Source organism: Chelativorans sp. M5D2P16 (assembly GCF_034427935.1).
Classification (GTDB): Bacteria; Pseudomonadota; Alphaproteobacteria; order Rhizobiales; family Rhizobiaceae; genus Chelativorans.
Window position 1 is genome coordinate 1 of record NZ_JAXQNM010000010.1, and the last position, 56073, is coordinate 56073.

Consider the following 56073-nt stretch of genomic DNA (forward strand, 5'->3'; position numbering starts at 1 on the left):
TAGGCTCAGGACTCATTGATCAAAGCCAGAAGATGATCGTTGCGGCGATGCAGATTGCCGAAAAGAAGGTGTGGGCGCATCGGTCGTAGCGCGTGGCGATGCGCCGCCAGTCCTTGCGCTTGCCGAACATGTTCTCAATTCTGTGGCGCTGGCGGTAGAGCGCCTTGTCGTAGTCGAGCGGCTGCTTGCGGCTCTTGGTCGGCGGAATGCAGGGCTCGATGCCCCTGTCGGCGAGGGTTTGGCGAAACCAGTTGCTGTCGTAGCCCTTGTCGCCAATGAGGCTGGCAGCGGGCGGCAAGACGTCGACCATGAGCCTGGCGCCCTTGTGATCACTCATCTGGCCTTCGCTCAGAAGCAGGATAAGCGGACGGCCTTGTGCATCACAAATGGCATGCAGCTTGGAGTTCAGCCCGCCTTTTGTGCGCCCGATACGACGGGGAACATCCCCTTTTTAAGCAGGCTCGCCGCCGTGCGGTGGGCCTTCAGATGGGTGGCGTCGATCATGATGCGCTCAGGTTGTGGCCCTTGGCCGGCCAGCGCTGCGAAGATCCTGTCGAACACGCCGAGCCGGCTCCAGCGGATGAAGCGGTTGTAGAGCGTCTTGTGTGGGCCATACGCCTTGGGCGCATCCTTCCACTGCAGGCCGTTCTTGATCACGTAGACAATGCCGCTCACCACACGCCGGTCGACCACCCGCGGAACGCCATGCGACAACGGGAAGTACGGCGATATCCGCGCCATCTGCCGTTCGCTCAGCAAAAACAAATCACTCATCAGGGCCTCCTTATCAGAGACCGTGAATCACATCTCACATCAAATTAATAGGTCCTGAGCCTAGGTCTGGTTGCCGGGGCCAGCTTCAACCTTTGTCCGAACTCCTCCGGGGGATCCCGCCTCTGGCGGGATTGGCGAAGTCAAGGATGCCCATCAGCTCGCCGCGTAGTTCGGCATGTACCTCGCCGCGCCGTTACCAGGCGAAAGACCGACCTCGCCGATCAATGAACGTAATTCCTCGGCCGCCTGCCGGCCGCCGTCGGGGTCGTTGAGCGCCTCGGCGAATGCGGCAACCCTGGCCGCGTAGACACTGGCGATGTTGGGATGCACGTCCGGTATGTCGGCCGGCGCTTCCGCCAAGCGCGCGGGCGTCTAACCCGCTTCAGTTGCCCAGAAACTGCGAGAAGCGCTCCGCAAGTCGATCCCGTTCCGGATAGTCCCGGGGACGGATCGGCAACTTGATGACCTGTCCGGCCATGGCCTTTAGCCCGTGCTCGAACATTGGGCCGTCATTCATCGACAACAGCGCATCGCTGACATGGATTCGGTAGTCAGCATCGATGCCGATCAGATTGGCATCGAATGCCGCATGATGGATTTTGGACAATGGCAGACCGTTTGGCACGACCGACCGGCCGAATTCCTCGTCCTTGTCCGCGATAATGTGTGCGGCGTCCAGTAAACGCGGCTCTGGCAAACCGGTGACGGCGCAACGGTTGCCATAGGCGGCCAGAATTGACTCGCGGAATCGCGCCTGGTGCAGGCGCTGTCGCACCAAGCGCAATCCATAACGGCGCTCCGGGGCATCGGGCAGTGCCCAATTTTCGCTTGCCGCTGCAGGTGATCCAAAGGCAAGCCGCACCCTCAGTTCAGCGGCTGACCAGTCTGCAACGTACGTGGGCCAGATCAGCGTGTAGCGCTGCGGCGCAACCCCGAGGAAATAGAGAATAGGAACCTGTGCGTCTCGCGCCGCCTTGAGCCAGCGATTGTCTGCGGCGCCTGGATCATTGCCCATGAAGGCATAGTCGACGAGTTCCTCGCCCTGCTCGATCTGCTCATGCACGACGCGCTGATCATCATACCAAACGCGCGCACCGGTCCGTGGATAGACGGTTCGCACGCTTAAGAGGTGCTGCATGCGCGAGGGCTTGAAGATACCGCGCTGCGGATTGATCAAAGGAATCCGCTCGCTGTCAATGAAGAAGCCCGCTCGCAAGCCTTCAGACGTCACCACGCCGCCAGCCGCAAAGCGTTTGATGTGCGGCACGGCGGCCAATCGAATGCGTGCGTCCTCAGGACTTTCGGTCATACCAGCCGCCTCGACCATGCCAACCATGGAAGTGTCAGCGGCATAGTCATCCTAGATATCTGTTCTGCCGGTGCCATTCGAGAGCCGCGTTGGATGGCATAGCTTCCTGGTAGTGCGGTAGCCGCATCGGCGTCCCATGCAGATCATAATAGTGACGGCCATTATCGAAATCTGCCTTGAGCCGACGACTGACTTCGAAGCGCCTATCAGGCGCGATCGTCACATAGCCAAGGTCGAACAGGCGATGGATGTCCGTTCTCAGCAGCACGCCGTTGGACGGTGAGTGTCCGCCGCCGGCATCGTAAGCTTGAATATGCGCAGCATCGAGAATGGGCAGGGTTTTTTCGCCTGAGATTGCACAGCGCCGCCCATAGCTGTCCGTCACGCTGAGGCGGAATGCGCCTTGGCCAAGCCGTGGCTTGATAAGGGTAGGCCGCCCGTATCGTTCGCCAGACTCCGAAGCAATGGTGCCGGCCCCACTGGTCAGCCTGTCGGCGACGGCTTCCCAGAGATAGCGTCCGTCTCTTTCTTCGACACCGAAGCCCTTGCCGGTCACAATGTTGGGCGACCAGCTCTCTGGAACCGGAAGCCAGAAGTCTCTTGGCCAAAAGAAGGGCTGCGAGAGAATGCGACACCCGATGACTGGATCCTGCCGCTCATCCAAGATGGCGGGATCACGGCGGTAGTGTGCAATGCGCGCCCGCATTTCGGCTGGGCCGGCAACGCCATTTTTCAATCCAAATGCATCCCAAGCCAGCGAAAGCGGCACCAGAGAGGCATGGCCAAACACGCCGCCACCAACGATGAAATCGTTGGGTGCATGGAGTTTGAAAAGAAACAGCTCGCCAGGCTGCAGGGCCTTGAACGTCGTTGTTCCACTGGGTTGCCAGAAGTTCACCTCGTCGTGCGGCGCGGACGCGCCAAGCATGTCGAACCAAGCTTTGTCCGTGACTGCGACAAACAGACGAACCACAGTTCCCCCCTTTAGTCCGCTACGGCCTCCAATAAGGAGCGGCAATCGAAAGCTTATGCGGTGTGCTGCCCTGCATCCTTACTCGCCTTCCTCCACCGCTGCATCGCTCGCGAACTCTAGCGTCGATAGAAAGGCGAAGGTTCGCGATCTCCTCGTCACTGAGGTGAATCCGAATATCGACTCCGTCGCCCATCGCCGCAGTTGCTCATAGAAATTGGCACGCTGCGCATCATTCGCGAGAGAGCCGACGTATTCGTACAGGGGGTCTGTGTGCGCTCGAATCGCAGCTTTGCATGAGGTCATGCTGCCTCTGCTTCCTCCGCCGGTTCTTCGGCGGCATCTGCAGCGGGTTTTTCGATCAACTCGATCGCAAGCGGAATTCCGAATTGCGCAAGACGTTCAGCAGCGGTCTGCAGGCTAACCTTGCTGAAAAACGGGAGGCCCAGAGAGCCATCAGCATAAGGCTTGCGCATGATCCCGTAAATAACACCGTAGTCCTCACGCACGAGCTTGTCCGTGCTCTTCGGAAGATGCGCCTCGAATCCGCCGCCAAGCGAGCGGACCTTACTCCGGAGCTTCTTCCGGAACTCCGCATCGCTGACAAACGCTTCGGCGCTGACAACACCCTGCGACCAAAGATGGCTGATGGGACCGGACGAATGGCCGTCCTTCAGGTGAATGAACTTCTTGTTGTTGGAAAAGAAGTCGCAGGGCTCAATGTTGGCGTACCGGACGCCGTCGGGATTGATTTTTTCCTGGTCGAGCTTGAGTAGGTCAGGCCGGTTTGCAACCAGGTTCTCGATCAGTTCTTCTTCGTTCCTGCAGGTTGTCGCACCAATAAGGGTCACCTGCTCAATCTCATTGAAGAAATTGTCGATCCGGTCCTTGAACTTTTTCTCGACCAGATACCAGCTACCCGCGAACATGACATAGTGCCTGGCGTTCTGGTCCGCACCGACAGAAGTTTCGAACACGAAGCAGTCGTATACACGCCACTTTTCGGAAAACTCTTCCTCGCCGTCTCCCTTTGCTTTGATGCGGTGCTTTTCCTTGATCTCCGCAATGTCGCCTTCGAAATCACAACGCTGCAACTCTGACACATAATCGTCGATCGACAGGCTGTAAAACGTCGTGCCGTGACTGCCGAAGCCGTTGTAGTGGAGCTGACTGCCCTCGGTGTAGTTAACGATCTCGGGCGGTGCCATATGCAGGTCGGACTGGTTGCCGTCCCGCAATGCCTGCAACGCATCGAAAAGCTTGCCGTCGAGTTCCTCGACGACGTCCTTCTCAACAACCCTCTTCATGTTGTCGACCCACGCAAATTCCTTGCGGTAGTCGTCTTTCTGGTACGCATCCACGATTGCAGTGCACTTGGCCTGAAGGGTTCCGGCATCCACATCGCAGGTGATTGAAAGGCTATCCTTACCGGCAACGAAGCGTGCGAATGCCGTATTGGTCGGCGTACCGCCTGCAACCCGCGCAAGGTCGCGCAGCATATCGACCCCGAATTCCTGAAGATCGCTGTCCTTGCTGGCCTGGACCCGCTTCTGGAAGGTAACGGCGTCCGGCGTCGCCAGGTCGAGTGTCCGCAACCGGCTACGAGGCACCGTGTTCAAAGTCACTTTGAGACCGAACTGCCGCTCAAACACGTCATCATTGAGCGCTATATGGATGTGCCCGAAACAGATTGCAGCCATGCGGTCGCCGACGGGCACAAAAATCACAGCTCCTGCCCCGCCGGTGAAGATTCCTTCGGGAACTTCGCCAAAGCCTTCGGCGATGAAGGTGCGCCAGCCCGGCGGGTTTGAATAGATTTGTCCCACGAACACCCGTGCGCCTTCGATACCTTCCCATGGCTTTTCCTGAAGGGCACGTGCTGCACCTGGCGCAAAGGTTTCGGTAAAGGCGTTTTCGATGGTCCGGCCAATGCGCACCAAGCGGACATTCAGAGTTCGCATTGCCATTTTATCCCCCTGGGACTCATTCCCCCGTTAGAAGTTTCTGCATAAGGCGGTGCATTGGCACTCTAGCGCGGTGTCCTCAGACTTGAGCCGCTCCATCAGACACCGTTCTCGGCAAGCACCGCGCGGAGAGCTCGTTTCTCGGCCAGCGATGGGAACCGGCAACGGGATCAAACGGCGGATATTTCGGATTCGTAGCGCTATACATGCTCCCCCGAACACAAGATAACCTTGTAATGGAGTTACTTCTAGAGAAATATTTTTATGAGACACATATGCGTGATAACTAGCTGACCTGAATCAGGAGTGGGCGCATAAAGCAAGCAGTGGCGACCTTCCTTCGATGGCAGCATGCTGGGTATGAGGTGCTGGGCCGTTTAGTAAACGGCAGGCCCTTCCCGGGCTCGATGTTTGTGCCCTGGAATTAACGGGAGGACGGGACCCCTTGTGGACAATGGCCTCAATTCGCTAACCATCGGTTCCGTACATGCTAGAGATGCTACCGGGGCTCCTCAAAAATTCATAGGAAATCAAAGTGAGCGCCAGAAGTGATCAGCTAGCGGTCCTTCAGTACCTGCATTGACGCTTGGCTAGCGGAGACTGGCCCGCTGCCGGTTGGGCGCGGCAAACTGACAGCGCCCTTGAAACTCAGTTCCCCCTGAATACGCTTTGCTGGTAAGCGCCTGACTGCGGTATCAGCGAGCCAATGAGGTGGCAGAGTGGCGCGGTATGAATGCTGGAACGACATTCTTATCCTACCGGATGACCTGATTGCGTTCGCCTAGTCCGCCCCCATGCGTGATCTGGCGGCTAAGGTCGCACTGTCGGATGTCGGATTACGGAAGCTGCTGACACGCTGCGGTGTCGCAGCACCGCCGCAAGGCTATTGGAATAAGGTGCGTGCCGGAAAGCCGGTGCCGGTTCGCCCAAAGGCACCACCACGCCGACCGGGAGAGATTGGCCGGCTGCGGGTTGATACACGCTTTGCCAAGGTTCTAATCCCGGCACCGCCGCTATCCTCCGAAGGTCCCTTCGCCTCAGAACTGGTCCCGGAGAGCCTCGATGCGCTTTACGCGCAGGAGCTGAATGCGATCGGCCGTGCCTCTGTTCCGAAGACGCTCGACGCATCGCACAAGGGGCTGGTGCAGCTGCTCAAACAAGAGCAGCGGCGACGAGAGAAGGCTGCACAGAGCGATTGGCATTGGGACCAGCCCAAGTTCGACACACCGGTCGGGAAGCGGCGGCTTAGAATCCTGAACGGCCTGCTTCCAGCGTTGAGCAAGCGCGGTCATGATGGTGACGCCTACTGTCCGTCGTCAGGGATTTTTGGACAAAGAGCGATCAGATTTAAAGGAGGCTCTGGCCCATCAGGGTTGGCATATTAGGCGGCTGCCTTGCGATGGAGCAAGCGCCGCTGTTTGATGGTTTCGCGTTTGATCCTTTCTCTCTCCAGCATGATGGTGTGGCCGCGCCCGAAGTAGACGTCAGCCGGCGTGAGGTTGCCGAGGCTCTCGTGGTAGCGCCGATGGTTGTAGTGGTCGACGAAGGTGCCAATCTGTGCTTTGAGATCGCCCGGCAGGAAGTAGTTTTCGAGCAGGATGCGGTTCTTGAGCGTCTGATGCCAGCGCTCAATCTTGCCCTGGGTCTGGGGATGAGCCGGTGACCCGCGGGTGTGCTCCATGTTGTGATCCTGAAGCCAATCAGCCAGTTCGCCGGCGACGTAACACGGTCCATTATCGGACAGCAGCCGTGGCCGTTGCACCATCCTGGCTGTATCGCAGCCGGAGGCGGCCAACGCCATCGACAGCGTGTCGGTGACATCCTGCGCCTTCATGGTCGTGCACAGCTTCCAGGCGATGATGTAGCGCGAGAAGTCATCGAGGATGGTCGACAGGTAGAACCATCCCCAGCCGATGATCTTCAAATAGGTGAAGTCGGTTTGCCAGAGCTGGTTGGGTGCCGTCGTCTTGTCCTTGAACTCGTCGGCGGCCTTGATGACCACGAAGGCCGGGCTGGTGATCAGGTCGTGGGCCTTGAGCAGGCGGTAGACGGAGGATTCGGAGACGAAGTAGCCGCGCTCATCGGTGAAGGTCACCGCCAACTCGCGTGGCGACAGTTCCGGCCTGTTCAGGGCCAGTTCAATGATCTGATCGCGCATATCGTCGGCAATGCGGTTCCAGACCCGCTTTGGCTGGGGCTTACGATCTTCGAGCGCATCGACACCGCCGGTCAGGAACCGATCATACCAGTTGTTGAAAGTCGAACGGGGAATGCCGAGCTTCTCCAGTGTGCGCTTGACCGGCAGATGGGACTGTTCGACGAGCCGGATGATCTCCAGCTTCTCGGAGGCGGGGTATCTCATGTGTCGTTGCCCCCATCCGCGACCATGCTTTTTTTCAGAAGCCGCAACTCCAATGCCTGCTCCGCCACAACCTCTTTCAGGTCGTGAGCCTCGCGGCGCAAGTGCTTCACCTCATCGCTGGTGGCGGCGCGGGCCGTGTCCCCGGCCAGCCGCTTCTTGCCGGCTTCGAGAAACTCCTTCGACCAGGTGTAATAAAGGCTCTCAGCGATGCCCTCGCGTCGGCACAGCGCGGCAATGGTCTCTTCGCCGCGCAGGCCATCCAGCACAATGCGGATCTTCTCCTCGGCCGAATACTGCTTGCGGGTGGCCCGGCGGATGTCCTTGATGATTTTCTCCGATGGCGCTTTCCGTGCTCCGGAGTTCTGTCTCATCTTCGCTCCTTTGAAAGGCTACGATGAGCCAGAAATCCTCCCTTCTCAGTTAACGCCCATTTGTCCAACTAGTGCTGAAGCCGGACACTAGGGCGGTGGGCAGACGTGCAGCTTCGGAGCCCGCAACGGCGATTGCAGACGTTCAACCTGTTGGGATTGAGATCGCGAACGCGCCGCCCTGAGCGGCCGCCGAAGAACGGCACCGTAGCTGTGGTAACCGCGATATCGGTGCAGGTTCCAATAGGCGTTAGCATTCATCAAAATAAAGCTGTCTATAGTAGCCTCAACAAATGGCATCCGTACCTTTGCCGTGGTGAGGGGCAGGATCGTTCCTGAAGCGGATGTTGTCCGGTGCCATCGCACCACCCGATACAATGAAAGCGATGGCTTCGTTCTTCGTCCAGTGGAGCCATACGAGGCGTGATGTCGGGACGATCTCGACAAAGCCTGATGTCGGATTGGGCGTGGTCGCGACATAGACGGCGGCAAGTTCCTCGCGATCCTGCGTGGCCGGGAAGATGCGCGTGACGATACCGACCGCACGCATCTCCGGTGTCGGGAACTCGATCAGAACGACCCGCTGTCCACCCGGCGTGCCGTCGCCGCGAAGCGCATCAACGAGCGTCTGCGTGGCTCCATAGACGGTGCGCGCGAGCGGGATCGCATCGACCACTCTGTTCACGAGTTGCAGAAAGCGCCTTCCGATGACGGCGTTCGCGGCGCGGCCCAGAAAGGCGAGAAGCGCCAATGTGATCAGCACCGCGAGTGTCGACTGAAACCAGCCGGCGAGCAAAAGGTCCGCCAGTCCGCCCGAGGTCGGCCGCAGTGCCCGGGAGAGGGCGCCCACGATCGGCCGTCCGGTCTGGATCAGCAGATCCACCACGAACCAGACGACCCAGACGGTCACCCACAACGGCACGATCGTCAGGATGCCGGTAACGACGTGTCGGGTTATGGACTGCATGAGGTGCCTCTCGAAATCCGGCTCCCGCCGATTGTGTTTTGAAGGAAGTGGCTGCTCCCGTTGCGAATACCCTCAGAGCGGAAAGAACAGGTAGATGGCTGCGCAGGTGGCCGCGCCAACGATGATGTTCATCGGGATGCCGATCTTCAGGAAATCGGAGAAGCGATAATTGCCGGCGCCGTAGACGAGCGTGTTGGTCTGGTATCCGATCGGCGTGGCGAAGCTGGCGCTTGCCCCTAACATGACGGCGACGACGAATGGCCGGGGATCCATGCCCAACTGGTTTGCGAGCCCGATGGCCAGAGGCGTGATCAGTACTGCGACGGCGTTGTTGGTTACCACTTCGGTCAAGATCGACGTGAGCGCGTAAAGGGCGACAAGCGTCACAAAGGGAGGTAAGCCGGCAATCCATGGCGTGAGGCCATCCACGATGAGTTCGACGGCACCGGTGTTGGCAAGGCCTTGGCCAACAATCAGCATGGCGATGATCAGGATCAGGATCGAACCTTCAATCGAGCTCCAGGCCTCGTCGGCATCGATGCAACGCAGGAGGAGCATGGCCGCGACCGCGAGGATAGCCAATATTCCGATGTCCATAAGACCGAATGCGGCGATGACCACGACCGCCACAAGCGCCAGGACGGCAATGGGCGCCTTGCCGCGGCGGTAGGAACGACCGCTCGACCGGGTGACGGACACCAGGTCGGCATCTTCTGTCAACGCATCGAGATTGGCCGCCGGTCCTTCGAGCAGCAGCTTGTCCGCCGGCCGTAACTTTACATTTTCAAGGTCCGGGCCGGGCAGGTGGCGATGGCGATGGGCGCCAAGCACACGAATGCCATACCGGCGGCCCAGCGCCAGATCCACAAGGCGCCAGCCTGAGCTTGCGCGGTGGGGCGCGACAATGGCCTCCACCACCACGGCGTCCTGGGAGCGTTCCGTGCCGCGACGGAGCCCAACCCGGAGATCCGGTTTCTCGTTGAGGGTCAGGAGCTCGGACGTCCTTCCGTAGACAATCAGGGAATCGCCTTTCTTGAGCTTCCGTTTGCTGATCTCTGTGCGGATCATCTCGCCGCCGCTGCGCAGCGCCTGGATTCTGAGGCCAGGCCGATTGAAATCAGGGATCGCATTGATCTCCCTGCCCACATATTTTCCGTCTCCCCGGATCGTGACCTCGGACAGAAACTGTCCCTCGGCGCTTGATGCATCGTCGTCTGTGCCGCGATCGGGTAAGAGATAGCGCCCGAGCAGCAGCATGGTCATCGTCCCAGCGGCCGCCGCCACGAGACCGACCGGCGTGATCTCGAAGACCGTGAACGGCTGAAGGCCTGCCGACCGGGCAACACCGTCGACCAGAATGTTGGTCGAGGTGCCGATCAGCGTGCATGTGCCGCCCAGGATCGCCGCATAGGAAAGCGGAATGAGAAGCCGGGTCGCGGCGACGTCGAGCGATTTTGCCAGCCGCATCACGATCGGGATCAGGATGAGAACGACCGGCGTGTTGTTCATGAAGGCGGATGCGGTCACCGTCGCGGTGAGGAAGATCGCAATCGAAAAGACCGGTTGAACGAGAGCACGAGCAACGACGATGCCGGCGAGGCTTTCGAGCACGCCCGTCCTCACCAGCGCGCCGGAAAGGATGAACAGCGCCCCGATCGTGATCGGCGCGGAGTTCGAGAACGCGCCCATCGCATCCGCCGGCGTAACGAAACCGGACAGCAGAAACAGAGCCGCGCCGCCAACGGCGGTCACCTCCGGTGGGTAGCGCTCCAGAACGAAGCCGACGAGCAGAAGCAAAATGATCGCGAGGGCGATATAGGCTTCATATTCGGCAAACAGACTTGCCATGTGTCACCTATAATGCGGTTGCCGCGATCAACCAGATCGTGGCTCCTAGCCGAGCGTAATATGCGTTCAGGGGTGAGGAACTTCCGCCGCACCGCCACACAGCGATGAAAAGGAAGAGGTTCATCGGGAGCGAGGTGAAGAAGAGCAGAAGTGCTACGACGAGCGGCGCCTTCGAAGCCAGGAGCGCCACCGCGCCAAGCGCGGCTATCAGATTGATGAGGCTTCCGGCGAGCAGCATGTCGCGCCAGAAGACCGTCGACAGCGCTTCACCGCGCCATCGCGCCAGAACGAAGCCCTTCGCCGCCGCCGCGGATGGAACGCGGCTGGAAGGCACCTCGTCCTGTCTCATCGAGCGCGGATACTCAGATCCCTCAGGCATTGCCCCGGCCTTTCTTCAATCTTGTATTTCCGTGCTCGCTGGACACCGGGTTGATCTTGCCGGGTGCGTGCGTGCTGCCGCCATTCTGATCATTCGGCCGAATGGCCGCCTGGGTGGAGCTGGGAGAATCCTCGAACGCTGCCTCGACCGACTTGCGCGTCTCTTCGATCTCCAGTTCCCGTTCGGCCTCTCGGAGAGCCTGCTCGAACTGCCTGCGGTATTCGCCGCTCACGCGGTTGAAGGTCCGCATCATCGCTCCTGCCGACCGCATCGCCTTGGGCAGTTCCTTGGGCCCAAATACGATCAGGACCACCAGGACGATGACGAAGAGTTCAGTCCCGCCGATGCCGAACATCCAGGAAGACTCCCTTGAGGATCCGCGCCGCGCCCATCTTCAGTTCACACCTCCGTCGGCCGCGTCCTTGCCCCCGCAGCGGCTGCCGAGTCCTCCGGGCTGAGGGCTCCCGGCCTGAGCTTGAACAGGATCAGCAGCGGACCTGCGACAAAGACGGAGGAATAAGTCCCGACGAGGATGCCGAAGATCATGGCTACGGTGAACGACCGGATGACCTCGCCACCCCAGATCGAAAGCGCCACCAGTGCGAACAGGGTGGTCACGCCGGTCAGCACCGTGCGCGCCAGCGTCTGGTTCATCGATAGGTCGAGGAGGTCGGGGATCGGCATCTTCTTGAAGCGCCGAAGATTGTCCCGTACCCGGTCGTAGACGACTACCGTGTCGTTGATGGAGTAGCCGACGATGGTGAGGATGGCAGCAATCGAGGTCAGGTTGAACTCGATGCCGGCGACGACATAGAACCCGATCATCATGATGACGTCGTGGAAGGTCGAGATGATGGCGCCGAGCGCGAACTGCCACTCGAACCGGATCCAGATGTAGACGAGCATCGCCAGGAGCGAGGCAATGACGCCCACAGTGCCATTGAACGCAAGCTCCGAGGACACGGTCGGGCCGACGACCTCGACACGGCGGAACTCGTAGTCGTCCCCAAGCGCGTTCTTCACCTGCTCGATGGCGCCCTGCTCGGCAGCCTCGCCGCCCTGCTGGGCGCCGATGCGGATGAGCACGTCGCGCGGCAAGCCGAACTCCTGCACCTGCACGTCGCCGAGGTCGAGCACCGTCAGCCGATTGCGGATATCGCTGATATCGGCCTCCGGTCCCTTTGCCTGCACCTCGACGCTCGACCCGCCGCGGAAGTCGATGCCGTAGTTCATGTCCACCGTGGAGAACAGCGCAGCCGAGGCGATCGACAGCAGCAGGGAGAGTGCGAAGGCATATTTTCGGAATGCCATGAATGGTAGGCGCGTGTCGTCGGGCACCAGACGCACCACGCCATTCGGCATCGCTTTCGGTCGCTGCCGGCGCAGCCACGCGGCCACCAGCCAGCGTGTCAGCGTGAAGGCCGTGAACACGGTGGTGACGATGCCGATGGCAAGCGTGACAGCGAAACCCTTGATCGGCCCTGAACCGAGGAAAAACAGGATGACTGCGGCGATGAGCGTCGTGACGTTGGCGTCCACCACCGTCGCCAGCGCCTGCCGGAAGCCGGCGTCCATCGAAAGGACGATCGATCGTCCTTTCCGGCATTCTTCGCGGACGCGTTCGAAGATGATGACGTTCGAATCGACGGCCATGCCCATCGTCAGCACGATGCCAGCGATCCCGGGCAGTGTCAGCGTCGCCCCGAGGATGGAAAGCACGGCAATGATGAGCAGTACGTTTGCGATCAGCGCGATGTTCGCCAGCAGTCCGAGCCGGCCATAGGCAAACAGCATGAAGCCGAGGACGAGAAAGGCGGCGATCACCGCTGCGAACTGTCCTGCCTTGATCGAGTCCGCACCGAGGCTCGGGCCCACAGTGCGCTCCTCTATGATGGTGAGGTCGGCGGGCAGCGCGCCGGCTCGCAAGAGGACCGCGAGGTCGTTCGCACTCTGGACGGTGAAATTGCCCAGGATCTGGCCCGTACCGCCGAGGATCGGCTCCTGGATCTGCGGCGCGGAGATCACCTCGTTGTCGAGGACAATCGCGAACAGGCGCCCGACGTTGCTTTGTGTCGCCTGGCCGAAGCGGGTCGCGCCGCGATTGTCGAAGCGGAAGGAGACCACCGGCTCGTTGGTGCGCTGGTCGAAGGTCGCCTGCGCGTCGACCATGTTTTCGCCGGATACGATGATCCGGTTCTCGATCAGGTATGGAACCGGTGGATCGTCGGTCGAATACATCACCGTCGAGCCCGCAGGCGGGCGACCATCGATCGCCTCCTCGACGGGAATCGACTGATCGACCATCTGGAAGGTGAGCTTGGCGGTTCGGCCAAGGATGTCCTTGAGCCGCTGCGGATCCTGCAGGCCCGGCACCTGCACCAGAATGCGATCCGTACCCTGGCGCTGGATGATCGGCTCGGTCGTGCCGAGTTCGTTGACGCGCCGGCTCACCACCTCGATCGATTGCGTCAGCGCCGAGGCTATCCGGTAATCGAGACCCGCATCCGTCAGCGTGAAGCGCAGCAGTCCCGGCTCCGGCTCGGAGAGCTCCATCTCAGTCACCGAACCGCTGGTGAAAAGCCCGGTCGAGATCGGCCGTGCCAGGCTCTCGAGCGCTTTCTTTGCCGCCTCTATCTGCCCCTGGTCGCGGATACGCATCTGGACGTAGCGCCCGGTGCCGGTAAGACCGGTATAGCCGATCCGCGCATCACGCAGCGCGGCGCGAATCTCGTCCCGCGCCGATTCCAGGCGTTCGTCGGCCAGGTCCTGGCGGTCGAACTGCAGCAGGATATGCGAGCCGCCCTGCAGGTCGAGGCCGAGCGTCAGCTTCTGCCTGGGCAGCCAGTCTGGGAGGGAGGCAAGGGTTGAAGCAGGAAACAGGTTGGGGGCCGCGAAGAGCACGCCGGCCAAGACCGTCAACCAGATGAGGATGGTCTTCCACCGCGAAAAGTGCAGCATGTTCTCGTCCGTTCGGCCGATCGCTGCGGTCGGATTCCGCCCTGGATCGGCATTCTTATTCGCGGTCGGCTCGACACACCGGTGCCGAGCGACGCGCAACTTCGGAAGGAAAGGAATCAGGCGCCGCGATTACACGCGGCGAGGATCAGGGCCGATGGATCGGCGGGGCACGCGCGTGGAATGTGTGAGCCGGCGGCTGGTGCAGCCGAATGTCGGCCCATGCACAAAAAACCGCCCCCAAACCGCCTGCGAACCGTAGGCTCGAGTCAGAGACGATGACGACGGGCTTGCCGTCTCCTCCACCAGAATGAGCGAATGGGTCTGGCTTAAAACGGAATGCCTCTACACCAAGATGGCGCGAGACATCGCGGACGAGAATTGTCGGCTGTGCGGCAGGCTCAGCCGCCGCGATCGTATCCTCTCCTTCGGCGAAAGCCGGTCCGCTCTGGACGGCTCCCGCCGCCTGCACGGTCCAAATCAGGAAGAGGAACGAAGCAAGCAGCCGAAGGCCAGATCCGACGCTCAGTAGAACGTCGGGCCTTGCGCGATCCTGCCCTCGGCTTCCTTGTTTCATCTCACCAGACACGACCTTATCATGCACCGAAAATCGAGGCGCTGTCTTGCCTATTTGTCGTTCGCAAATCGCGGCTCACTCACTCTTAGCCGAGGTAACTGCACTTGCAGCGCAGATTGAGGCGCATCTTTGGCGTAGCCGAATGGTCAGCCATACAGGATCTCTTTGCGCGAGCGAGTCATTCTGGGCGCCATGTTTGCGAACGCTCTGGGGAACCTTTTCCTGCAGCATCTCGGGGCGGAGAGCAATCCGGCGGCTTGGGGGCCGAATCCGGTCTGTCCGGTCTGGGCATTGAGGACTAGTTAGCTGCCGTTCTGGTGCCGACCCCATTCCGGAAATTTGACGCGAGCCGGCAACCTCCCGAAACCCGACCACTTTACCGAGTTGTGTCCTCCACATAATCCATCATCGCTTTCTGGAGTCGAGAAAAGCCGACGCTTGTACCGCTCTCTCGGATGTCTCCATTATTCGCGTCTGCAAAAACAGCCTGTTCGGTAAAGGTCATTATGGTTTTGCCGTTTCGGCCCTCGAACTCGACGGTGACGAGCGAGGACGAAATGGGAATCCCGTCTGTCCTCATGGTATAGGCATAAACAATACGTTGGCGGGGGTGAACTTCAAGGAAGTGAGCCAACATACCCTGTTCAGTGCCGTCTGGCATTCGCCAGACCAAGCTTTCGTGCCCATCGACGCGGAAGTCGAAGAGATCCTGGATGATCGTCCAATCGGGATGGCAGCTGCTCCAGCGGCGCTTAAGCCGGTGGTCCGACCAGAAGCGAAAAGCGTGGGCGGGGCTGCCCGGGAGCTCACGCTCGATGACGAAGCTGCGGTGGTCGACATTGATACCCATCAGTGATCCTTCTCCTCGGGCACTTCGGCCATAACAGCCGCCAACCTATCGAAGGCAACATTCATTTCGCGCTGGCGCTGCTCTATCCAGTTGTTCATGGCACTGAAGGCATCGGGTCGCATGCGATAGGTGCGCACGCGGCCAATTTTATCGCTGATGACAATGCCCCCTTGCTCGAGCACCTGAAGGTGCTTGAGCACCGCTGGCAGTTGAACGTCGGCCGGGGCTGCCAACTCCTTCACCGAAGCTGGGACTTTGGAGAGCCGTTCGATGAAGCCGCGCCGGTAAGGGTCTGCCATGGCCTGGAAATAACGGTCGATGTTTTCTGAATCTGTCATTCTGCAGGCTCCAGAAAGCGTTTCGGCATGGCGTCGCGATAGGGGAATAATTTAAAGTAGGGCTGCGCCTCGACGAGTACACGCTGCACCGATGGCCGCGCCAGCAGGCGCTCGAAATAATCTCGCGATTGCGGCCTGCCTTCGCCAAGCGGATGAACGATCGACCCAAAGAATAGCGCTGGCAGCGCGGAACAATCCGCCATAGTAAAAGTCCCCCCTGTGATCCATCTGCGTCCATCAAGCTGCCCCTCGATCATGTCGTAGGCGGTCTCCAACGTCGCATGCGCTTCCGCAACGCCGTGGGGATCGGTAGCGCCTTCGGGGCGAATACGGTCGCTCACGATCTTTTGCATCGGCACACTGACATAAAGATCAAAAAAAGCGATCCCACAGGCGAACATCGAGCTGCTGTTCTGCCTCGTTCGGTATCAATTGGACCGGACCGGCATGATGCTGCTGCAGATACTCGGTTATGATGCTGGTTTCGGCGACCACCCTGTTTCCAATGCTGTCATGCAATACAGGGATCTTACCCACCGGCCAGCGCTCGATATGAGCAGCGGCGGACCCGGGGTTCGAGAAATCGACGAGGCTGGGCTCGAAGGGCGTGCCGTTCTCGTAGAGGCCGTAAGGACCTTGTGGCAGAAGGAAGCGAGTGGGTGGAGGTAGAGTGTAAGAGCCAGTGCCATCTCCATTTAGTTTCCAATGACGGAAACGATAAGCCACATCACATGCGAGTTCAATAAAAGTTTCCATAGCAGGAAACTGATGCGATTGAGATTGCGAGGCGTACACTTTTCTCTTGAGAGAAGTATTTTGGCGTGATAGTTGGCTTCCAGGAAAACCATTGGAACGCATGGAGACTGCGATGCGCGTTGTCATTTTGAATTTTCTATCACTCGACGGGGTCTATCAGGGCCCGGGGTCCCCGGATGAGGATCGGTCAGATGGCTTTGAGCGCGGCGGTTGGTTTGTGCCCTTCGTCGATGCGGCGCTTGAGAGCAGAGTGGAGGAATGGGCGGCCTCCGCGACCGGATTTCTATTCGGAAGACGAACCTATGAGGAGTTTTCGGCTGTTTGGCCCACGATAACCGATCCAGCCGATCGCAACGCCGCTCGGCTCAACTCTCTTCCAAAGTATGTGGCGGCCACCTCTCCTGTCGATACCACTTGGGGCCCAGCAACGGTCTTGGACCACGACGTTGGAGCCGCAGTCGCCGCTCTGAAACAGGATGGAAGCGGTGAACTTCAGGTGCACGGCAGCGGCCGACTGGGCCGGTCCCTCTTAGCCGCGAATCTCGTCGATGAACTGCGTATCGCGATCGCTCCTGTGATTGTGGGTCAAGGCCGAAAGCTCTTCGGTGACACGGAAGCGCCGTCAGGTTTCAAACTGCTTTCCGAGGATCGGACACCATCGGGCCTCATTATGTGCCGCCTCGAGAGCACCGGCGGTGGGGCGGCTGGCACCTATGTTCGGGGGCAGACCAATCTATCGGTTGCCGGCGCTGCAAGCGACTGAGGATCAAAAGAATGTCGTCAGCCGCCCAACAACATCCCGATGGTCTCAGCACGATCTTTCTGGCGCTCGCCGATCCGACCCGCCGTGCAGTCATTGCACGTCTTGGGCAAGGGCCGGCCAGCGTCAGCGAGCTCGCAAGTCCCTTCGATATGGGACTGCCTTCCTTCATGAAACACATCCGGTTCCTTGAAAATAGCGGGATGATCCGCACCACAAAGGTGGGACGAACCCGCTCTTGCGTGATCGACGGTCCCGGTCTTTCCAATGCCGAGCGATGGTTGGCCGAACAGCGGGCGATCTGGGAAGCACGAGCCGATCGCCTGGAGGCCTTTGTAATGCAGGAACATTCCGAGGAAGCCAACAATGCAGACCGTGACCACTGAACTCGATCTCGAAGTCTCGCGAATTATCAAAGCGCCGCGAGAACGCGTGTGGAACGCCTGGGTGGACCCGGAACGTCTGGCCCAATGGTGGATACCGCACCCCATGACCTGCCGCGTCGTCAGTCTGGAGGTTCAACCAGGAGGAGCGTTCGTCACCGAAATGAGTGAGAATGACGGGCCGTTCGTGCCGCACCTGTCAGCTTGCTTTCTCGATGTAATTTCCAGAGAGCGCATCGTCTACACGAACGCGCTGACCGGTGGCTGGCGGCCAGCGGCACATGGCTTTGTGACAGCAATCATCACCCTTTCCGACCACCCAGATGGCACGCAGTACCGCGCACAGGCCCTGCACAAAAGTCGTGCGGACCGTGAGAAACATGAAGAACTCGGGTTTCACGATGGCTGGGGCACGGTCGTTGCGCAACTGGCGGAACTCGTCGAAACGACTACCTGACGGTATTGGGCCAATCCTTTTGTTCTCATCGGCGCAAATAACCAGTCGTAGCATTGAACTTAAAGATCGGCTCACGTATCGCAACGGCGTTCGCTAGTCCCTCTACAGCGATCCTTATGGCAACGAGATCGGATTGGGGGCGTTCCGGCTCCCTCGGAATAGGAGTTTTGAGATAGCGTTGGCAGACTGGGGGCCCGGGATTTGCAGTCACCCGAACGTCTGGGTTCGCTGTGTCAAAGCCACCCGACCCCCCGCCATATGAATTGCGGCAGTCTGAGCGGACCGACAACTTTCAGATCGAAAACTCCGTTGAACGGTGAGAACGGGAGCGCGTTGCAGTCAAAGCGGGCCGGCCACCTGGATGGCCGCTTCCCAACTTCAGCGCCCAGAAGCGGACCTCGCCTTCCCACCAACGATGGACGAAGCAGTAATGTATGCCCCTAACCGAAGCGGTCACCCGCGATGCATCGGGTGACCGCTTCCATGTCAGATTTCAGTTCGCTCGGCCAAGAGCAGCGCATCCTCCACATCGACTCCGAGATATCGGACAGTGTTCTCGATCTTGGAATGGCCAAGCAGGATTTGAATGGCCCGCAGGTTTCCTGCCGCCTTGTAGATCATGCGGTATCTTCGTGGGGTCTTTGGGTATTTCGAACGTCAGCCAAATGTTCTGGATGCCGAAAGGAATAGCCGGTGCGTTCAGTCCAAACCGGGAATTTCTACGTCCTCCTGCAGCGTGTCGCGCAGATAGAGCTGGTTTACGGCAACGTACAGGACAACCGTGAGCGGCGTGGCTAGAAGGACGCCGAGGGGACCGAAGAGCACGCCCAGTGCGAGGAGTGCGAAGAGCGTCAGAACCGGCGGCAGGTCGACGGTGCGTCTCTGGACCAGCGGCATGATGACATTACTCTCGATCTGCTGGACGGCAAAGTAGAGCCCGATGACCCAGAAGACCGTGTTACCTCCCTCCGAAAGAGCAAGCAGGATCGCGGGCACAGCGCTCAGGATCGGCCCGACAATGGGCACGAACTCGGACAGGCCCGCCAGAAAGCCGAGCGCCAGCGCCGACGGCATGCCAATCAGGTAGAGGCCCAGCGTGGTCAAGGCGCCAACGATCGCCATCGAGACGAGTTGCCCGAGCAGCCAGAGCCGGAGCGCTCGTCCGGTATTGTCGAATGTATCCGACGCGTTGTCCCGGAGCCCCGGGGGAATAAGTCTGAGAATGCCCTGGCGGTACCGCCGAGGGCGTGCCGCGAGATAGATCCCCGCCACGAGGACAAGCACGAGGTTGGTCACAGCGCTGACGAGCACTGACGTGTAGCCGGCGACCTCCGAGGCCATGCTGCCACCGCCGGCAAACTGGCTCACGCGTTCCGCCAGACGCTCATAGAGGTCATCGACGCCGAACCTTTCGCCAAGGCGGGTGATCATCTCCGGAAGACGCTGAACCAGGCTGGAAGCTTCGGTCGCGATCTGCGTCCCAAGCAGAAAGAAGAAGGCGGCCATCAGGGCCGCTATAACCACGATCGACAGGACGAGCGACCATGGTGCCGTGACCGGTGTATGGTCCTCAAGCACCTTTGCGCCGCTGCGAAGTATCACGGCCGCCACAACGGCTCCGAAGAAAAGCAGAAGCACGTTTGAGAGCTGCCATACAATGAGCGCGCCGACGATGACGCCGCCCACGACAAGGCTCGTTCTTGCCGAAGCGGCTACCGTCGGCATGGATCGTTTCGCCGTCGTCTCAGCCATGACTTTGACTTTACTCCCATACCGGCGCCTGCAGGAATCGCCTCTACTCGCCGGCTTCTTCGTGCCCTTCCTCGATTGCTTCTTCCGCGGCCTCCAACTCGGAAGGCGCGGCCTCCGGCTGTTCACCAACGCTTGAGGCCGTGGAAACGTAGCAAAGCGAAACGAAAAAGGGGAAATGGTCCGATCCGACGTCCGGCAGGACCGCAATCGCGAGAAGGCGAAAGGCGTCCTCGAAGAAGACGTGGTCGAGCGGCCAGCGCAGCAGCGGCCAGTTCGCATTGAAGGTTGCATAGGGACCGCGGCCGATCCGGGGATCCAGCAGGCCGCTGGTCTCCTGAAGCAGGCGGTTTGTCTGCGACCAGGCGACATCGTTCAGGTCGCCGGCAACAATGGAGGACGCGGCTTCTTTTCTGACTTCCCGCCCAACGATCAGTAGCTCGGCATCCCGCTCTGCCGTGTCCTGGATAGGCGGGGGTTTGGGGTGCAGGCCGTAGAAATCGACGACCTCACCGGAAGGGAGACTGACGCCAGTCTTGATCGACGGGACGTCCTTCTCGACGAGGAAGCGGACCTCCGGCTCGACGAGTTCGAAGCGGGAGAACAGGTGGAAGCCGTACCCGTTATCCCGAGGGTGGGCCACGACATGCGGATAGATACCCTCCAGCGGTTCGAGCTGGCGGGCCCACCACCGGTCGGTCTCGACCAGCAGGAGAAGGTCTGGCGCAATACGCCTGACCAGGGCCAGAACGCGATCCGCATTCTTGTTTCCCGCCTTGACGTTGAGCGCCAGCAGTCGAAGGCGCGAATCCTCCTCGCAGCGTAATACCGCCTCGGCTTCTGTTGGATGGAACGGCGTGTAGGGCGCGACGCTGTAAGCTTGCCATCCCAGCGCCAGCGCGACGGGGCCAATAAAGGCTGCGGAGCGGCGGTCCCGAAGGGACATGACGAAAGGCGCCGCAAACAGCACCAGCAGCAGAACGGCAGCCACTTGAAGCCGAGGAAAGTCCCAGATCCTGATCCACCACTGGTTGCTGGGGACAAAGGGTGTTGCTGTCAGGACGACAGCGACACTGCCAACGGCAACTACTGCCAAACGCACCTTTCCAACCATCCGCGTCGGCTCTCCGCACATTCGGAACATCCGCCGCCTATCCTCGTTCAGTTTCGATCAAGCAAGAGGACAAGGCGATGAATTGGGATCAGATCAAAGGGCAGTGGACGCAATACAAAGGTAAGGCGAAACAGCAGTGGGGCAACCTAACGGACGACGACCTGGACCGGGCGGAGGGCAGTCGCGATCAGCTCGCCGGGCGGATTCAGGAGCGCTACGGCGTCGCAAAGGAAGAAGCCGAGCGTCAGGTCGACGAGTGGTCCCGCAACATCGGCTAATGAACTCGGTCTCCGCGTAGCCGCGGGGCCATGTGAACCGCGATCCTGTGCCGTCTTCATCGCAGCGTGGTCATGCCAGATGCGGAAGCCACCGGGGGGGGGCAAAACCACCCACGTCGGTGCCCTAGCCTCGATGAACGAATGGCAGCTTTCGGGATCAGGGGCAATCAACCGGAATGTCGACAATGGTGAAGGGTTTCGGGTGCCGGCAGGCGTACGAAAGCCTCTCATGCAGGAACCCGCGGGCCACAGTCGATGTCTATGGGGATTTCGATTTTCGGCTGATGTCGGCGATGGCGTGACCGTGTCCGGGAAGCGCCGCGATCGACGCGAGCGGAGCGCTCTGTGAAGTTTGCGCACGGCTTTGTGGGCTCGGCGTGCAGCCGGACCCAGCCCTTTCGGTGTTGATGATCACCATGTGCGCGTGCAGATCCGTTACCGGAGACTGAGCGCCAGCGGCTTGAAGCTTGAGCATGCCATGCCGGGTCATGGACGGTTCTCCGGGTTCGCCGTGGTTGTGTCCGGCGGTGCGCGCGGCTGCCTCCATCGTTCGAACACCTCGATGACGATCATGCGTCCGCCGCAGCACGGGCATGACGGGCGGAAGTCGTCCGGTTCGTCCTGGGCATCGTCATCGGGAGGTGGGGCAACGCAAAGCAGTTCGCGGGCCCGTGCGATGCTGGTCTTCCGGGCGGAGCCGGCGAGCAGGCCGTAATGGCGGATGCGATGGAAGCCGCGCGGCAGGACATGGAGCAGGAAGCGGCGGATGAACTCGTCGGCCGCGAGCGTCATGACCTGCTGCCGGTCGGCGCCGTCGCGGCGGTAGTCCTTGTAGCGGAAGGTGACGTGGCTTTGGTCGAAGGCGATCAGGCGGCTGTTCGAGATCGCGACCCGATGCGTGTATCGTGACAGGTAGGCGAGGACCGCCTCCGGCCCGGCGAACGGCGCCTTTGCGTAGACAACCCAGCGCTTCTTCCGGACGGGAGCAAGATGGCGCAGGAAGGCCCGCCGTTCGCTGAGGTGCGCCATCGATCCGAAGAAGGCGAGCCGCCCCGCCTCGTGCAGCGTGAGCAGCCGGTGAGGAACAGGCGTCGGAACAGTTTGCCGAGCACGCGCACCGGGAGGAGGAAGGCCGGGCGCGACGAGACCCAGCCCTTCCCATCGAGCGAGATGCCGCCGCCCGGCACGATCATGTGCACGTGCGGATGGTGGGTCATCGCCGATCCCCAGGTGTGGAGCACGGCGGTGATGCCGATGCGTGCGCCGAGATGCTTTGGATCCGCCGCGATCGTCAGCATCGTCTCCGACGCCGACTTGAACAACAGGTCGTAGATGAGCGCCTTGTTGTGAAAGGCAACGTCGGCGACCTCGGCGGGCAGCGTGAACACGACATGGAAGTAGCCAACCGGCAGCAGGTCGTCCTCCCGCTCGGCAAGCCATGTCCGCGCGGCCGCGCCCTGGCACTTCGGGCAGTGCCGGTTGCGGCAGGAGTTGTAGGCGATCCGCCAAAGACCGCAGTCCTCACAGGCCTCTACATGACCGCCAAGCGCTGCGGTGCGGCAGTGCTCGATCGCTGACATCACCTTGAGCTGCGCGAGACTCAGATGGCCGGCATGAGCGGCCCGGTAGGCGGGTCCGGCAGCGCGGAAGATGTCGGCGACCTCCAGGTGCGCGCGCACCGGCTCAGCCGGGTGGTGTCTTGCCTTCCATCAACGCCATCAGCTGATCGAGCGGCCCTGCGACCGCATGGATCGTCCGCGTCGAAACCTTGGTGTAGAGCGCGGTGGTATCGAGTTTGCTGTGTCCGAGCAGCACCTGGATGACGCGGATGTCGACATCCTGCTCGAGCAGGTGGGTGGCGAAGCTGTGACGCAACGTGTGCGGGCTGACGCGCTTGCGGATGCCGGCGACTTCGGCAGCCTCCTGAACCGCCCGGTGCAGTTGCCGCGACGAGATCGGATCAGTGCAACTGCGTCCCGGGAACAGCCAGCCATGCGGCAGCATTACCCCGCGCTGCTTGCCCTCGCGCCACCACAGACGCAGCAATTCCAGAAGCTGCGGCGATAGCATCGCGTTGCGATCCTTGCGCCCTTTGCCCTGTTCGACGCGGATCAGCATGCGTGTCGAGTCGATGTCGTCGACCTTGAGGTGCGCGACCTCGGATACGCGCAGGCCCGCGCCATAGGCGACACCGAGTGCTGCCTTGTACTTGATGCCTGGCGCAGCTTGGAGCAAGCGCGCTGCTTCCTCCACGCTCAGCACCTCGGGCAGCTTGCGCGGATACCGGGTGACCACCAGCGCGCGCGCCAGATCCCGCCGCTTCAGCGTCACCGTGAACAGGAAGCGCAGCGCCGAGACCGCGCCGTTGATCGTCGCAGGGCCGACGCCGTTCTCATGCTGATGCAACTGGAAGCGCCGGATATCCTCGGTCGTCGCGGTGTCGGGGGCTCGCCCAAGGAACGCGGCGAAGCGCCGGACATGACGAACGTAGTCCTGCTGTGTATGTGGTCCCAGGCCCCGCATGAGCATGTCTTGCTGCATACGCTGGCGAAGCGGCGTGATCGGAGCATCGGTCGACAAGGTAGCCATGGCAAGTTCCTCTCGTTGAAGGGAACTCCATGGTCGGATCGCACTCTCTATCTGCCCAGAGCCTCAAACAATCACGCTTACCTCACCGCTCGCACCCTCCCGCGAAGCGGGTTCGTGCTTGAGGGCGCAGAGCGGTCTTTCCGAAGCGAGGCGTGTATAACCCGCGCACATTGTTGACGAGCACCGGCCGGTGCAACTGAGATAACGGCCGATCCTGGTCGTTGTTGCCTTGCCTAAGCCTCATCCGGCACCTTTGCCACCGCTCTGCCCCGAAGCCCGTCATTGACAAGACCTCCCACGAAGCTCGCGAATGGAGAGATGTTCTGGTGGACGCTCGCCTGCTCGAGGGCAGCCATATAGTCGTTGCAGCGCTCGACGGGGATCACGGTCCAAGGATAGCCGCCGGATGCCAGCATGACGTTCATCAGGAAGCGACCCACGCGGCCGTTGCCGTCCATATAAGGGTGGATGTAGACGAAGATGAAATGCCCGAGCACGACCCGCACGGCCGGATCCTCTTCGGCAGCAAGCAGTTCAAAGAATACCGGCATCGCATTATCTGCCCCAGCAAGCCCACAGTTCCCGATCAGTACACAGTTTCGCGAAAAGCAACAAACCGTCGGAAGTTACCCGCAACTTCCGACGGTTTGTTACGATCAAAGACTTGCCTGGCAGCCAGCTATTACCCCTCCCTTCTGCTCCACACCAGAAACGCCGCCCCGTCCTCCTCGAATAGAGCCGCCCGGATCGGCTCCGGGAAACTCGGGTCGTCGAGCAAGACGCTGAGGTAGTCGCGCGGCTCTTCGCCGCTGGTCTTCGCCTTCCACGCCGCTCCGAGCTCCGCCCTTCCCGCAAAGACCCGGAAGTCCGGCGCGCCTTCGGTCTTCTTCCTATCGTTGGCGACGATGTTCGCCTTGACGTTGACGGTGAGCGTGCGGATCGTGCCCGTATAGCCGTCCTTGCCGGCGGTGAAGCTGCCGATAGTGGCCATGGTTCAGGTCACCCTGGTTTGCGGTGATGGTGATTGCGAGCGGGTTTCGGCGAGTTGCTTACGCGCCCGTCGGAAACCTGGATCGGCGACCATAAAGGCGGTGAGCATGAACGGGATGAGTTCCGACACCGTCTCCTTCTGCCCGTAGGTGCGCCGGTAGATTTCGGCATAGTCGTTGAGCGCCGCTTTCAGCTCGGCATCGGCGATGAAGGTAATCTTGACCGCTTCGCGATCCGGGAGCCTGTCGAGCTTCAGGGCCATCGCGATACCTCCCGCTGGCCGTAGGGTCGCAACACGATGTCCTTGTGCACGATGATCCTGAGCGGCCAGCCGGGCCGGATGGTGATGGTCGGCTGGATATTGAGGTTTCGCTCGGTGATCCGTTGGCCGGCCTGGTTCGCACTGTCCTGCGCCGAGCCGCGGATCGCCTCGACGAGATCGCTTTCGTCCTCGCCGAAGGTCAGCTCGGTGCCGACACCGAGCAGTGTGGCCAGGGCGATGCCCTTCAACAGCCGCCATGTGTGGAAATCGACCTCATCCTCGAGCCCAGTATAACCGGCCGTGTCGGTCGCCGGCAAATTGTCGATCAAGATCGAGGAGCCATCCGGCATGATGATGCGCTGCCAGACGACCAGCGCGCGTTCCTGGCCGAAGGCGACCTGGCTGTCATATGTGCCGACGACGCGGGCGCCCTGCGGGATGAGAAGGAAACGCCCGGTCGGAGTGTCGTAGACGTTTCCAGTCACCTGGGCGATCACGCGGCCCGGAAGGTCGGAGTTGAGCCCGGTGATCAGGCTGGCCGGAATGAGCGTGCCGGCCATCAGCTGATAGGGCGAGACCGGTTCCTGCAGACTGTGCGGGCTGTAGATCTCGTCATCGACCTCGCCATTGAGAAAGTCGGGCTTGCGATCCTGCATGTTCTGATCGGTTCCGGTGCCAGGGCCAAACAACGCATCGGCGCCGACGTCGGCCGGCGTGCGCAATGCGTCGAACGGATTGGTCCGGTTCGTTGCCGGCGGCGTGCCCCTGGCCTGTCGATCGCCCGTCATGTCGAAGGCATTGGCAGTGTCCGGACCGCCCGACGTCAACTGGAAGAATACCTCCGACTCCCTTCCCTGCTGCGCCATCCGTGCCTGACGGATGCGCTCGGCGCGGGCGGCATCGGCTTCCGGATCGGGTCGGAACGGCAGGTTGTTGGACGGCGCGATGCCAAGGTCGCGTTCGGTCTCGACCACGGCCGGGCCGATGTCGCCAGGCAGGGGCGGGCCAAGCTCTATCTTCGGTTCCAGGTCGCTGTACCGGCTGGGCAGTTGCTCCAGCCCTTCGGGGGTCGGGTTGTTCTCCGTGCGGTAAAGCTCCCTGCCCGTCTCGCCGCGGTCGAACAGGTTCGGCGGATCGAGCGCCACGATCACGGCGCCGAAGATCAGCATGAGCCCGGCGCCGGACAACAGGAACAGGACGCGCCGGTTGATACGCCGCACCGGCCGCGGTTTGACCCGCAACGCCAGGTCTTCCGGATCGAGCTTGGGCGCAGGCCCACTATCCTCGTTGCTCATCGTCACCTCCCCCGGTTGGATGCCAGGAGGTCGACCAGCGTGCGCGGTCGCGCCGGGCTGCCATCGGTGCGGGTGATGCGGACCACCTGCTGCGACTCCTCGCCGAGACGCAGCTCGGCAGCGGCGAACAGCCGGTCGACGATGTAATAGCTGCCGTTGACCCGGTAGTTGACGAGCTGGTTCTCGCCATTGGGGTCGACCACGAAAAGCGGCGGCACCTCGCCCTGGTCGAGCCGGGAGGGGAACTGGATATAGACTTTGTGGGTGTCGTCGAAGACACGGACCGGCCGCCAGGGCGGATCGTCGCCGCTGATGGCGTAGCGGAAGTTAAGCCGGTCGAGGCGCAGCCCCGCGTCGACCGGCTGTTCCGCCTGCGCCTGTTCGTTGCGGCGTCGCAAAGCCAGAAGCTCGTCGCGCGGATAGTGCCAGGAGACCGAGGTCATATAGGTCTCGGTGTCGCTGGTGAGCTCCAGGTGGTAGGTGCGCCGGTCGGTGATGATGACGAGGTTGGTGCGAAGCCCTTCCTTGATCGGCTTGACCAGCACATGCGCACGCGCCGTCGCGCCGGTGCCGCTTACTGTATCGCCGACCACCCAGCGCACCGTGTCGCCAGCCGATACCGCGACGATGCGCTCGCCTTCCTGCAGGGAGATATCGCTCACCTGTTCGGGTGCTGTGTAGAGCTGGTAAAGCGCGCCCTCGACGAAGGGATAGACCTGAATCGCGTTGACATAACCACTCTCGGACGGCTCGACCTTGGCCGCCTCATTGGCGGCGACGATCCGTTCCTCCGGCGGGCGGTCGTCGACGGCCTCGTCCGTCTCGCCGTCAGGCGCCGGCTTGAGCTGGCCGGGCAGCGGCAACGGTTCGGGCAGTTCCACGACCTCCACCGGCCCCGGCGGATCGACAGTGAGCGAGGCAGGCTGGAATTCGGCCTCATCGAAGTCGATCTTCGGCGGTAGCTGCTTTGGGGAAGCACAGGCGCCGAGGCTCAGCACCACCCCCATTATAATAAGTGTCTTCATTGTTCCTCTCCGGGGATCAGGTCGCGGCTCCAGTTGACGGCATGGACATAGATGCCGAGCGGGTTCTTCCTGAGTGCTGCTTCGGTGCGCGGCGGCTTCAGGATGACGGTGAGGACGGCGCGGTGACGTGTGGTCGCGGTGAGCGAACCGTTCTCGAAGGACTGTTCGCGCCAGCGCACATCGAAACTGTCGGGCGAAGAGCGCACGACACTGGTCACCTCAACGGTGACGGTGCGCTCGCCGACGGCGCCGAAGGGATCATTTTCCCGGGCATATTCGTTGAGTGTGTTGGCGGCGTCCGAGGTGGCGTAGTCGTAGGCCGCCAGCCAGTTCTGGCGCACCACGATCGGATCGATCGACAGCGAGCGGACATTCTCGATGAAACGCGCCAGGTGATAGGCGATCTGGGCATCGGAAGGCGAATAGGGCTCGGTCGCCGGACCGACGCCGCGTACTTCCCCGAGCCGATCGACCTCGACCACGTATGGCGTGATCGCACTGCGGCCAGCCTGCCAGATCACACCGGCCGACAGGCCGAGGGCGAGTGCCAGGCAGCCGAAGGCCATCAATCTCCAATTCCGGGCGCGGACAAGAGCGTCACCCATTCGGGTGTCCCAGACCTGGGCGGCCTTCTGGTAAGGTGTTTCGGGTTCCGGCGTCTTGCCGTAGGCGGTCGTGGCGCGTTTGAACATCAGTCCTCGTCCTTGAGTTTGGGGTTCTCGCCGGCGGCCGGGCGGTCGCCGTCGCGCAGCGTGTGGGCAGCGACGGTCACGCCCTCGCGCATGCGCTGCTCGCGGCGCATGCGGCGCGCCCAATCGGGAGCGTCGGGAGCGGATGGAACCGTTGAAGGGATATCGGTCGCACCGGAACGGGCGCCGCCGGTGGCGGCGAAGGCGCCCTGTTCACCATCGGCGTAGGCTTGCCGGACACCGCTGGTCGCACGGGCGGCCATGTTGCGCGCACCCTGACCTACGGCTCCCGCGCCAGCGCGGGCGACACCGGCTATGCCCGCGGCGACACCGGTGGGACCGGAAGCATCGGAGGAGGCGCGCGCGATTTGATAGGAGCCGGATGCCCCGCCGGCCATGGAGGCGGCCGCACGGGTGGCGCCACTGGCACCCGCGCCAAGCGCACGTCCCGTGCCGATCGCCGCACCGCTGGCTGCGGCACCACCGAGCGCCAGGCCGGCCGCCGATCCCGCCACAGCGCCGGCACCCAGCTGCGGCGCGCCGGAGACAAGCCCGGAAGCGATGCCGGAACCGAATATGCCGAGCATGAAGATGGAGAGAGCGCCGAGGACCGTGGCGGCAGCCTCTTCCAGCGTGATGTCGCCGCCCGAGAACGAGGAGGCGAACTCGCCGAACAGGGTCGAGCCGATGCCGACGATCACGGCAAGCACCATCAGCTTGATGCCGGCGGCGACCACATTGCCGAGCACGCGCTCGGCGAGGAACGCGGTTCTGTTCCACAGCGCGAAGGGCACGAGCACGAAGCCGGCCAGCGTGGTGAGCTTGAACTCGAGGATGGTGATGAACAGCTGGATGGCGAGGATGAAGAAGGCGATGAGCACCACCACCCAGGCAAAAAGCAGCACCATGATGGTCACAAAATTCTCGAAGAAGGCGATCGGGCCCATCAGCTCGCCGGCCTCTTCGAGCAAGGGTGCTGCCGCGTCATAACCGGCGGCGGCCACGAAACCCGGCCGCATCAGATCGGCCGCGCTGATCGGCGAGCCGGTTGCCTGCAATCCGAGCCCGGCAAAGCTGTCGAAGATGATGGTGGAGAGGTTGGAGAAATTGTTCAGGATGAAGGCGAAGGCGCCGACATAGAGCACCTTCTTGATCAAGGAGGGCAGAAGCGCCCGGTCTTCCGAGAAGGCCCAGAAGAGGCCGGCGAGCGTGATGTCGATCCCGATCAGGACCGTAGTCAGAAAGGCGATGTCCGGTGACAGCAGGCCAAAACCGGAATCGATATAGGTGACGAAGGTCTCGGTAAACCTGTCGATGACGTTGAGATCATCCACCGCCTGGTCCCTTCCCTAGCGGCGCGTGTAGGCTGAGCCATCGCCCATGAAGCGCTCGAACCGGGCCTGGCCGCGCTCATGGGCGGCCAGCGCGTCTGCCCGTTCCAACGCTTCGGCGCGGGCGGAAGCCGCCAGCAGGCTCTGGAGCTGCATGGATTGCTTGGCGGCGAGCGCGGTCAGCTGATTGCCGGCCTGCACGGCCTGAAGGTTGCCGACCGCACCCTGGCTCTCATCGACCAATCGATCGAGCGTCGCGGCATCGTTCCTGATCTCGCCAACCACCTCGGCCTGGACTTCCAGGGCATGCCGGAATCCTTCACGCGCCAGGTTCCAGCTTTCCCGCGCGTCCTGCAGGATCTCGGAGGTCGAGGCGCTGTCGGCGTATTGCTCGGGGAACAGCTCCCGATAGGCTCTGTCGATTTCGGTGAGGTCGTAGGCGATCCCCTGCGCATCGCGGATGAGCTGGTCGACCTCACTGAGGGAACCTTGCAGTTCGCCGGCGATTGAGGTCGGCAGGTTGGCCAGGTTCTTGGCCTGGTTGATCAGCATCTCGGCCTCGTTGGCGAGCTGCTGGACCTGGTTGTTGATCTGCTCGAGTGAACGCGCGGCCGTCAGGATGTTCTCGGCATGATTGGTCGGGTCGTAGACGATATCGCCGAAGCCGAAGAGCGCCTGGGCTTTCTGAACGGGCGCGACAGCAACGGCGATCGCGGTGACAAAAACAGCGAGCTTATGCTTCATGGGAGGTCTCCTCTTCGGGCGCGGTGGGGGATGCGGATGGGATCAGCTCGGCGGCCCAATCGAGGCCGCGGGCGCGAAGCCAGGAATCGGCGAACTCGTCCTCGCCATGGGCGGCGACGAGTTCGTCCATCTGTGCGTGGTCCTGTTTGGTGGAGGCGCCGACAAAGGCGAGCGTCACGGGCCCGGGATCAAGCTCGAACAGCCGATTGCCCTGCCGCGACTGGTAGTAATAGTCGCGCTTGGGGAAGGAGTGCGCGATGATCTCGATCTGGCGATCGTTGAGACCAAACGCCTCGTAGATCGCCTTCGCCTGCGGTTCGACCGCGCGGTCGTTGGGCAGGAAGATCCGGCTCGGGCAGCTCTCGATGATCGCCGGCGCGATCGAGGAATTGGCGATGTCGGACAGGCCTTGCGTGGCGAAGATCACCGAGACATTGCGTTTTCTGAGCGTCTTCAGCCATTCGCGGATGCGGGCGGCGAAGGCCGGGTTGTCGAGGAACAGCCACGCCTCGTCGAGGATGAGCAGTGCCGGCCTGCCGTCGAATGTTTGCTCCAACCGGTGGAAGAGATAGGTGAGCACCGGAAGCACGGCGCCCTCCTGGTGCATGAGTTCTTCCATCTCGAAACACTGCACGGCGCCGAGCGTGAGCCGGTCATCATCGGCATCGAGCAGGCGGCCATACGGGCCTTCAAGCGTGTAAGGCTGGAGCGCCTGCCTGAGATCGTTGCGCTGGAGTAGTGTCGCCAGTCCCGTTAGGGTTCGTTCCGGCTGCGGCGCGGCGGCAAGGTTCGACAGCGCCGACCAGACCGCATCCTTGGTGTCGGGTGTCACGGCGACACCTTCATGGGTGAGCAGTCCCAGCACCCATTCCTGGGCAAAGGTGCGCTCGGCTGTGACGTCGATATTGGCGAGCGGTTGGAAGGCGAGCGCGTTCTTCACCCCTTCCTGCGCCGCCCCGAGATCGAAATAGCTTCCGCCCATGCCGAGCACGGCGGCGCGGGCCGATCCGCCCTTGTCAAAAATGGTGACCTGGGCGCTCGCATAGCGCCGGAACTGCAAAGCGATCAGCGACAGGAGCACCGATTTGCCGGTGCCGGTCGGGCCGACAACGATGGCGTGCCCGACATCGCCGACATGGGTGACCAGCCGGAACGGCGTGCTACCGTTGGTGCGGACAGTCAGGAGCGGCGGACCATCCAGATGCTCATTACGCGCCGGACCCGCCCAGCTCGCCGACAACGGCATCATGTGGGCGAGGTTCAGCGTGTTGACGGGGGCAGCGCGCACATTGGCGTAGACATGACCGGGCAGCGACGACAGCCACGCCTCGACCGCGTTGGCACTTTCCTCAATGGTCGCAAAACCGCGCCCGTCCATGACGCGCTGCGCGGCGCGCAGCTTCTCGTCAACCTTGGCTTCGTCCGCGTCGGTGACGACGAAGGTGGTGGTGACATAACCGTAGGCGACGAGATCGGCGCCGAGCTCCTGGAGCGCGGCATCGGCGTCGGCCGCCTTGTCGTCGGCGTCGGTGTCGACCAAGACCGACTGTTCGTTGGTCATCACCTCCCTGATGATGGCGGCGATCGACTTGCGCTTGGCGAACCATTGCCGGCGGTAGCGTCGGATGACCTTCTCGGCCGCCGGCTTGTCGAGCGGCACGAAGCGCGTCGTCCAGCGATAGGCGAAGCCCAGATGATTGAGATCGTCGAGGATGCCGGGCGTGGTCGCGCCGGGAAAGCCGAGGACGCTCAGCGCTCGCAGATGCTTGCTGCCCAGCATCGGCACCAGGCCGCCGGTCAACGACGTGTCGACCAGAACCGCATCGAGATAGGCGGGAATCTCCGGGACCGAAATCCGATGCCGCCGCGTCGAGATGCAATTGTGCAGCCAGGTCAGCGTTTCTACGTCGGAGAGCGGCGCGACCTCCGGCATGATCTGGCCGAGCAGGTCGAGCGCCCGGTCGGTGCGGCGGACAAAACTGTCGAGATGTTCGCGATAATCGACGCCCTGCCGTTCACTCGCGTTCTCGATCAGGAACCGCTCGGTGCGGCTGACGCTTTCCGCCGGCGGCAGCCAGCAAAAGGTCAGCACATAGCTGTTCTCGAACAGCGTCTCTGAGCCTTCGAAGGTGGCCCGCCGTTCCTCGTCGACCAGGGCGGAGATGGGATCAGGAAAGTCGGAGCGCGGATAGTCCCGCGCCGCATGCCGGTCGGCCTCGAAGAACAGCGCCCAGCCGGAGCCGAAGCGGCGCAGCACGTTGTTGATGCGGGCACAGGCGGCAACGAGCTCGGATTCCGTCGCGCTTTCGAGGTCCGGCCCGCGGAAGCGGGCCGAACGCTGCAGCGACCCGTCCTTGTTGAGCACCACGCCGGGCGCGACGAGACAGGCCCAGGGCAGGTAATCGGCGAGCAACGCCGGGCGCTTGCGGTATTCGGCCAGGTTCAGCATGCGAGATATCCCTTGTGACGGACATGGCGGATCAGGACCTCCATGAAGGCGGGGTCCTTGCGTGCGGCCATGACCGCCGCGGCGTGGCCGATGACCCAGACGACGACACCGGCAATCCAGAGCTGGAGGCCGAGCCCGAGGGCAGCGGCGAGCGTGCCGTTGACGATGGCGACCGTTCGCGGCGCCCCGCCCATCAGGATCGGCTCGGTCAGCGCTCGGTGCAGCGGCACCTCGAAGCCATCGACGCGCATCAGACCAGCGCCCCGCCGCCGAAGGAGAAGAAGGAGAGGAAGAAGCTGGTCGCAGCGAAGGCGATCGACAGGCCGAAGACGATTTGGATCAGCCGGCGGAACCCGCCCGAGGTCTCGCCGAAGGCCAGCGACAGCCCGGTGATCACGATGATGATCACGGCGATGATGCGCGCCACCGGTCCCTCGATGGATTCCAGGATCTGGGTCAGCGGCGCCTCCCATGGCATGCCGGACCCGGCGGCATAAGCTGGCGCGCTCATGGCAACGACAGTGGCGGCCGCGACAGCACCACGGATATGATGGCGGATTGCGGAAACGAGATTCAGCATGCGGGCTTTCCTTCGGTCAGACGGTTGGTACGAGTGGCTGTGGCGTTAGTGGCTTGAGGCGGTAGTCGCCGTTCGCGAGGCCTTCGAGGGCGGCGACGGTCTCGACGCGGCGGCCTTCTCCCCTGCCCTTCAGGAAGACGACGATGTCGATCGCCTCGGCGATCAGGCGCCGCGGCACTGTGATCACCGCTTCCTGGATGAGTTGTTCGAGCCGGTAGAGCCCGGCATGGGCGGAATTGGCGTGGAGCGTCGTGATCCCGCCCGGATGGCCGGTGTTCCAGGCCTTGAGCATGTCGAGCGCTTCCGGTCCCCGAACCTCGCCGACGACGATGCGGTCGGGACGGAGGCGCAGCGTGGAGCGCACGAGATCGGCAAGCGAGGCGACGCCGGGCTTGGTGCGCAGCGTCACACAGTCCTCGGCCGCGCAATGAAGCTCGCGTGTGTCCTCGATGATGATCACCCGGTCGCCACAAGTCGCGACCTCGGCCAGCAGCGCGTTGACCAGCGTCGTCTTGCCCGAGCTGGTGCCGCCGACCACGACGATGTTCTGGCGTGTTTCGACGGCCTCACGCAGCGCGTCGGCTTGCTGCGGCGTCAGAATATGCGCCGACACGTAATCGGGGAGCCGGTAGAGCACCTTGGCCGGCTTGCGGATCGAAAAACACGGCGCCGGCGAGACCGGCGGCAACAGGCCTTCGAACCGCTCGCCGGTTTCCGGCAGCTCGGCCGAGACGATCGGCTGGCCGGCATGGCATTCCTGGCCGATATGGCTCGCAGCCAGGCGTATGATGCGTTCGGCCTCCGCCGCGCCGATCGTCTGACCTGTCGCGATCCGGCCATCACCGTGCCGGTCGAGCCACAGCATGCCGTCCGGATTGACCATCACCTCAGTCGTCGCATCGTCGGCCAGGGCTTCGGCGATCACCGGCCCCATGGCGGTCGCAAGCATGGTGCGGCGCCTTGTGCGGGTCGTGGGCTGAAGGCGGTCACTCATCCTCCACCTCCCCGTGTTCGTCCGCGCCGTTCGGTGAGCTTTGGCCCTCGCGCACGGCGCGAAGGGCCGCGATCTCGGCTTCGGTGAAGAACTCGTTCTCGTCCGCGCTGACTTCTTCCAGCACGTCGCGGATCATGTTCTTGCCGCCCGCGAGTCGGCGTGCGAGCTGTGTGATGAAATACTCGAAACGCTCCTTGCCGAGCGCGCGGGCGGCCTCCTGATCCGTGTTGGGCAGGGGCGGCGTCACGGTCAGGAAAAAGCGGATGTAAAGCGCCAGTGTCTCGGTGGTGATCGAGAGATTGCGCTCCAGCCGGTCATACTGCCGGGTGAGACAGTCGAGCCGGCGGATCAGCGCGCCGTCGCGCTGATCGTCGAATTCCTTTGAGAAGAATCCGAGCAATGCGGCCTCGACTATCGCCGCCTTGGTCACGCCGGGGCGCTTGGCGGCGATCTCGATGCGTTCGGCAAGCTCGTAGGAGATGTGGACGTTCAAACGGGGCTTCATTGACAAGAATCCTCAAAAGTTCGGCAGGAGGTCGTCGTCGGACTGATCCATCGCGTGGGCGCGGCGGACGGCGGCGGAGTTGCGGTCGAGCTGCTCCATGCGCCTGGCATCGTTCGGATCGAACTCGTCGTCGAGCAGGCCGGCATCCGGCGCTTGGTCGGGTTCGGGAATGGTCGGGGCTTCGTCGGGAAGTCCGGGGTGGCGTTTGAGACCGCCGTCATCCTCGTCGTCGCCGGTCACAAGTTCGGACCAGGGCTTTGCAAGGCCGGCATGGGTACCGCGCACCTGCCCCAACCAGTCGTCCGGGCGGTGTGGCGGACGGTCCGCATAGGGACCGCCCGCCTTCAGGCCGGGCGGGGGGCAGACCCGGCCCGAAAAGTTCCCGTCCTCGAAATAGCGAAGCTTTTTTGCCCGGATCGGCGGCTGGCCGGAGATCATGACGATCTCCTCGTCGGCCGGCAGCTGCATCACCTCGCCGGGCGTCAAGAGCGGGCGCGCCGTCTCCTGGCGCGAGACCATGACGTGCGCCAGCCAGGGCGCCAGCCGGTGGCCGGCATAGTTCCGCTGCGCCCGAAGTTCTGTCGCCGTGCCGAGCGAGTCCGAAATGCGCTTCGCCGTTCGCTCGTCATTGGTGGCGAAGGCCACCCGGACATGGCAGTTGTCGAGGATCGCGTTGTGCTCGCCATAGGCCTTCGAGATTTGATTGAGGGATTGCGCGATCAGGAAGCTGCGGACGCCGTAGCCGGCCATGAAGGCGAGTGCGCTTTCGAAGAAGTCGAGCCGCCCGAGAGCGGGGAACTCGTCCAGCATCATCAGGAGCTGGTGGCGCCGGCGCTTGCCCACCTCGCCTTCCAGCCGCTCCGTCAACCGCCGGCCGATCTGATTGAGGATCAGACGGACCAGCGGCTTGGTCCGCGAGATGTCGGAGGGCGGAATAACCAGATAGAGCGAGACCGGGTGCTCGGCCTCCACCAGATCGGCGATCCGCCACTCGCAGGCGCTGGTGGTGACGGCCACGGTCGGGTCGCGATAGAGGCTGAGAAACGACATGGCCGTCGACAACACGCCTGAGCGCTCGTTCTCGGCCTTGTTGAGCAGCTCGCGCGCGACCTGGGCAACGACCGGATGGACCTGCGGTGCTTCGTCCGTGCCGAGATGGTTGGTGCCCAGCATCACGCGCAGCGTGCGCTCGAAGGACCGTGACGGATCGGACAGAAAGCCAGCGACGCGCGCCAGGGTCTTGTCCTCTTCGGCGTAAAGGACATGCAGGATCACGCCGACCAGCAGCGAATGGCTGGTCTTCTCCCAGTGGTTGCGGCGTTCCAGCGCGCCTTCCGGATCGACCAGGATGTCGGCGATGTTCTGGACGTCGCGAACCTCGAATGGGCCTTTGCGCACTTCCAGCAGCGGATTGTATTTGGCGCTCGCCGGATCGGTCGGATTGAACAGCAGGCAGTGAGAAAACCTCGACCGCCACCCTGCCGTCAGCTGCCAGTTCTCGCCCTTGATATCGTGGATGGCGGCCGAGTGCGGCCAGCTGAGCAGCGTCGGGATCACGAGACCGACACCCTTGCCCGAGCGGGTCGGCGCGAAGCACATGACATGCTCCGGACCGTCATGGCGCAGATAGCGGTCCCTCAGCCGACCGAGGAAAACACCACGATCGTCATACAGGCCGGATCTGGCGATCTCGGACTTCGTCGCCCAGCGCGACGAACCATAGGTGGTGACCAACTGGTTCTGCCGCGCCCGCCACAGCGATCCCGCAATGGCCACCGCGACGCCGACCACACCACCTGATGCGGCGATGATGCCGGCGTGGTTGAAAACCGCCGGCGCATAGGCCTCGTAGGCGTACCACCACTCGAACAGGCGCCAGGGCAGATAGACCGGATAGCCGAAAAACTCGAACCAGGCCGGCCCGAGCCGCGGCTGGAACTGAAGCTCGCCCGCCGCCCATTGCGTCGCGCCCCACACAGCACCGATCACGATCGCGAAGACGATCAGAATCTGGCCGATCAGAAGCTTGCTGGGGGTCATCGATCTCTCGCCGCTTGCAGGCCAGAAGGCCGTTTGAAGTCGGTGAGAAGATCACGGAGATTCTAGAGTCTATTCAATGCGATAGCGTCCAAGATGGTCCAATGGCAGAAGCTGATCGCTAGGTCATTCAGCTAAGGGAAAGATGGTCAAAGCGGAATTCTCAAAGGTAACTGTTCCGTCCTCGTCTCGATATCGAATTCCGGCTTCATGTCCCACACCTCAGAGGGCGAACGGGCGCTTTGCGCCCTCATCTCAGCCGTAGAAATCAGCTTCGCCGTTCACTGAAAGCAGACATTGCCTGCGACGACGCTGGAGGTCGCGGTTGCGGACTTTCGCGACATTCGCGTTAGCGACAGGCATCGGCGCGTTCAACCGACCCCTGTCGTAGGAATTCTCGGATCGAATGACCGCTTCACGCTTGCGAAGCGGCCATCCCGATCTGATCATCCCGGCTCAGAATTTCACGCTGAGCCTGGCATTGAACCCATGCTCCTGCGCATCGCTTGCGATCTGGCCGCTGTAGCTCAGCCCGAAACTGGCGTTGTCGGCGATGCCGAGATCGAGCCCCGCCTCGATGACGACGGCGTCTTGCGCGATCGGCGTGCCCGCCACGGTGAACGCCTCGCCGCCGGCAAAGGCCTGCGTGGCGAGCGGCGTCGTGTCGCCGAAGGCGTGCCGCCAGCCGAGCGTGCCGTGGGCCGTGGCGCGCATGCCGCCGAGATCGAAGTCCGTGGCGGCATGAAGGCCGAGCGTCGTGAAGGTGGTGTCCGTGGTCTGACTGCCGGCCGACAGCGCCGCCGCACCGCCGTCCTCGGCAAAGCCATCGGTGTGCAGACTGACATGGGCAAGCCCGACGAAGGGCTCGAAGGTGGCGGCGGCCGTGTCGATGCGGTAGCCGGCCTCACCAAAAGCCTGGAAGGTGCCGGCGTCGTAGTTTGCCGAGAGCCTGTCGGCGAAACCGGGGAAGGCCACCGAGCGGTTCGTCTCGATGTCGTGCCATGTGTAGGCAAGCCCGCCCGACAGGCGCAGCGCGTCCCACTGCCCGCCACCGTAAAGGCCGAGATGATAATTGTCGCTGGAACCGGATGATGCCCGCTCGTCGGTATGGAAGGAAGAATGGCCGTAGCCGGCGATGAGGCCGAGCCGGATGTTTGGTGTGATCGCGCCATCGATGCCGGTCAAAAAGCCGCCGGTGGAGCGGTCAAGCTTGGCCGCATTGCCGTTGCCGTCCGTCTCGCCCCAGGCGCCATAGACCTGCCCCCAGGCGACGGGATCGATGCTTGCCGGGCTCGCCGGGCGCGGGCCGTCCGGCCCATAGGCCATCAATGGCATGGCGGCTGCGGGAACGTTTGAGAAGGCGGCGCGGATACGGTCATTGACGGCATTGCGCAGGAAACGGCTGTCCTCGATCAGCCCGCTCTTGATGCTGGCGTGAACTTCGCCGGAAAGGGTATCGAAGGCGGCCGGCGGTTCGCCCTCGGGCAGGACGATGATGGCGTCGAACAGGGTGTTGCCCTCGCCCAGGCTTTCGGCACCGTTTGCGGCGGCGACCTGGTTCGGCGTCTCGGCCGCGTCGCCAAACCGTATTGGCTCGGGCTGCGGTTCAGGCCCGGGCTCCGGTTCCGGCTCGACCGTCTTGCGCACCAGGGTCAGGCGCACTTCGTCGGCATCCCTGTCGTGGTCCAGTTCCGGCACGAGAAAGGCATAATTGGCCTCGACATCGTCAAAGCTGTCGACGATCCCATTATCCGCCGAGAGGATCGTGTAGGTGGTGCCGTAGTCGAGGTCGGACTGGTAGGCCTCGACCGCCACCGTGCCGGCCAGTGTCGCGATGCCGGTCACCGCGATCTGGTCGGCAACGCCGTTCGCCTCGTCGACCTCGACCGCATAGACCGAGCCGACATCGAAGGTGAGATCGCCGTCGACTGTCAACGTGCCGACCGAGTTGCCCGGCGCGATGATGCCGCCATCGGCGATCTGCGTGCCACCCACCGTGCCCGAGCCGCCCAGCGTGGCGCCGGATTGCACGGTGAGCAGCGACGAGCTGGCGATGCTGGCGCCCGAATGGGTGCTGTCGCCGACGACCAATGTGCCCTGCGAAACGGTCGTCGCGCCCGTGTAGGTGTTGATGCCGTTAAGCGTCAGTGTGCCCGAGCCCTCCTTGATCAGCGAACCACCGATGCTGCCATCAAAGCCACCGTCCTTGATGACCCCGTCGATGCTGTCGTCCTTCCCCAATCTGCCCAGTGTCAGTGTATTGCCGCCCAGCCGAATGTCACCGTCGCCCGAAACCGACCCGATGGTGAGGCCGCCATTGTGCAACGAAATGTCGGTAAACCCACCGGCGGTGTTGATGACGGTGGCCTCGTCGGCCGTAGAATCACCGTCGAAATTCGTCCAACCTCCATTCGTGTTTGTGATAACCGCCCGCCCTGCAGAGGATTGAGCCGCAAAAATTGTCGCAGCACCGGCGGGGCCACCGTCATTAACGATTGTCGCCTGCGCCGCGTTGGACGTATTGTTGAATGCAACACCACCGCGATTGATGATCTCGGCCGATCCCGCATCCGAATCGTCCTGAAAGTATATGTTAAGGCCATCTTCATCGTTGTTGAGGATCGTTGCCGTTCCAGCCGTCGCGCCGTTGGCAAACGAAAGCCTGTTATAGAAGGCAACTGTGGCGTTCTCGATTGTGATATCAAGACCGTCCGCCGTGACGCCGGGGCCATCAAACGACAGGCGCGCATTCGCACCTGCGACACCGTCGACCGTGACCGGGCCGCCTCCCAACGCCCCGTCATCTCCCACCCGCAACGTGCCGTCCTCAACCGTCGTGCCGCCGGCATAGCTGTTTGCCCCCGCCAGCGTCAGCGTGCCGGCGCCGGACTTGGTCAACGTTCCAGCTCCCCCGATGACGCCGTTCGCCGTCAGATCAGCCTCGGTCCGGAACGTACCGCCACCTGCGTCCAGCACTATGTCACGCGCCGTGGTGAACGCCGCCGTGTTGCGCAGCGTGCCGCCATCGAAGGTCAGCGCGCCCGACGAATCGCCGAGCTGGCCGTCCGAAGAGACCGAGAGCGTACCGGCGATCAGCGTCCAGGGCGTCACCGCCGTCGTCGTGCCCGTCAGCGTCCAGGTGCTCGTGCCGGTTTTTTCAAAGGCCTCAAAGCCTTGATACTGCCCTCCACTGCCGATGTCCGTGACATCGAACGGATTGGCAGGATCGGTATCCCCACCGAGCGCGAATGTGTCGCTGGCGCCATTGGCCACAACATTTCCGGTGAAGGAATAGCCGTCGCGCAGTTCCAGGCGGTTGGTGCCGCCGGTGAAGGTGATCGCGTTGGCATGCACACGGTCGCCGGGGTCGGCATGGCCGCTCATGCCGCCGGAAATCGCTCCGACATTTATGATGTTGAGATCGGAGCCCATGATACCGGCACCACCCGTGCCCGGATCGCCATCGGCTGCAGTGGCGCTAGTGCCGCCGCTTCCGCCATTGCCGCCGCGGATCGATCCGCCATTGGTCAGAAAAAAGCCGCTGCCGCTGACACCCGCGCCACCATCACCGCCGCGTCCGCCGTCAACATCGGCTGTCGCGCCGCCGCCCCCCCCGGCGCCGCCAACAATCTCGCTGCCACTGGCATTGGCAACGATGCCGCCACTGGTCAATACAGTGCCGGTGCCACCATCGCCCCCGGCCCCGGCGTCAGCCACGGCGGCATCGCCGTCGCCGCCGGTTCCGCCCTGACCGCCTTCGATACGGCTCGATGCCGACAAACTGATTGACCCGCCATTGGTTACCAGGACACCAGCCGCGCCCTGACCACCACCACCGCCGCCGGCAGAGCCGGCGCCGCCCTCCATGCCGCCACTGCCACCAGCACCACCAGTGATAATTGCCGTGTTGCTGGAGTTGCCGGTTCCTTCGATGAGCCACCCGACGCCACCGCCGCCACCACCACCGCCACCGCCCGACGGGGCACCACTGCCATTGGTCCCATCTTCGCCATCGGTGCCTGCTACATTGGCTGTGTTGGCCTCGTCTACTGATGTCGTTTTCCCCACTGTGCCGCCGGCTCCGCCAGTTCCGCCAGGGCCGCCGTCATCGCCCCCATTGCCCCCAGTACCACCAAATCCGGTGGTCTGGTCGACGCTTCCGCCACCGCCAGCGCCGCCGCCGACACCGTTTTCGCCGTCGGGGCTTAAAGGGGTGCCTCCAGCACCGCCGGGATCGTGGAAGCCGTCACCACCATCGCCACCATCTGCCAGCGCATGCGTGGTGCCTGCAACAGTGAAGACGGTCGCCGGAAACACGGCGAACGAAACCGCAAGGCCGACGCCGATCAGCGCGGACGAGCCCGTCAACGCCCGCCGTAGGCAGCCATCCCGTCTGTCTTCCGGTGTGCGCGGTGGCGTTTCGGTGGTGTTTGTCTTCTGGCTCATCATTGCCCCCTCGCATTCAGTTGCTTCGCTCATCCCGGATGCCGCACGAGACCGCACAAAACCTTCATCCGAGTTGGGTCGAAATCCCCGCAAGCAGTTCCGGTCAATGGTCGTCCCTCGCATTCATGCGTCCCAGCACATCCTTGCCAGGACAGATGTAACGTGCCTGAGAAGGTAATCCCCTCAGCATGCCGCTTTAGCAAAAGAGTCTCGCACCAATATTTGGTTGAGTCGGATTTTTGGATTTTTTTGCCCTTCAAGAGAAAAAACGACTTCCTTTGAGCTTCCCGGGCCGCCTATCGTGCCGCGCGTTGGCCACCGAATGGCTCGCGGATAAGACAACGAATCACCAAGGGGGGCGGTTTGGTTCGCTATCACGATCTGGTCTTTCAGCCCGACATGCTGACGGCAAAGCGCGACGATGGCACCATCCTTCGCCTGACCCGCCAGGAGCGCGCACTGCTGTTGCGCTTCGTGCGCCAGCCGCGGGAGCTCGTCACCCGCGCCCAATTGCTCGAGGCGCTCGGCGACGAGACCGGCACGCTGTCGGAGCGCAATGTCGATTACCTCGTCAACCGGTTGCGCAAGCGCCTCGGCGACAGCGCGCGCAAGGCCCGCTTCATCGTCACCCAGTATGGCGAAGGCTATGTCTGGGCCGCCGAACCGGTCGACACAACGCCGCTCTCGGCCTTCCTGCTCCTCGGTCCCGTCTACGGGCTGGGCGATGGCCAAAGTGCCCTCAATGGCCTTCCGCACCGGCTCGCCTCGGCCCTGAAGGCGGCGACTGGCGGAAAGAAGACCATCCTCTACCGGCCGGGCTGGCGCTTCGATCCGCAAGGCGCCGACGATCTCGCCTTCACGCTCGATGTCAGTGCGCACGCGGATGCGGAGCATTTGCATCTGGCGCTGGTGCTGCGCGAGGGGCGTTCGCGCCAGATCATCGAGAGCTTTCGTCGGACATGGCCGCGGGGACGCGACCCGAACCACGTCGACGAACTGGCACAGGCGCTCACCGATGCCTTGTGGCGCCATGAAGCACTGCCCGAAACCGATGCGCTCGAGCCGGCCGACCGTCCGGCCCATCTGCGCATGCATGATGCGGCCGTGATGCTCACCGACGACACGGTGAGCTGGCGCGAGAACGCCGCGCGTCTGAAGCAAGCCCATGAGGCGGACAAGGCCGACCCAAGGCACTCGATCATGCTGGCGCTCAACCATTACGCAAGGCTGATACAGAGCCTCGGCGAGATACATACCGCACCGCTCGGCGACGACGACTGGCAGGCGCTGGAATCGGAAATTGAAGATCTTGCCTTAAGAGCATTGCCCGACGTGCACGATAGGCCGCATTTGCTTCTGGCGATCGCCAAGCTGCTGCGCTTCATCGACCGGGGCTATCTCGCACTTGCCGAACGGCTGGCCGAAGAAGCCTTCTTGAACAGCACCGCCTTTGCGGCGGCCTTTTCGATGAAGGCGCAGATCGCCGCCAGCAAGGGCGAGATCGAGGAGGCCGCAAGCCTCTATGACAAGGCCATCGAACTGGCCGAACCGGGCTCACAATTCCATATCTATCTTCTCATCCTCAAGGCAGTCGCCATGATGGCCGGCGATAAGCGCGGCGCGGTCGACCATCTCGCCGCCGAGTTGCACAACCTCGTTCCGGGAGGGCAGGCAACCTTCGGTCTGTTTCTCGTCTCGCCCAAAGCCAAAACCCTCGTCCCGCCTCTGGAGCACGCGCTGGCCGCGATGCCGCCCGAACTCGGGCGGCATTTGTCCACCTATCTGTTCCGCGTCTCGGCCCGGCAGTTCCGGCGCCGAATCCATCAACGCAACGTTCTCAACGGCCTGGTGGTCCACCTCCAGCGCCATCACGGACACGCCGCAATCGCCCCGGAGATCGCTAAACGCTTCCCCGAACTGCTGGCGAAGCGCGGTTAGCAGGCAATGCCGGAAAGCTCCCGAAGAGCGGTCGTCCGGCGCCCCTATGATAGCCGCGTTTCCCACACAGCTTTGCCACCCGTGAGAATACGTGGAAGGGCAGGATTGGGCTCGTTCTCGACCTCAATCCCAGCGTGTTGAACGTCTGCACTCGCCGTTGCGAACCCGGAAGCTGCCAGTCTGCAACCGGCCCCCGAACAGTCAAAACCGCGCCCAAGTTTACCTCTCCACGCAGCACACTGCCATTGCCGCAACTTGCCGTTCGGTATGGACGCACGCAGGAACGGATGCGGTTAGGTGAAGGTCGAGAATCTCAGCACTAGAACTCAACGCTCACAGATTCGATTGACGAAGCTACGAAGCCATGCTCGCTTTTCACGCTGGGGGATAAGGTATGGCCTATCGGAAGCTACCGTTGTCATCGTTGATCGTAAATCCAGCCAATGATCGACATGGTGAACTTGAGAACGAAACCGCCGCGATAGCGCAGCTCTTTGCCGCGCAAGAGCAGCATATGCGCAACCTTGCCAAGGACCTTGTCGCCAAGGGCGAGATCTTCGAGCCGCCGCTCGTCTTCCCCTCAGGCGACAAATATGTCGTCGCCGACGGCAATCGCCGCACCACCTGCCTCAAGTTGCTAGCCGCGCCACGCCGCGCGCCGACAGTCGAGCTGCAGCAATTCTTCGCCGACTGCCGCAAAAACTGGCAGGGCGCCTTTCCCGACAAGATTGAATGCCGGGTGGAGAGCGACCGCGACCGCGTCGACGACATCCTGTTTCGGCGCCACACCGGCGTGCAAGGCGGTATCGGCCAGAGCACCTGGAACGACCGGATGAAGGCCAATTTCGTCATCCGCACAGGCAAGGGTGGCGGCCTCAACGTCGCCGACGAGATCGAGAAGCGGCTGAAGGAGGCGAAGCTGCTGCCGGCGCGTAAAATTCCACGCTCGAATCTCAATCGCCTGCTCTCGGCGGAGTCGCTGCGAAATCGACTCGGCATTTCGGTACGCAAGGGTAAGCTCGACATCATCCGCGACGAGGCGGAGACGCTGGCGGCACTGCAGCGGGTGGCCAGTGATCTCGCGAACCGCGTCATCACCCTGGACAATATCTGGGACACCGAATCCAAGCTCGCCTATATCGACGCGCTCGAGGCCGAAAGCGTGCTACCGAAGCTCGCGCGCAGGCCGCAGCCAAAGACGCGGGCCGCGCCTACGCCCGCCCCACCGAAACCGAACCCGGCACCGCCGCGTCCGCCGGCTTGGCCGCATCTGATCCCCGACGTGAGCTATGGCGTCACTTGGCCGGCACACCTGCAGCGGCACCGGGCGATATGGGAAGAACTGCAGTACAAGCTCAACCTCGGCGAGACACCCAACGCGGTGTCGGTGCTGCTGCGCGTGCTGCTCGAGCTGTCGATCGACAATTATGTGAGGCGCCGCCAGCTCACGGGGGTGTTGGAAACCGACAAGCTGGCGGTCAAGGCCGGCAAGGTCGCCGCCGATCTTCACGCCATGGGCAAGATCGACAGGAAATATCTCGGCGCGATCACCAAACTCAAACAAGGCGAGGAGATCGTCTCGCTCGACACTCTCAATAGGTACGTCCACTCACCCAACTTCAGCGTGTCGCCCGACCATCTGAAAATGCTCTGGGCGACGCTCGCCGGCTTTATCGTGCTCTGCCTCGAGGCGTAAAATCTCTGTCCATCCCCAATTCTGTGGGGGCGAAATGCTCCGCTTGAGGTCCGGTTCGGCTGTCGTCTCGCCCAGAAGCCGCCGTTCTGTTCTCCGCCCCTAGGACGCTCATTGTCTGCAGCTGAGCGTCGGCAGCTTACGTGAAACGGCCGTTCTACCTCGCGAAGAGGTTGCCACTGCGAACCCCGATGAAGCCAATTCCAATCAACTAATTCCAATCCCTCTTTTTCGGGAAAAATCGAACGACACCGTCGATCCCCGCACTATGCCACTAACCATCTTCCCGCGCTGCTGTTCAAGAACCGGCCGCCACGGCACAAACGTGAACTCCTTCGACTTCTCCAGAACCGCGAACTTGCCGCTGGCAAGCCGAACCGACCGCCGATAGACGCCCTCAGTGCGTGTGCCATCCTGCGTTTCAACGAAGGTCATTCCGGCCTCCTTGGCCAGCAGGTTACCGGCAGCAGCCAGCTCACGTCGGCGCAGCAAACGAAGCAGATTGCGTCGGTATCGCACGTCACCACCTTGCTGCTCGGCCAGGCCCTGCTCAACGAGGTACTCCTGACGTCGTCTCATGGCTGCACTTGCCGCCGCACCAAACCTTTCACCCAGCAGCTCGACCTGCGCACTTCCGACCAGCTGACGGTCCAGCCAGGTCGCACCGTTCGCCCCTACCTGCTGGTCGAGCGACAGAAAGGACAGGGTCAGGACGCGCGCGGGATAGCGTGACCGCTTCCTCGAAACGCTGGCAACACGATCCTCGAAGTCTTCCGGAATCTCCCACGACCCATCGGCGAAGCGCTGAACGAGTTTCTGCCGCCGCAATGCTTCCAAGCGACGGACGTGCGATTTGATGTATTCGTCCGATGCCTCGCTATCGTGCGCTCGATGCAGTTCCGGTGAATAGATCCCGCCGTTTCGCTTTGCGATCTCGGCAATGGTGCGGTCGGCCCGACCCATCCCCCTCTCCGCCGGCTGGACCTCGACGATAGCGCCGTGCGGAAGATCGTCCATGTCGTGGCTGGGATCAAGCGCGACATAGTGCACCCGCCCGTCGGCCGCATCGACCATGATGTAATGACCGTCATTGAACTCGTCGTGCGGCCCGCGAACGATGATGCGACCGGTGATGGTTCGAGCTCGCGCATCGCCGGGATCGAAGATGGAGTAGTCGGCGGTCCCGACATCCAGTCCTGCTGCCTCGAGTCCGCGATGCATCGTCTTGACGATGTCGCCACGCTCGCCGGCGCGCCGCAGCGTGTTTTCCAGATTCGGCGACAACCGCCATCGGCCTGGCGCAGTTTCCTCGGCGAGCCCGCGCCGTTCCAATACACGCAGCCGCCCCACCTGCAGCGCATGCCTAAAGCGCCCCTCGCCGGCCTCCTGCCCGTCGCGCACGTCAAGGACGCCATCTTCCGCTTGCAGGGCCAACTGCCTGTCCAGATCAGTGAAGCGATTCTGATTGACCTGGCGCTCGAGCTTGTGACGAATTTCCTGCTCGGTCTGCGGCCCGAGTTCCAGCGTCAGGAGCTCACTCGCACGCCGGCGCATACCGTGGCTGATGTAGTCGCGGGCTATGACCAGATCCTTGCCCTCATCGGCGCGGCCGCGCAGCACGATGTGGGTATGCGGATGGCCAGTGTTGAAATGGTCGACCGCGACCCAGTCGAGTTTCGTGCCGAGATCGCTTTCCATTGTCCGCATCAGATCGCGGACGAATGGTTTGAGGTCAGCGAGCTCGGTCGCGTCCTCGGGCGAGACGATGAAGCGGAACTGATGCCGATCGCCCTCGCTGCGCTCCAGGAACGCACGGCCATCAACATCATCCCCGTTCGCGTCATAGAGCTGGCCGGGCTCGTGTTCCTTTGAGACGCCATCGCGCTGGATGTATCGGAGATGAGCTCGCGCGGCAGCCAGGCCTGTCCCTGCTCCCCTGCCCGCCAGTTTGACGATCCGCGACTTGATGACGACGCGACGGGAAGCCGAACCAAACCGATAGCCTGCTCGGTAGCGGCGCAAGATCTCGTTGCCGCGTCCGATCCGCGCGCCCGTGAAGCCGTTCGACCGTGCTGCGCCGAAGCCGGTCTTGCCGGCCACCGATATCTGGCGAAGCACGCGGTTGAGATAGCTCTTCGCCCGCCCACCGCCCCGGCTGCGGATGCGGCCGAGCTTCGGTTTGAAGATGTCGTCATCGTCCCTTGCCATGGCGGCTCATGACATGGGTGCGTTTCGAGCCGTTCCAAGCCGCCCTCGGGGTTTGCACCATGTTTTCGCGAAGACACTCAATGGCTTGAGCCCTTTCGCCTGCACATGCGGCTCCGGCCCATGTGCAGGTGATACCCGATGTGCAGACCGGCTTTCGGGATGGTTTGCACCATCCCCTTTTATCTTGCTCTCCGCCGCCCCAGACCCTTCTCCCGGTCCTGACCGCTCATTGTGGTGGATCACGCTGGCGCTCATTTCTGCCACGGGACCCGCAACCGGGTCGCTCGACCGATGACCAGCGACCGGTCCACCGGCCCGAAATACCGCCCATCAAGGGAATCCGGGTGAGCCTGCAGCACGAAAATCTGATCCTCGCGAAGGACTCTGCATCCATGCCAAGAGGGCATTGGCCGCCCCAATCGATCCTCGTTTCTGGCCACCGCGACAGTCACAACGTCGAGCAGTATCTCGCGTTTGCGGCGGCAGATTTTGTCGCCGCCGACGGCGACAATGCGCTTGATCAACGGCACGCCAAGCAGCAAATAGCGGCGCGTTTCGACGAGGTTTCGGACGCGTTCGGGCACCTCCATCAGCACCAAATCGCCCCGCCCGACAGGCGCGTTGTCGATCCAGTAGAAGCCGATCCGGGCGCTGGTCGAGCCGTTGTAGACCAGCTTCGTCGGCAGCTCCGCGATGCTTGCCGCGACCAGCACGAGCACCGAGACAGTCATTGCCGAGAGCGTAGCGACCCTCATCGGCGCACCCGTTTCGCGGCCAGATGGGCCGCATGTTGATCCTGGGAATAGGCGCGGACATCCCGTCCGGTCGCGAGCCGAACATGGACGTGACGGTAGTAGGCGGGTGACACGTCTTCGAGGCCAAAGCCGCTGCTTTCCAGCTGATCGATCACCGCGAGGGCGCGCTTGACGCGCGCCTGTCCGGTCATCAAAAGCAGCACCTCCGCGCCCGGCACCACACCGGGAACGCGGCTTAGCAGCAGCGACGGGTATTGCACCTCGATGATCGTGAACCGCCAGTCCTGCGTGCCGTATTCGTTGGCGCGCCAGCGCACATAGCCGAAGACCTGGCCGGGTTCGAACACGGCGATCGAGCGTTTCCGGTCGAGCTCGATCCGCTCGACCGGCGTGCCGAAGCGCAGCCAGTAATTGAGATATTCGGGATAAAAGGCGATCTCGACGCGCGTCAGAAACTCACTCATCGGCGGTCGAATCCTTCTTTCTGAGGTTCGACCAGTCGTTCAGATCGTCGATGTGGTAGCGCACGTGGCGGCCATGTTTGCGGTAGATCGGCCCACCGCCATAGACACGCATTTTTTCGAGGGTGTTGGGCTTGAGCTTGAGGAAGCGCGCCGCTTCCTTCGTCGTCAGGAAGGGGCCGTCTTCGTCCCAGCGCGGTTCATTGTCGGTCATGGTCGCTCCGATGCTGGTCAATCGAAGCGGCCCACCCCTCCAGTCACACTGTCATGCGCCGAAAGAAAGCCGCTCCGAACAGCGCCACCATTGGCGAAGGACAGCCATTGCGGGACCGGCGAAAACTCGACCTTGAGTTTTCGCCAGACCTTCGAGCGCGATTTGTTCGATTGAAGATGCGAAAACCCCCGCGCCGGGTGGCGCGGGGGCTCTGTTTGAAGCCCTCAGCTCGGGTTCCACAGGATCGCCATGACGTCTTCGTCGTCCTGGCCGGCGGCGCGACCGAGATTGGCGTAGATCTTGTGCGGCCCGAATTCGGGGGCTGCGAAGGTCAGCGAGACGTACGGATTGCCGCTCGTCTTGCCGGTCCGGTTCCAGCCGCCGCCGATCTCCACACGGTCCTCGGTGTAGACCCGGAAGTCGGGCTGGGCGTCGCTTTCCTTGGCCCGGTTGGGCTGGATGCGGATGCGCTTCTTCAGGCTCATCATCGCGAGCGTGCCTTCGAAAGCGCCGTTTTCCGTCTTCGTCACATATCCAAGTGCCTGTGCCATTTCTCAGTCTCCTTGTCGTTTGCCGCCTCGGGGCCCATCCCCTCGGCTGACGCGGGACCGTCGATGGCGGGCGGCGGGCGGGCGAACCCGTCAGGGCCGCAGCGCAAGCGGAGGACCGGCGGCGTGCGGTTTTTTGGAGCGAAGCGGCCCGCGAGGAAGTCCGCCCGCATAGGCGGACGGGGAAAAAGCCGCGCGACGCCGGTTTCGCCCGACCGGCGTTCGCCATAGCTCCATAAAGCGAGAAGCCGAGGGGATGGGCCCATGGCGCCCGCGTTGCAGGGAGACCGAAATGGCCGCCGGGTGCCTGGATATGTGACGAAGACAGACGGGGGACCCGGCTCGGTCAGCGCTCCGCCTGATCAGCCTCTTGCGCCTCCGCGCGCACTGGCAGCGTCCCTACCCGACCGGAGATCATCCCAGCCTGTGGAGATCGGCGGTGGCGGGAACCGCTCAACGCTGCAGAACCGGCCCGATCCAAGCTTCTCGCCTGAGCCGACTATCAGGCTCGAATTTCGTGAGCGGAGTCACTGCCAATTCTTGACGGGTCGCCGGCCGGGACGACGAAACATCATGACGATCCGCGCAATCCGTTGATGCAAATAGCCCCCGCGCCGCTTGGCGCGGGGGCTCCCGGATACCACATGACCGCCCAATCGGCGGGGCGCGGACCTCCAGCATTGGGTGAAAGGTCCGCGCCCCGCCTCCCCCGGATCAACCGAGAATGCTAGCTGGAAAGCTGCTTGGCGCGGCGGGCGTTTTCGGTGAGCCGACCGGCTCCGGCCTTAGTGTAGGCGGTAAAGGGGAACCCCATATAGCGCGGCAGCCAGCCTTCCTTCTTCTCGCGCCCCTCGCCGGTCAGGAAGTCGCGGACGATTTTCTTTTGCACCTTGGCCGTGGCGCTGACGTTGCCATCCGCGACCGCCTTGCCGCCGATATGTTTGAGCATCGCATTGATCGCGGCCTTGTCGCGGATGAACTCGAAGAAGGCATCGTCCGGCTCCCAGACCGCGCCCATATCGACGTTCAGATGGCATCCGATCTGCTCGATGACGCAGGTGCCTGCCTGCAAGGTCTCGGCCATGACGAAGGTCAGAGCGCGCATCACCTCGGCGTCACTGAGCTTTATGAGAGTGGCGAACAACTGCCCGGCGCGATGGTCGTCGCCGTTGGAGCGCACGACCGAAGACCCAAGTTGGGGCAGGCCGAGAAGTTTCAGGATTTCGGTGTGCTCGGCGTCGAACGCAGCCTGTGCCCTCGATTTGGCAAGGCTCTCGGCGGTGATCTCCTTGTCGGCCTTTTGCGGTTCAGGCCGCGTCTGCCATAGAGCTGACCCGCCGATGGCATGGGCGACCATGAGGCGCAAGGCGAGTTGCGGCTGGCTCAACAGTGCATGGCGCACGGCGGCATGCCGGTGCAGTTCGATATAGTTCTGCGCGGCGGCGGTGAGTTCGGGACGTACCGCCTGCGCTTCCGCTTCCGTGGCATCGCCACCGGCCAGTTTCCTCAACCGCTTGTCATGCTCCTTTCGCGTGATGAACCCTTCGTGGAACGCCACTTCGCCATTAGGCCGGACCTCGACATAGGCCCGTCCGCCGTCCTTCTTCGCAGTCTTCACATGATCCCATGAATGGAAGTGCTCGCCGCAGTCGAGGACAACCACATCGTCCCATCCGGCCTTGATCAGCGCTTCGCGTTTCTCCGCGATCGCCGCGTTCTGCAGTAACCAGAACTGTTCGGTGTCGGCGAAATAGCCGCCCTCCCCGAATAGGTCGGTGACGATCTCACCGGTGTAGCTGTCGAGCGGAAACAGCGCGACGCCGGTCTTGATCTCGCCGCCGAACAGCCATTGCTTTAGCTGCCAGCCACGCGGCGCGTACTGTTCGGGATCGCGGAACAGGGCGAGCCATTCGGCCTGCTGCGCCTCGCTGGCGAGCGTCAGTTGCCGGATGGTCTGCGTGTCGATTTCCTCGGCGCGATAGGCTTCGCGAATGTCCGGCAACAGATTGCCAAGCGCCAAAGCGCGTTTGACCATGATCTCGGTTGTGCCGAAGGTGGCGGCGATGTCCTCGACCGTCCGGCCTTCCGCAACCAGCCGGGCGAACGTCTCATATTGCGCCATTTCGTCGGGGTCGAGCCGGGCGATGTTCTCGATCAGCGAAGCCTCGAGTGCTGCCGCATCGTCGCCGTCTGCCATCACGGCGCACGGCACCGGTTCGACTTCGCCGCCTTCCTTGGCGATCGTTTTGAGCGAGAAGAACCGCCGCCGCCCGGCGACGATCTCGTAGCCCTTGCCGTTCGGGCGAACGAGCAGGGGCTGCTGCACACCACGCGCCCGGATGGACGGCAGGATGTCGGAAACGTCCGGGGCCTTGCGGGCATGGCGCATGTTGAAGGCGGAGACCTTCAACTGGTCGAGCGGGATGTGAGTGAGTTCCATGGGTCAGTCCTCCTGCTTGTGGTCGGGGGTAGATGCGTCGCGTGCGGCGGCGCGAAGAAAATCGATGAGGTCGCACTGATCGCGTGCGGCCTGATCGAACAGGCCGACATCGCAGGGCTTCTGCGCGGCATCGGGATTGCGTTTCGGGGTCATCGGCGCGGCCATCCGGGCGACAATCCGGTCGCGCAGCGTGATCGGCGCGACACCGGGAACGAGAACCTGCTCGCCTTCGGGCGTGATCTCGGTCGCCGTGGGGCGGGTGGCCTCGGTCATCGCCCTGCCCTCACCGCGACCAGAAGACATGAACGTCCTCGAAGCCGAGTTCGACCGTGAACACGTCGCCGTTAAGTTCCAGGTCGCGGGCCATCGCCGCGTAGTCGATGTAGTGGATCAGCGTCGGCGGGATGTCGGTGGTTTCTTCGGTGATCTCCTGCACGAAGTCGGCAAGCGAGCGATAGCGCCCGGCATATTCATCAAAGGCAGCCTCGGCCTGATCGATGTCACCGCCGAAATGCTCCAGCACCTTCGCACCCAGCTCGCCGCGCTCGGCGATGAACGCGGCCAGCGCCACAACGCGGTCGATGCCGGAATATTCGTGAAGCTCCACGCCATCGAAACCCTCATGGTCGTGGATCGCCCATTCCTCCGCGCCGGGGATGGGAGAGGTTTGCAGCATCGCGGAAATCTCCGCCTGTATGGCTTCCGGGTCCTGATTGGCGTCGATCCAGCGCCCGTGCAAATAGCCGTTGTTGTAGGCCGCAAGGCAGGCCACATAGATGCGTAACCCCGTGCTTGCCGCTTGCTTAAAGGTTGGTTGGGTGTGCTCGGTCATGGCCGCTCTCTCCGTCTCCCCGCCGCTTTCCCCCGAGGTGGGGGGCGGCGAAGAGGCCCGGCAGCCCCGAGCTTCAGAGGCGCGGCGCAACCGGTTCGGTAGGAGAAAAAGAACGAGCTTGACGGACAAAAAGCCGAAGCGGTTGCGGCGCGACCGCTCGGGGCTATAAGGGCCGACCGCCCCCCACCTCGGGGGAAAGCAAAAAAGAAAACCGCGCCGGCTTTAGCCGGCGACCTTATCCCGAAACGTGAGCTTCGGGCCCGCGCCAGGGGGCGAAGCCGGATGGCCGAGACCGACCGAGCGAAGCGAGGAGAAAGCGGGCTCGGTTCACGAGCACCCGGTGCGCGGCGAGAGCCGCGCAGGCGCCCTTGCTATGAGTCCCGCTGCTGCTGCTGGCTGGGCAATGCGGAAACTGCCCGATTTCAGACTTTGGCTTACTTGCGAGACTTGCCATCACTGCGATCGAGCAAAGTCGCAGGTTCGATCTGGAGAACCTTCGCCAACTTATCGATCATATCTATGCTGGCACCGTAAACGCTGCGTTCAAGCGCACTGATATAGGTTCGGTCGACGCCCGCCTCATGCGCAAGCGCCTCCTGCGACAGTCCCCTTTTTTGGCGGTGCCGGCGCAGATTGCGGGCAAAGACCTCTCGAATCTCCATGCATGAGAGGCCAGCCTCTTGTCGAGCATTTCACCACGGAGTATTCTCGACAAAGCGACCTTGAATTCTTGAAGTGAAATTGACTTGCCTTAAGAACCCGGCAAAGAGGACGCGAATGCGAAGTTTGGGGAGATCATGCAAGTAGCTGGCGGAAAGCAGTCACTTTCGGACGAAGTGCCGTGGTCTGACAGCCTGACCGTCTACGACAACGAGCACTTCACGATCTATATGCGACTCTTGGACGCCTCTGCCGATGAGGCGAGCGAGGAGGAAATGGCCGAGCTCATCCTCGGCATCGACCCGGTGAAGGAACCGGAGCGCGCCCGGAAAGCAGTGCGAAGCCACCTCGATCGGGCAAACTGGATCGTGACGACCGGATACAAGGAACTGTTTGCCGGCTGACAGGCGCCGCTGACGCTGGCATGGACTGGTTCTCCTTTACAGGAGGAATTCGCGATATCCGCCTTTCATCAGCGCACGGCCGCGCACAACGGCGCGGCGGATGCGATCGCGAAGATGATTGCCCGGGTCTGCCCAGTCGTCCTGGATGCGCTCCCAGCCCAACAGCGCAATCGCGATGTCGCGGTGCGGCGCCCCGTCAAGGCTGCCGTCGAGTGCCCGAAGCACGAAACGAAGGCGATTGCCGCGTGCGTCCGCCGGAAAGAGACCGGCTGGAAAGCGGCCTTTGGCGTGAAGCGCATTGAGGCAATCGAGCGCCATCAGACGATGTTTCGCCGATGTGGCGTGCCAGATCGCATCCACGCGCAGCCGCACAGGTTCCGTAATATCCGCGCCGGTGGCACAGAGCTGGAGATTCCGGCCGCCAGCACGCAGCAAAACGTGCTGATGGTCATCAGATGTCGTCAGGATCGTTGTGTGGCACGACATACCGGCCAGATCAAAGAATGGCGGCGCCGCCGGGCGATCGGCAATGACCGGTAGTACCCGCGGACATTGCCGCGGGCACCAGAAGACAGAAGCATCAGAGCTTGCGGAATCGGCGAAACAAAATACCCCAGCGTGACAGATCCACCGTCGACCTGATCGCCTGGAGCGCCGCGCGCCCTTTGGAGCACGTCGCCTGCCGGACCGCGATGGCGAGCTGCCGCCTGAACTCCGGATTGCGCCTGAGGAATTCCCACGCCCATTCGCGCCGCGTCAGGCGAGCGGTGTAGGCGTATGCTTTCTCATTCCGCCAGTCCGGCCGGTCAGCATCGGAACATGTCGCCATCATGCCGGTTCACCTCCCCATACGAACAGAAACGCTGCTGACAACCATCAGCTGCCGCGCGCGGACACGGGTGCCCACAGAACGGGTTTGGCAAGACCGCTAATACGGCGGACCTCGTTGAGGCTCTCAGCTGATACGGGAAGAAACCCGGCAACGGCGCGCGTGGTGCCGATGGTCCGCGGTGCAGCGATGCGTTCCAGTGGCCAGCCTGCACGGTTCAGGATCCGCTCCATGCGCAGATCGGTCACGGTCACAATCTTGCGCAGGCCGCGCGAGAGCCCGAATTCGATCATGCCGGCAAACAGTTCGTAGGTGCCGCGCGCAATGCCCCCTGCCCTTTTTGGAGCGGATGGCGGCAGGTCCAGTGCAAAACGGCTGCTCTCCCAGACATGAGGCGTCTGCGGCGCCGACAGGCCGTCCAGAAGGGCGGGGAATGTGTCGCGCAGCATTGTGGGCCCGGTCGTGGGTAGGAGACGGACGCACCCATCGACGCGCTCTTCCTCACCACGAAGCAGGAGATAGTGAGGCTTCAATGAGTCGAAGGTGTCGATCTCGAACCCGCCGCTGGTACAAACGTCCCAATCGAGCCGCCCCTTGAAGACGCGGTAGCGCAGGCGATGCATTTCGTTAAGTTCGTCGGCGAAGTCGCCGTATTGATCGGGCGCAATAAGCTGCAACATCAGGGCCTCCTCGCAAGAATGACCCTGAAATTGAATGTGAAGCGGACCCGCGAAGCATCCTGTCGAGTTTCACAGGAACCAAATCAAACTAATCATCGACGGACCGGTCCGTTGGCGGAAAAGCGGGCGATGGCCTGCGCTCTGGTGCGAACGCCGAGCTTTGCCTTGGCGTTGTCGAGATGAAATGTAGCCGTGCGCTGCGTGATATCCAGTATGGAGCCGATATCGCGTGCCGACTTGCCGCGGGCCGCCCATTGCAGGCATTCGTATTCACGCGGTGTAAGCAGAACACCATCCACAATTCGATTATCTGAGAGCTTGCGACGGATATGGATGTGAAAGCACGTAGCCATGAGTTGAAGCGCCTGCTCATAGCGATCGGTGACACGCAGGAAGGCTGGATTGAGTTCGTCAGCGGCAAAGGTCATCGCTGCAACGCAGCCCCGGCGATCCACAATCGGGATAGTCAAACCACAGCAGATGCCGAACTCAGCTGCTTCATCGAACAGTCGTTGCTGAACCTGTGATCTCTCAACCCCACTTCGATCCGGCCCCCATCGGAACGGACATCCGCCGCACCGAGCACGCATTATGACGGGATCAATTTCCTGATACTGGTTGTACAAATAGTGCGCGGTCCAGCGACTTGGATAGTTCGATATCAACTTGGGTTTGCCCGACGGACGCGACGTCAACGAAAGATAAGCAAATGTGAGGATACCGAGGCTTTCTGACACACCAGCCATTACTTCACGGAAATCCTTCTCGTCAACGCTGTCCCACAAGCGCTCAAGGAAAGGTCCGAAGATGCCTTGTGTATCCTTCATCATGGACCGGTGCGACTTACCGGCCAATCCAATCGCCCGGCTCAAAGCCGTGGAGAATGCTTTGCAAAAAAGGCATATGGCTCGCCGTGGCCAGATCAATCCGGACGTCCCGGATAGAGTGTTCAATCATTGATTCGTCCTCAACGGCCGTGGACGACTCGGAGGCGGCTGGTTATTCAGGAAGTGGGATTTTTTCAGCTGGCTGAAGGATTTCGAAACCCCGTTGCACCGCGGGCCGATTTGCAATTTCGAGATACCAACGCTTTACATTGGGATATTCGGCAAGGTCGATTCCGATGCGACCGAAACGAGAAACCCAGGGCCAGGCGGAAATATCTGCAATACTCAATTCCTCAGCCAAGAATTCTACCTCTTCCAGACGCTTGTCCATAACGCTGTAGAGCCGTGCAACTTCTTTCCTAAAACGGTCCAGCGCAAAGGGCGCCATATCAGCATTCGTCTGGAAAAATCCGAGCTGCCCGGACACTGG

The 56073-nt window shown here is 62.4% G+C and carries 54 protein-coding genes and 3 pseudogenes (1 of these 57 only partly in view); 8 read left to right on the forward strand and 49 right to left on the reverse strand.

What is annotated here, in order from left to right:
* Positions 1-19 precede the first annotated feature (19 nt).
* The 5 genes from SIN08_RS05315 to SIN08_RS05335 form a co-directional block, all read right to left on the reverse strand.
* Positions 20-774, reverse strand: a protein-coding gene (locus tag SIN08_RS05315; RefSeq protein ID WP_322450512.1) for an IS5 family transposase whose coding sequence is annotated in 2 segments (ribosomal slippage) — positions 20-441 and positions 441-774 — 756 coding nt in all. Because the reading frame shifts where the segments join, the coding sequence is not laid out codon by codon here.
* A 153-nt stretch (positions 775-927) separates the two neighbouring features.
* A complete protein-coding gene (locus SIN08_RS05320; RefSeq protein ID WP_322450548.1) occupies positions 928-1134 on the reverse strand; it encodes a hypothetical protein in 207 nt (68 codons plus the stop codon).
* A 22-nt stretch (positions 1135-1156) separates the two neighbouring features.
* The gene (locus SIN08_RS05325; protein ID WP_322450549.1) at positions 1157-2083 is read right to left on the reverse strand and encodes an HNH endonuclease; all 927 of its coding nucleotides are present in this window, start codon (positions 2081-2083) and stop codon (positions 1157-1159) included.
* A gap of 46 nt (positions 2084-2129) precedes the next feature.
* Complete coding sequence (locus tag SIN08_RS05330) at positions 2130-3056, reverse strand: HNH endonuclease (RefSeq protein WP_322450550.1); 927 nt, start codon at positions 3054-3056, stop codon at positions 2130-2132.
* A gap of 299 nt (positions 3057-3355) precedes the next feature.
* Positions 3356-5020 carry a TIGR04141 family sporadically distributed protein gene (locus SIN08_RS05335; protein WP_322450551.1) on the reverse strand — a complete coding sequence of 555 codons (1665 nt, stop codon included), beginning with the start codon at positions 5018-5020 and terminating at the stop codon, positions 3356-3358.
* Positions 5021-5811: 791 nt separating this feature from the next.
* Here SIN08_RS05335 and SIN08_RS05340 point away from each other — a divergent pair.
* The gene (locus SIN08_RS05340) at positions 5812-6402 is read left to right on the forward strand and encodes a hypothetical protein (protein ID WP_322450552.1); all 591 of its coding nucleotides are present in this window, start codon (positions 5812-5814) and stop codon (positions 6400-6402) included.
* On the opposite strand, the gene SIN08_RS05345 is transcribed toward SIN08_RS05340, so the two are convergent.
* The 9 genes and pseudogenes from SIN08_RS05345 to SIN08_RS05385 form a co-directional block, all read right to left on the reverse strand.
* A protein-coding gene (locus SIN08_RS05345; protein WP_322450553.1) for an IS3 family transposase occupies positions 6399-7750 on the reverse strand; the annotation gives its coding sequence in 2 pieces (ribosomal slippage) (positions 6399-7414 and positions 7414-7750; 1353 coding nt in all). The two genes, SIN08_RS05340 and SIN08_RS05345, sit on opposite strands and share 4 nt — an antisense overlap.
* A gap of 283 nt (positions 7751-8033) precedes the next feature.
* Complete coding sequence (locus SIN08_RS05350; RefSeq protein WP_322450554.1) at positions 8034-8714, reverse strand: DUF502 domain-containing protein; 681 nt, start codon at positions 8712-8714, stop codon at positions 8034-8036.
* A 72-nt stretch (positions 8715-8786) separates the two neighbouring features.
* Positions 8787-10562 (reverse strand): SLC13 family permease, encoded by a 1776-nt coding sequence (locus tag SIN08_RS05355; RefSeq protein ID WP_322450555.1) that lies wholly within the window; start codon positions 10560-10562, stop codon positions 8787-8789.
* 7 nt (positions 10563-10569) lie between these two features.
* The gene (locus tag SIN08_RS05360; protein ID WP_322450556.1) at positions 10570-10941 is read right to left on the reverse strand and encodes a hypothetical protein; all 372 of its coding nucleotides are present in this window, start codon (positions 10939-10941) and stop codon (positions 10570-10572) included.
* Positions 10934-11296, reverse strand: coding sequence for a Sec-independent protein translocase protein TatB (gene tatB / locus SIN08_RS05365; protein WP_322450557.1), 363 nt, complete (start codon positions 11294-11296; stop codon positions 10934-10936). Before tatB ends, SIN08_RS05360 begins: the two co-directional genes overlap by 8 nt.
* Positions 11297-11340: 44 nt before the next feature.
* Positions 11341-13899 carry a protein translocase subunit SecDF gene (gene secDF, locus SIN08_RS05370; protein ID WP_322450558.1) on the reverse strand — a complete coding sequence of 853 codons (2559 nt, stop codon included), beginning with the start codon at positions 13897-13899 and terminating at the stop codon, positions 11341-11343.
* A 950-nt stretch (positions 13900-14849) separates the two neighbouring features.
* The gene (locus tag SIN08_RS05375; RefSeq protein WP_322450559.1) at positions 14850-15323 is read right to left on the reverse strand and encodes an SRPBCC domain-containing protein; all 474 of its coding nucleotides are present in this window, start codon (positions 15321-15323) and stop codon (positions 14850-14852) included.
* The gene (locus SIN08_RS05380; RefSeq protein WP_322450560.1) at positions 15323-15661 is read right to left on the reverse strand and encodes a metalloregulator ArsR/SmtB family transcription factor; all 339 of its coding nucleotides are present in this window, start codon (positions 15659-15661) and stop codon (positions 15323-15325) included. Before SIN08_RS05380 ends, SIN08_RS05375 begins: the two co-directional genes overlap by 1 nt.
* A pseudogene (locus SIN08_RS05385) lies at positions 15658-16344 on the reverse strand (glutathione S-transferase family protein). Before SIN08_RS05385 ends, SIN08_RS05380 begins: the two are co-directional and overlap by 4 nt.
* A 185-nt stretch (positions 16345-16529) precedes the next feature.
* Here SIN08_RS05385 and SIN08_RS05390 point away from each other — a divergent pair.
* Genes SIN08_RS05390 through SIN08_RS05400 form a run of 3 tightly spaced genes read left to right on the forward strand, consistent with a single transcriptional unit; the run spans position 16530 to position 18017 of the window.
* Positions 16530-17180: a dihydrofolate reductase family protein gene (locus tag SIN08_RS05390; protein WP_322450561.1), complete on the forward strand. Its 651-nt coding sequence runs from the start codon at positions 16530-16532 to the stop codon at positions 17178-17180.
* 11 nt (positions 17181-17191) lie between these two features.
* Positions 17192-17563 carry a metalloregulator ArsR/SmtB family transcription factor gene (locus SIN08_RS05395; RefSeq protein ID WP_322450562.1) on the forward strand — a complete coding sequence of 124 codons (372 nt, stop codon included), beginning with the start codon at positions 17192-17194 and terminating at the stop codon, positions 17561-17563.
* Positions 17544-18017: an SRPBCC family protein gene (locus SIN08_RS05400; RefSeq protein WP_322450563.1), complete on the forward strand. Its 474-nt coding sequence runs from the start codon at positions 17544-17546 to the stop codon at positions 18015-18017. The genes SIN08_RS05395 and SIN08_RS05400 overlap by 20 nt, the downstream gene beginning before the upstream one ends.
* Positions 18018-18503: 486 nt before the next feature.
* On the opposite strand, the pseudogene SIN08_RS05405 reads toward SIN08_RS05400, so the two are convergent.
* The 3 genes and pseudogenes from SIN08_RS05405 to SIN08_RS05415 form a co-directional block, all read right to left on the reverse strand.
* A pseudogene (locus SIN08_RS05405) lies at positions 18504-18638 on the reverse strand (integrase); the annotation flags it as partial.
* A gap of 78 nt (positions 18639-18716) precedes the next feature.
* Positions 18717-19769, reverse strand: coding sequence for an AI-2E family transporter (locus SIN08_RS05410; RefSeq protein WP_322450564.1), 1053 nt, complete (start codon positions 19767-19769; stop codon positions 18717-18719).
* A gap of 43 nt (positions 19770-19812) precedes the next feature.
* A complete protein-coding gene (locus SIN08_RS05415) occupies positions 19813-20880 on the reverse strand; it encodes an endonuclease/exonuclease/phosphatase family protein (protein ID WP_322450565.1) in 1068 nt (355 codons plus the stop codon).
* A gap of 77 nt (positions 20881-20957) precedes the next feature.
* Here SIN08_RS05415 and SIN08_RS05420 point away from each other — a divergent pair, with 77 nt between their 5' ends.
* Positions 20958-21158, forward strand: a complete 201-nt coding sequence (locus tag SIN08_RS05420; protein ID WP_322450566.1) for a CsbD family protein — start codon at positions 20958-20960, stop codon at positions 21156-21158.
* Between the two features lie 259 nt (positions 21159-21417).
* On the opposite strand, the gene SIN08_RS05425 is transcribed toward SIN08_RS05420, so the two are convergent.
* The 18 genes and pseudogenes from SIN08_RS05425 to SIN08_RS05510 all read right to left on the reverse strand — a co-directional run bounded on the left by SIN08_RS05425 (position 21418) and on the right by SIN08_RS05510 (position 41094).
* Complete coding sequence (locus SIN08_RS05425; RefSeq protein ID WP_322450567.1) at positions 21418-21648, reverse strand: hypothetical protein; 231 nt, start codon at positions 21646-21648, stop codon at positions 21418-21420.
* Positions 21645-22837 (reverse strand): annotated as a pseudogene (locus SIN08_RS05430) (IS91 family transposase). Before SIN08_RS05430 ends, SIN08_RS05425 begins: the two are co-directional and overlap by 4 nt.
* A 4-nt stretch (positions 22838-22841) precedes the next feature.
* A complete protein-coding gene (locus tag SIN08_RS05435; protein ID WP_322450568.1) occupies positions 22842-23747 on the reverse strand; it encodes a site-specific integrase in 906 nt (301 codons plus the stop codon).
* Between the two features lie 233 nt (positions 23748-23980).
* Positions 23981-24298 carry a Fic family protein gene (locus SIN08_RS05440; protein WP_322450569.1) on the reverse strand — a complete coding sequence of 106 codons (318 nt, stop codon included), beginning with the start codon at positions 24296-24298 and terminating at the stop codon, positions 23981-23983.
* Positions 24299-24429: 131 nt separating this feature from the next.
* A complete protein-coding gene (locus SIN08_RS05445) occupies positions 24430-24738 on the reverse strand; it encodes a DUF736 domain-containing protein (RefSeq protein ID WP_322450570.1) in 309 nt (102 codons plus the stop codon).
* A gap of 3 nt (positions 24739-24741) precedes the next feature.
* Complete coding sequence (locus tag SIN08_RS05450) at positions 24742-24999, reverse strand: DUF2274 domain-containing protein (RefSeq protein WP_322450571.1); 258 nt, start codon at positions 24997-24999, stop codon at positions 24742-24744.
* Complete coding sequence (locus tag SIN08_RS05455; RefSeq protein ID WP_322450572.1) at positions 24990-26294, reverse strand: TrbI/VirB10 family protein; 1305 nt, start codon at positions 26292-26294, stop codon at positions 24990-24992. The genes SIN08_RS05450 and SIN08_RS05455 overlap by 10 nt, the downstream gene beginning before the upstream one ends.
* Before the next feature lie 2 nt (positions 26295-26296).
* Positions 26297-27319, reverse strand: coding sequence for a P-type conjugative transfer protein TrbG (gene trbG / locus SIN08_RS05460; RefSeq protein ID WP_322450573.1), 1023 nt, complete (start codon positions 27317-27319; stop codon positions 26297-26299).
* On the reverse strand, positions 27316-28014 hold the full coding sequence (trbF, locus tag SIN08_RS05465) for a conjugal transfer protein TrbF (RefSeq protein WP_416208021.1): 699 nt from the start codon (positions 28012-28014) through the stop codon (positions 27316-27318). The genes trbG and trbF overlap by 4 nt, the downstream gene beginning before the upstream one ends.
* Positions 28011-29342 carry a P-type conjugative transfer protein TrbL gene (gene trbL, locus SIN08_RS05470; RefSeq protein ID WP_322450575.1) on the reverse strand — a complete coding sequence of 444 codons (1332 nt, stop codon included), beginning with the start codon at positions 29340-29342 and terminating at the stop codon, positions 28011-28013. The genes trbF and trbL overlap by 4 nt, the downstream gene beginning before the upstream one ends.
* A 15-nt stretch (positions 29343-29357) precedes the next feature.
* Entirely contained in the window at positions 29358-30083 is a 726-nt protein-coding gene (gene trbJ, locus SIN08_RS05475; protein ID WP_322450576.1) for a P-type conjugative transfer protein TrbJ, read from the reverse strand.
* Positions 30073-32532 carry a conjugal transfer protein TrbE gene (trbE, locus tag SIN08_RS05480; protein ID WP_322450577.1) on the reverse strand — a complete coding sequence of 820 codons (2460 nt, stop codon included), beginning with the start codon at positions 32530-32532 and terminating at the stop codon, positions 30073-30075. Before trbE ends, trbJ begins: the two co-directional genes overlap by 11 nt.
* Positions 32526-32783: a VirB3 family type IV secretion system protein gene (locus SIN08_RS05485; RefSeq protein ID WP_322450578.1), complete on the reverse strand. Its 258-nt coding sequence runs from the start codon at positions 32781-32783 to the stop codon at positions 32526-32528. The genes trbE and SIN08_RS05485 overlap by 7 nt, the downstream gene beginning before the upstream one ends.
* Positions 32783-33043: a TrbC/VirB2 family protein gene (locus tag SIN08_RS05490; RefSeq protein WP_322450600.1), complete on the reverse strand. Its 261-nt coding sequence runs from the start codon at positions 33041-33043 to the stop codon at positions 32783-32785. The genes SIN08_RS05485 and SIN08_RS05490 overlap by 1 nt, the downstream gene beginning before the upstream one ends.
* Positions 33044-33128: 85 nt before the next feature.
* Positions 33129-34106, reverse strand: coding sequence for a P-type conjugative transfer ATPase TrbB (trbB, locus tag SIN08_RS05495; protein ID WP_322450579.1), 978 nt, complete (start codon positions 34104-34106; stop codon positions 33129-33131).
* Entirely contained in the window at positions 34099-34611 is a 513-nt protein-coding gene (locus tag SIN08_RS05500; protein ID WP_322450580.1) for a CopG family transcriptional regulator, read from the reverse strand. Before SIN08_RS05500 ends, trbB begins: the two co-directional genes overlap by 8 nt.
* 12 nt (positions 34612-34623) lie before the next feature.
* Positions 34624-36651, reverse strand: coding sequence for a conjugal transfer protein TraG (locus SIN08_RS05505; RefSeq protein ID WP_322450581.1), 2028 nt, complete (start codon positions 36649-36651; stop codon positions 34624-34626).
* 453 nt (positions 36652-37104) lie between these two features.
* Positions 37105-41094, reverse strand: coding sequence for an autotransporter domain-containing protein (locus SIN08_RS05510; RefSeq protein ID WP_322450582.1), 3990 nt, complete (start codon positions 41092-41094; stop codon positions 37105-37107).
* Positions 41095-41457: 363 nt separating this feature from the next.
* Here SIN08_RS05510 and SIN08_RS05515 point away from each other — a divergent pair, with 363 nt between their 5' ends.
* Positions 41458-43032, forward strand: a complete 1575-nt coding sequence (locus SIN08_RS05515) for a winged helix-turn-helix domain-containing protein (protein WP_322450583.1) — start codon at positions 41458-41460, stop codon at positions 43030-43032.
* Between the two features lie 394 nt (positions 43033-43426).
* Positions 43427-44728: a hypothetical protein gene (locus tag SIN08_RS05520; RefSeq protein WP_322450584.1), complete on the forward strand. Its 1302-nt coding sequence runs from the start codon at positions 43427-43429 to the stop codon at positions 44726-44728.
* 204 nt (positions 44729-44932) lie between these two features.
* Here SIN08_RS05520 and SIN08_RS05525 read toward each other — a convergent pair whose 3' ends face one another.
* From SIN08_RS05525 to SIN08_RS05565, 9 genes are all read right to left on the reverse strand, one after another.
* Positions 44933-46933, reverse strand: a complete 2001-nt coding sequence (locus SIN08_RS05525) for a relaxase/mobilization nuclease and DUF3363 domain-containing protein (protein ID WP_322450585.1) — start codon at positions 46931-46933, stop codon at positions 44933-44935.
* Positions 46934-47184: 251 nt separating this feature from the next.
* Positions 47185-47664 carry a S26 family signal peptidase gene (locus SIN08_RS05530; protein WP_322450586.1) on the reverse strand — a complete coding sequence of 160 codons (480 nt, stop codon included), beginning with the start codon at positions 47662-47664 and terminating at the stop codon, positions 47185-47187.
* A gap of 20 nt (positions 47665-47684) precedes the next feature.
* Positions 47685-48152 (reverse strand): DUF2840 domain-containing protein, encoded by a 468-nt coding sequence (locus SIN08_RS05535; protein WP_322450587.1) that lies wholly within the window; start codon positions 48150-48152, stop codon positions 47685-47687.
* A complete protein-coding gene (locus tag SIN08_RS05540; RefSeq protein ID WP_322450588.1) occupies positions 48145-48363 on the reverse strand; it encodes a helix-turn-helix domain-containing protein in 219 nt (72 codons plus the stop codon). Before SIN08_RS05540 ends, SIN08_RS05535 begins: the two co-directional genes overlap by 8 nt.
* Before the next feature lie 224 nt (positions 48364-48587).
* Positions 48588-48914 (reverse strand): DUF736 domain-containing protein, encoded by a 327-nt coding sequence (locus SIN08_RS05545; protein ID WP_322450589.1) that lies wholly within the window; start codon positions 48912-48914, stop codon positions 48588-48590.
* A 724-nt stretch (positions 48915-49638) separates the two neighbouring features.
* The gene (locus tag SIN08_RS05550; protein WP_322450590.1) at positions 49639-51351 is read right to left on the reverse strand and encodes a ParB/RepB/Spo0J family partition protein; all 1713 of its coding nucleotides are present in this window, start codon (positions 51349-51351) and stop codon (positions 49639-49641) included.
* A 3-nt stretch (positions 51352-51354) separates the two neighbouring features.
* Positions 51355-51624 (reverse strand): hypothetical protein, encoded by a 270-nt coding sequence (locus SIN08_RS05555; protein ID WP_322450591.1) that lies wholly within the window; start codon positions 51622-51624, stop codon positions 51355-51357.
* A gap of 10 nt (positions 51625-51634) precedes the next feature.
* On the reverse strand, positions 51635-52183 hold the full coding sequence (locus SIN08_RS05560) for an antirestriction protein ArdA (RefSeq protein ID WP_322450592.1): 549 nt from the start codon (positions 52181-52183) through the stop codon (positions 51635-51637).
* Between the two features lie 434 nt (positions 52184-52617).
* Positions 52618-52845, reverse strand: a complete 228-nt coding sequence (locus SIN08_RS05565; RefSeq protein ID WP_322450593.1) for a helix-turn-helix transcriptional regulator — start codon at positions 52843-52845, stop codon at positions 52618-52620.
* Positions 52846-52980: 135 nt separating this feature from the next.
* Here SIN08_RS05565 and SIN08_RS05570 point away from each other — a divergent pair, with 135 nt between their 5' ends.
* Complete coding sequence (locus SIN08_RS05570) at positions 52981-53247, forward strand: DNA -binding domain-containing protein (RefSeq protein ID WP_322450594.1); 267 nt, start codon at positions 52981-52983, stop codon at positions 53245-53247.
* Positions 53248-53283: 36 nt separating this feature from the next.
* Here the strand turns inward: SIN08_RS05570 and SIN08_RS05575 are convergent, their stop codons facing one another.
* The 5 genes from SIN08_RS05575 to SIN08_RS05595 all read right to left on the reverse strand — a co-directional run.
* Complete coding sequence (locus SIN08_RS05575; protein WP_322450595.1) at positions 53284-53733, reverse strand: DNA -binding domain-containing protein; 450 nt, start codon at positions 53731-53733, stop codon at positions 53284-53286.
* Between the two features lie 94 nt (positions 53734-53827).
* A complete protein-coding gene (locus SIN08_RS05580; protein ID WP_322450596.1) occupies positions 53828-54079 on the reverse strand; it encodes a transcriptional regulator domain-containing protein in 252 nt (83 codons plus the stop codon).
* Positions 54080-54123: 44 nt separating this feature from the next.
* A complete protein-coding gene (locus tag SIN08_RS05585) occupies positions 54124-54756 on the reverse strand; it encodes an acyl-homoserine-lactone synthase (RefSeq protein ID WP_322450597.1) in 633 nt (210 codons plus the stop codon).
* Between the two features lie 92 nt (positions 54757-54848).
* Positions 54849-55586, reverse strand: a complete 738-nt coding sequence (locus SIN08_RS05590) for a LuxR family transcriptional regulator (RefSeq protein WP_322450598.1) — start codon at positions 55584-55586, stop codon at positions 54849-54851.
* A 169-nt stretch (positions 55587-55755) separates the two neighbouring features.
* Positions 55756-56073 carry the 3' portion of a glutathione S-transferase family protein gene (locus SIN08_RS05595; protein WP_322450599.1) on the reverse strand. The gene runs 312 nt beyond the window's last position, so the window shows 318 of its 630 coding nt (coding positions 313-630); its start codon lies beyond the right edge, outside the window; it ends in the stop codon at positions 55756-55758.

What these genes read in the sequence shown, in the direction of transcription:
- SIN08_RS05545 (WP_322450589.1), bottom strand. Translation starts at nt 48,914, where the DNA reads ATGGCACAGGCACTTGGATATGTGACGAAGACGGAAAACGGCGCTTTC.
- SIN08_RS05325 (WP_322450549.1), bottom strand. Translation starts at nt 2,083, where the DNA reads ATGACCGAAAGTCCTGAGGACGCACGCATTCGATTGGCCGCCGTGCCG.
- SIN08_RS05445 (WP_322450570.1), bottom strand. Translation starts at nt 24,738, where the DNA reads ATGGCCACTATCGGCAGCTTCACCGCCGGCAAGGACGGCTATACGGGC.
- SIN08_RS05355 (WP_322450555.1), bottom strand. Translation starts at nt 10,562, where the DNA reads ATGGCAAGTCTGTTTGCCGAATATGAAGCCTATATCGCCCTCGCGATC.
- SIN08_RS05455 (WP_322450572.1), bottom strand. Translation starts at nt 26,294, where the DNA reads ATGAGCAACGAGGATAGTGGGCCTGCGCCCAAGCTCGATCCGGAAGAC.
- SIN08_RS05425 (WP_322450567.1), bottom strand. Translation starts at nt 21,648, where the DNA reads ATGACCCGGCATGGCATGCTCAAGCTTCAAGCCGCTGGCGCTCAGTCT.
- SIN08_RS05435 (WP_322450568.1), bottom strand. Translation starts at nt 23,747, where the DNA reads ATGGCTACCTTGTCGACCGATGCTCCGATCACGCCGCTTCGCCAGCGT.
- SIN08_RS05540 (WP_322450588.1), bottom strand. Translation starts at nt 48,363, where the DNA reads ATGACCGACAATGAACCGCGCTGGGACGAAGACGGCCCCTTCCTGACG.
- SIN08_RS05380 (WP_322450560.1), bottom strand. Translation starts at nt 15,661, where the DNA reads ATGACAGATTCAGAAAACATCGACCGTTATTTCCAGGCCATGGCAGAC.
- SIN08_RS05420 (WP_322450566.1), top strand. Translation starts at nt 20,958, where the DNA reads ATGAATTGGGATCAGATCAAAGGGCAGTGGACGCAATACAAAGGTAAG.
- SIN08_RS05505 (WP_322450581.1), bottom strand. Translation starts at nt 36,651, where the DNA reads ATGACCCCCAGCAAGCTTCTGATCGGCCAGATTCTGATCGTCTTCGCG.
- SIN08_RS05450 (WP_322450571.1), bottom strand. Translation starts at nt 24,999, where the DNA reads ATGGCCCTGAAGCTCGACAGGCTCCCGGATCGCGAAGCGGTCAAGATT.
- SIN08_RS05520 (WP_322450584.1), top strand. Translation starts at nt 43,427, where the DNA reads ATGGCCTATCGGAAGCTACCGTTGTCATCGTTGATCGTAAATCCAGCC.
- SIN08_RS05335 (WP_322450551.1), bottom strand. Translation starts at nt 5,020, where the DNA reads ATGGCAATGCGAACTCTGAATGTCCGCTTGGTGCGCATTGGCCGGACC.
- SIN08_RS05400 (WP_322450563.1), top strand. Translation starts at nt 17,544, where the DNA reads ATGCAGACCGTGACCACTGAACTCGATCTCGAAGTCTCGCGAATTATC.
- SIN08_RS05375 (WP_322450559.1), bottom strand. Translation starts at nt 15,323, where the DNA reads ATGGGTATCAATGTCGACCACCGCAGCTTCGTCATCGAGCGTGAGCTC.
- SIN08_RS05560 (WP_322450592.1), bottom strand. Translation starts at nt 52,183, where the DNA reads ATGACCGAGCACACCCAACCAACCTTTAAGCAAGCGGCAAGCACGGGG.
- SIN08_RS05580 (WP_322450596.1), bottom strand. Translation starts at nt 54,079, where the DNA reads ATGATGGCGACATGTTCCGATGCTGACCGGCCGGACTGGCGGAATGAG.
- SIN08_RS05530 (WP_322450586.1), bottom strand. Translation starts at nt 47,664, where the DNA reads ATGACTGTCTCGGTGCTCGTGCTGGTCGCGGCAAGCATCGCGGAGCTG.
- secDF (WP_322450558.1), bottom strand. Translation starts at nt 13,899, where the DNA reads ATGCTGCACTTTTCGCGGTGGAAGACCATCCTCATCTGGTTGACGGTC.
- SIN08_RS05570 (WP_322450594.1), top strand. Translation starts at nt 52,981, where the DNA reads ATGCAAGTAGCTGGCGGAAAGCAGTCACTTTCGGACGAAGTGCCGTGG.
- SIN08_RS05360 (WP_322450556.1), bottom strand. Translation starts at nt 10,941, where the DNA reads ATGCCTGAGGGATCTGAGTATCCGCGCTCGATGAGACAGGACGAGGTG.
- SIN08_RS05535 (WP_322450587.1), bottom strand. Translation starts at nt 48,152, where the DNA reads ATGAGTGAGTTTCTGACGCGCGTCGAGATCGCCTTTTATCCCGAATAT.
- SIN08_RS05440 (WP_322450569.1), bottom strand. Translation starts at nt 24,298, where the DNA reads ATGCCGGTATTCTTTGAACTGCTTGCTGCCGAAGAGGATCCGGCCGTG.
- SIN08_RS05410 (WP_322450564.1), bottom strand. Translation starts at nt 19,769, where the DNA reads ATGGCTGAGACGACGGCGAAACGATCCATGCCGACGGTAGCCGCTTCG.
- SIN08_RS05510 (WP_322450582.1), bottom strand. Translation starts at nt 41,094, where the DNA reads ATGAGCCAGAAGACAAACACCACCGAAACGCCACCGCGCACACCGGAA.
- trbJ (WP_322450576.1), bottom strand. Translation starts at nt 30,083, where the DNA reads ATGAAGCATAAGCTCGCTGTTTTTGTCACCGCGATCGCCGTTGCTGTC.
- SIN08_RS05340 (WP_322450552.1), top strand. Translation starts at nt 5,812, where the DNA reads ATGCGTGATCTGGCGGCTAAGGTCGCACTGTCGGATGTCGGATTACGG.
- SIN08_RS05550 (WP_322450590.1), bottom strand. Translation starts at nt 51,351, where the DNA reads ATGGAACTCACTCACATCCCGCTCGACCAGTTGAAGGTCTCCGCCTTC.
- SIN08_RS05585 (WP_322450597.1), bottom strand. Translation starts at nt 54,756, where the DNA reads ATGTTGCAGCTTATTGCGCCCGATCAATACGGCGACTTCGCCGACGAA.
- trbE (WP_322450577.1), bottom strand. Translation starts at nt 32,532, where the DNA reads ATGCTGAACCTGGCCGAATACCGCAAGCGCCCGGCGTTGCTCGCCGAT.
- SIN08_RS05490 (WP_322450600.1), bottom strand. Translation starts at nt 33,043, where the DNA reads ATGAGCGCGCCAGCTTATGCCGCCGGGTCCGGCATGCCATGGGAGGCG.
- SIN08_RS05390 (WP_322450561.1), top strand. Translation starts at nt 16,530, where the DNA reads ATGCGCGTTGTCATTTTGAATTTTCTATCACTCGACGGGGTCTATCAG.
- SIN08_RS05395 (WP_322450562.1), top strand. Translation starts at nt 17,192, where the DNA reads ATGTCGTCAGCCGCCCAACAACATCCCGATGGTCTCAGCACGATCTTT.
- SIN08_RS05565 (WP_322450593.1), bottom strand. Translation starts at nt 52,845, where the DNA reads ATGGAGATTCGAGAGGTCTTTGCCCGCAATCTGCGCCGGCACCGCCAA.
- tatB (WP_322450557.1), bottom strand. Translation starts at nt 11,296, where the DNA reads ATGTTCGGCATCGGCGGGACTGAACTCTTCGTCATCGTCCTGGTGGTC.
- SIN08_RS05350 (WP_322450554.1), bottom strand. Translation starts at nt 8,714, where the DNA reads ATGCAGTCCATAACCCGACACGTCGTTACCGGCATCCTGACGATCGTG.
- SIN08_RS05485 (WP_322450578.1), bottom strand. Translation starts at nt 32,783, where the DNA reads ATGCGCGTCGATGGCTTCGAGGTGCCGCTGCACCGAGCGCTGACCGAG.
- SIN08_RS05500 (WP_322450580.1), bottom strand. Translation starts at nt 34,611, where the DNA reads ATGAAGCCCCGTTTGAACGTCCACATCTCCTACGAGCTTGCCGAACGC.
- SIN08_RS05415 (WP_322450565.1), bottom strand. Translation starts at nt 20,880, where the DNA reads ATGGTTGGAAAGGTGCGTTTGGCAGTAGTTGCCGTTGGCAGTGTCGCT.
- SIN08_RS05525 (WP_322450585.1), bottom strand. Translation starts at nt 46,933, where the DNA reads ATGGCAAGGGACGATGACGACATCTTCAAACCGAAGCTCGGCCGCATC.
- SIN08_RS05575 (WP_322450595.1), bottom strand. Translation starts at nt 53,733, where the DNA reads ATGTCGTGCCACACAACGATCCTGACGACATCTGATGACCATCAGCAC.
- SIN08_RS05590 (WP_322450598.1), bottom strand. Translation starts at nt 55,586, where the DNA reads ATGATGAAGGATACACAAGGCATCTTCGGACCTTTCCTTGAGCGCTTG.
- trbG (WP_322450573.1), bottom strand. Translation starts at nt 27,319, where the DNA reads ATGAAGACACTTATTATAATGGGGGTGGTGCTGAGCCTCGGCGCCTGT.
- SIN08_RS05555 (WP_322450591.1), bottom strand. Translation starts at nt 51,624, where the DNA reads ATGACCGAGGCCACCCGCCCCACGGCGACCGAGATCACGCCCGAAGGC.
- trbB (WP_322450579.1), bottom strand. Translation starts at nt 34,106, where the DNA reads ATGAGTGACCGCCTTCAGCCCACGACCCGCACAAGGCGCCGCACCATG.